The following is a 56580-nucleotide window of genomic DNA, read 5'->3' as shown; positions in this document are numbered from 1 at the left end:
CGGGGAAATAACGCAGGGCAACGCCGACATCGTGCGCCAGATAGCCTGGCAGTGCTTCGGGGCCGATTGCTGCAAGATCGGCGCCGGGATGATCCGGATGGTTGAGTCCGGCCGGGGCATTGAGGACCAGCCGGCCGAAGCGTTCGCCAGCCACCGCGGCCATTTCCGCCGCCATCCATCCGCCCATCGAATGGCCGACGAGATGCGGACGTTCAAGACCCAGCGCCGCGATCAGGCGCAGATTGTGTACGACCAGATCCTGCATCCCGGCAAAATGCCGCGCCTCGCCGCTTTCGCCGAAACCCGGATGAAAGGGCAGATAGACACGGAAGCGGTCGGCAAGCCCCCTTGCCCATTCGTAGCCTTCCAGGGTGGCGGCGCCATGCAATGCCAGCACCGCCGGCCCCGCGCCGATTGCCTTCACGACGACGGATACGCCGTCGATGTCATGCGTCAATGTTTCGAAATCCATCAGTTCCTCCCGGAATTCGCCGATCGATCCGCCTCGGCGGTGATCAGCACCTTGCATTCTGTCGTCCTGCGACGGAGCCCCTCGAATGTCTCGGCAACATCCGCAAAGCCGATCCGCGCCGTTATGAGTTCCTGCGGCCGGAAGCGGCCGGGTCCGAGCGCGTCGAGCGCGGTTTCGAATTCGGCCATGTTGAAGAACACGGCGAACGCCAGAGTGATCTCCTTCGACAGCGCGACGAACGGGTCCCACTCGTCTCCGCCGACGCAGAGGCCAACCCCGATCACGGTTCCGTGGGGGCGAACGAGGCGGCAGGCGAAATCCAGCAGGCCGCGCTTGCCGACACATTCGAAGACGATATCCGGCGCGGCACCGGCCTGGTTCTGGAACTCCGCTGCGAGGCCCGGCCCGGACAGCGCAAAACCGGTCGCCCCCAGTGCCGCCGCCCGCGCTTCCTGATGGCGGCCGAGATCGGCGACGATCACATCGCCGGCGCCATAACGGCGGGCCCAGAAAGCAACCAGCAGACCGATTGGACCGGCGCCGAGGATGAGGACGCGAGCGCCCGGCTTCAGGCCGGATCGCACGACCACGTGCAGGGCCACGGCAAGTGGCTCGGCCAGCGCCCCTTCGGCGGTCGGCAGATCTTGCGGCAGAACGCGGCATTGCCGGGCTGCGACGGTCGTAAATTCCGCATATCCGCCGCCGATGAGCCGCATTTCGGCGCACCAGGCGGGCTCGCCACACAGGCAGCTTTCACAATGGCCGCAGCCACGCATCGGTGCGACCGCCACCCGGTCTCCCGGCTTCAGGTCATCAACACCGCTGCCACAACGAACGACTTCACCGGCGAATTCATGTCCGAGCACGTCACGGGGCTTGAGGCCGAACGTCACCGGGTCCTCGGTCATATGCAGATCGGAGCCGCAGATGCCGCAAGCTGCGATCTTGAGCAGAACCTCGTCATCGGCCGGCTCGGGCACCCCGATGTCATCGATACGCAAGGGTTGCCGGACACCGTCGAAAAGAGCGGCCTTCATGGCTTGTCCTCCAGAAGGAGGCGTCGGGTCGGAAACCAGGGGGCGTCCACCACCTTGCAGATCAGCCCCCAGATGCCGCCGCGCGCAAACAGCGCCATGAACAGCGTGAGAAGACCCAGCACCACCACGTAGGTGGTGCCATATTCACCGAACCACCTGTCCGCGAAGAAATAGATGAGTGCACCAATCAGCACGCCTTCGAGCGATCCCAGCCCACCGACCATGACAATGAAGATTGCGATATTGGCCCAGTTCGGGTCATAGGCGGACGGCGGGGTGATGCGCAGCTGAGCGAGGAAATAGGTGGCGCCGGCAAGCCCGGTGCCCATGGCCGCGGCCACCCAGAGCAGAAAGCGCACGCGCCCAACATTGACGCCCTGACTTGCCGCAGCGACCGGATTGTCCCGGATAGCAATCAACGCCAGGCCATAGCGCGAGCGCAGAAGCGCATAGCTGCCGCCGACGGTGAGCAGCAGCATCAGCGCCGAGATCAGCGAGACGCCAAGCGCGCGTTCGTCGGCCGAATACCCGGTCATCACGCGAAGGCTCATGCCGGCGCCGCCATTGACATAGCCGAAAACCGAGGTTGCCAACCGCATGACTTCGGCGATCACCCAGGTGCCGATGGCGAAATAGGGTCCGTCAAGCCGGTGCAGCAGGCCATAGGTGGGAACGGCCAGGATCGCGGGTGCGATCATCGCCAGCACGACCGCGACGAACGGATTGAGACCCCAGAGCTGGGCCATCACGAACATCATATAGGCGGCCACACCGACGAAAGCCTGCTGGCCGACCGATACCAGACCGCCATAGCCGGCAAGCAGGTTCCACATCTGCGCCACCGCAATGTAGCAGCAGAGTTCGACAACGTCGCGGATCAGGCCCTGGCTCGCCCAGAGCGGCATGGAGGCGATCGCAGCCAGCACGCCAAGGCCTATGATCAGCGCCACGACGCCGGACACTGTCTGGCGCTGCACGCGGACGGGGGCCGGCTGTACGGCACCGGTATCGGCATGAGCAAACATCTCTGCCATGGGCTCAACCCTTTCCGAGTATGCCCTGCGGCCGCAGGGCGAGAATGATGAGAAAGACGAGATGGCCGGCGAGGATGCCGAAGCCCGGATCGATACGGAAACCGATCGACTGGCTGATACCGAGCACCATGGCGCCAATGAACGCGCCCCAGATCGAGCCCATGCCACCGATGATCACGGCCTCAAACGCATAGATCAGCTGGTAGGCACCGTCGGCGGGTGCAACGGTTGACCGCAGCGACTGAAAGACCGCCGCAAAACCCAGGATCGCCACCGCAAGCGCGGTCGCGCCGGCATAGATTCTCTTCGGGTTCACGCCGGTCATCGCGGCGGCCTCGACATCGGCGGAGGCGGCGCGCAGCGCCCGGCCGAACCGTGTGTGGCGCAGCACAGCATGGAGCCCGGCGGTCAGGACGGTCGCCGTGCAGAGCACGATGACGGGCAAGACGCCCACGAAAATCGGCCCCAGCTGCACCGATGCCTGCGCCAGGCCGGCGCTTGGAAGCGAGCGGGTATCCGCCGACCAGATTTGCTGCATCGCGTTCTGAAGCGCCACCGAGAGGCCGAACGTGGCAATCAGCGAAGGCAGAGGATCCTCGCCAACCACCCGGTTGAGGATCAGGCTCTGCAAGAGCACGCCGAAGACGGCCCCCAGCGCCACGAGCACGACCAGAACCGACCACGGGCCGAGCGAAAAGGTCGAGGCAAGACTGATCCCGATCAACGCGAGCAGGATCATCAGGTCGCCATGGGTGATGTTGACGATGCGCATGACGCCGAACATGAGCGCCATGCCCAGCGCGTACTGGGCGTAGAGGCCACCCAGCAGAATACCTTGAATGAGCCCGTCAATCCAATGCATGAGATGCTCCGAAATAGGCTTCGCCGATAGCCTCGCGGGAAATGTCTTCTGAGCGGCCGGTAAGGGTGACGCGGCCTTCAAGCATGCAGTAGAGCCGGTTGGAGGCCGAGCGGGCCAAGCCGACGTCCTGCTCGACCACCACGACGGCAGTGCCGCGTTCGACGATCGAGGGAATGGACTGATAGATTTCCCGCACCACCTTGGGCGCCAGACCGAGACTGATCTCGTCACACAGAAGCAGGCGCGGCTGGTTGAGCAACGCCCGGCCGATGGCGACCATCTGCTGCTGGCCACCCGACAGCGACTGCACCGGAACGGCCTGTTTTTCCTGCAAAATAGGGAACAGCGCGTAGACCCGGTCGATCGTCCATGGCTCGCCGTGCGGCGGGGCGGCATGGTCCGTTGCGACGCGCAGATTGTCGGCGACCGACATGCCCGAGAACAGGCGCCTCCCTTCGGGAACGATCGCGACACCAGAGGCCACCATGCGATATGGCTGGCTGCCGCCGACCGGGCGGCCATCGAGCTGCACCATATCCGGGGCCACGCGCAGCAGGCCCATGATCGATTTCAGGAGCGTCGACTTGCCGGCGCCGTTGGCGCCGATCAGAGCAACCACCTCGCCTGCGCCAATCTCGAAATCGACACCGTAAAGGGCCTGGAAGTCACCATAGCGGGCCACAAGCCCATGCGTGGACAGAAGCGCCATGCTCATGTTTCGATCCCCATATAAACGCGTCGGACTTCCGGATCGTTGATGACCTCGTCCGGCGCGCCTTCGGCGATCTTCTCACCGAAGTTCAAAACCATGATCCGATCGGCAACAGCGAGCAGGGCATGCAGGACATGCTCGATCCAGACGATGGTGACGCCACTGTCGCGGATGCGCCGGATGAGCGCGACGAGCGCCTTGCCTTCATCGTCGGTCAGGCCGCCGGCAATCTCGTCGAGCAAAAGAAGTTTCGGCCCGGACGCGAGCGCACGTGCCAGTTCGAGCCGTTTGCGATCGAGCAGCGTCAGGGATCCCGCCGGGCGGTTGGCCTTGTCGGCGAGTTCGCAGTGACGCAAAATCTCGGCGCATCGCGCGTAGCTTGCGGCTTCCGACTTGCCACCGCCGAAGGAGGCCGCGACAAGCAGGTTCTCGAACGTCGTCATGCCGACATAAGGCCGTGGAATCTGATAGGTCCGCCCGATGCCCATCTGGCAGCGCCGGTGGGGCGGCTGGCCGACCAGTCTATCGCCGGCAAAGACCAGCTCGCCGCCGTCGACGCGGATATCACCGCTCACCAGGTTGAAGAGCGTGGTTTTGCCGGCGCCGTTCGGCCCCAGAATGCCCAGCACCTCGCCACCGCGAACGTCGAAGGTGATATCGTGGAGGACCCGCAACGCCCCGAAGGACTTGGTCAGCCCCTGCGCCGCAAGCAATATGTCGTTTGCCATGCTTCTCCATCCCAAACTCATGCATGCCCGTCAGGCGGCTCCTCGCCACCTGTCTCGTCCTGCCGCCCATGAAGGCGGCAGTACCGGTTCCGGAGTTTCGGTCCTGCTCAGGCAGACCAGGGGATCGGCACCATCTTCTGTTCAGGCTCGAACAGCTTGTTGACGGTGTTGTCGACGATCTTCAGATCGTAGGGCCACTTGTCGCCCTTCCGCCATTGGCCGCCGAAGATCGGTGTCGTCGAGACGTTCGCATGCGGGCCGCTGGAAAAGTCGACCTTCCCGATCAGCGTGTCGAGCTTGGTCGCGACGATCGCCTCAAGATTGGCCGCCCGGTCGAGCGGATTTTCAGAGCGCTTGAGCACATCCAGGGCGACCTCCCAGAGCGCATGGCTGTAACCGAGCGGCTGGGTCCACTGTTTCTTCGTTTCGTTTTCCCACGCATTGGCGATATCGCGGCTTGCCTGCCCCGTTAGCGTCGACTTGAAGGGAAAGGCCGGTGTCCACCAGACCTCCGACGACATGCCGTCGCCGAGCGGTCCGAGCGCCTGAATGCCGGACGGGAAGAGCAGCGCCGCTGCCACCGTCATGGCCTTGGGCTTGTAGCCCTGCTGTGCACACTGGTTGACGAAGGTCTTGAAATCGTCCGGAGAGGTGATACCGCCGATAATGTCGCAACCTGCCGCCTTGAAGGCGTTGATCTGGGCGGAATAATCGTTGGTGCGCGGCTGGAAATATCCGGGAACCACGATCTCGAAGCCGGCCTTCTGGGTCGGCGCGGGCAAGCCATAGCCATCGTTGCCCCAGGTTTCGCCATCGGCGTTCTGCGGAAACAGCATGCCGACCTTGCGGTTGGTATCGAGCGTATTCCACAGACCGACGAAAGTATTGAGCGCCTCGTCGAGACCCCAGAAGAAATGGTAGGTCCACTTGAAGGGCTTATCCTGCCCGCCGCGCGGAAAGATGATCGCCTGCCAGGGCGCGCCCGTCGAGATGCACGGGCACTCGTAGAGTTCGGCTTGGTCTGCCGCGGGGCTCACCGTGTCCGTTGTCGATGCCGGCAGGAGAAGATGTACCTCCTTGTTCAGGATGAGGTCGCCCGCCACTTCCGCCGCCCGGTTGGGATCTGACTGGCTGTCCCGCATCAGGATTTCGACGTCGTAGCGCCCGGATTTCGTCTCCAGCCCGTTCTTGAGCAGATCCTGGATCTTGCCCAGCGCCCAACCGTCCGTTTCGCCGAAGAGCGCGAGTGGACCCGTCACCGGCGTGACGAAGCCGATCTTGATCGTGCCGGCCGACTGTGCGCGCGCAACCATCGGCGCTCCCAGCGCCGAGGCCACAAGGCCAGCACCCATTCCCTTGAGTACCGTTCGTCGCGACGGCCTCGCTATCTTGTTTGTCAGTTCCATCATGGTCTCCTCCCTTTGATGTCTCTGTTGATGTTCGCAACAGCCGGCCGCGTCCTCCACGCAGGCCGGCCGTTGCGTTGCCTCATTTGATGCGGTGCATCGCGCCTCCGTCGATGACGATCTGGCTTCCGGTCACATAGGACGAGCATGGCGACGCCAGGTAGAGCGCCAGCCCTTTGATATCTTCCGTATCGCCGATCCGGCCGATCAGGGACTGCGCCTCGAAGGCCTTGCGGTCCGCAGGGATTTTCAGGCGGCCGCCGGCAATGTTGGTCATGAAGGGGCCTGGCGAAATGCAATTGATGAGAATACCGAAGCTGCCCAGTTCCATCGCCATCTGGCGCACGAAATGGTCCACGCCGGCCTTGGCCGGCATGTAGGGTGTGCCGACGATGGCTTCATTGATCTGGGCCGCAATCGACGACGTGACGATGATCCTGCCGCCGCCGGTCGTCTTCATGTGCCGCGCGGCATGCTTGACAGTTGTGTAGACGGAGGTGAGGTTCACCTCGATCACCCTGTCCCAGTGGTGATCGTCCAGCACGTCGATTGCGCCTTCGCGAATACGGCCACCCTCGGTCGACAGAAAGCCGGGCCCCGCATCGATGCCGGCATTGGCAAAAACCACATCGATCCGGCCGTGCCGGCTCGCCACGGCATCGAACGCCAAGGCCATGGCGGTGCGGTCGCTGACGTCAATCACCTGTCCCCAGACGTCGGCGCCGCCGCTCTCCATGTCTGCGATCACCCCATCGAGACGATCGGCATTCATGTCGAAAATGCAAACGCGCGCGCCGTTGTCAGCCATCACCTCGGCATAGGCGCGGCCAATCCCGCTTGCCCCGCCGGTCACGATGACCGATCTGCCACGAACGTCGAACATGTCCTGTAAAGTCGTCATGCTTGCTCCCACACCACTGCATCTGGCGGTTCGGCGGGCGCACTTTCACCCCGCGCCGAACCGATCTCTCCAGGCACTGTCCGCTCCTCCCCGGTCGCGGCTTCATGTCTACGGGATGATTAGGACGTCGAAACGCATGGGCCTGTCAAATGTCGGATCGAAATCGAAATCTTCTTTCGAAGAAAAAATGCAAACATTTGAATTTAAACGAATTTTTCCAGTATATTTTTGCGACGCAAAATAAATTCCCGCAAATCCACTTTATGAAATCATCATATTCGCTTGACCATTTGATGAAAATCTTGGAGCTTCAATCTGCCGCTTAATGACGTGAGAAAACACGAAATGATCGCTCCGATTGAACCCTCCAAAGTGCTGGACCGCGGCGGCAATCCAACCGTTCGCGAACTGCTGTCCAGTATCGTGTTCAATCCCAGCGACGGCATGATCAGTCTCAATGGCGCGCGCATCGTCATGCAGCGAACCGCCGTCAGCACCGAGCTCCGGCGCGAGCTCATTCGCATGCTCGGGCCGCAGGAAGCGCGCGTGTTTCTCATCCGCCTCGGCTTCCTGTCAGGCCAGTCCGATGCGCGTTTCGTGCGGGCCAGCTGGCCCAATCTCAACGCCCGCGACGCCTTCACGGCCGGCACCCGGCTTCATACGTTCAGCGGCGTAGTCCGGGTCGAAACGGTGTTCAACACCTATGATTTCAGCAAGAAGAAGCTCACCGCCGAGTTCCTCTGGCACGACAGCGTCGAGGCGGCGGAATTCCGCGACAGACGGCCCTCTGCGGATCCTGTTTGCTGGACGCAGCTGGGCTACGCATCCGGCTATGCCAGCGAATTCTTCGACACGCTGATCGTCTACAAGGAAGTGGAATGTGTTGGTCAGGGGCATAGCCATTGCCGTGTGGTGGGCAAGCATGCCGGCGCATGGGGCGCTTCCGATCCCGAGGTTGCGCTGTTCCGCGACCGGATCCTGGCCACGCAGGACACACCGCCACCCGAACCCGCGCGCAGGTCCGGCGCCCATTTGCCTGAAGTCTCTCTCAGCGGGCTGGACCGGGTGCTGCTCGCCCCCGTGCGGCCGCAGCTGGACCTTCTGGCCCCCATGGCACTGCCGGTTCTTATATCCGGGGCCTCAGGCACCGGCAGAAGCCGGGCGGCGCATTATCTTCATCGCGCGTCCGCCGTGCAGGCTGCGGAGATGCGACGGATCTTCGGCGCGCAGGTCAACCTTGAATTCTGCACCGAAATCGCGCTGCCCCGTAAAGCCGCCAAACGCAATGCGGGGCGGGAGACGATCCTGATCGATGGCGTCGAGACCATTGCGGCCGATATCCAGCTGCAGCTGGCGCGGGCGATCGAGGATGGGATTATCAGCGGCGGGCCACGCATCATTGCGCTGTCGCAGGAGGACATGCCGGGCAATTCTCGCGGCCTGTCGCCCGAACTGCGGACTGCCCTGTCGGCGTTGTCAATCCGCCTGCCGGCTTTCGCGGAGCGAACGGGCCGGCGTGCCGACATCGCCATGGAATTGTTGCCGATGCTGGCGTTCCGGATGGGCATGGACGCAGCGACTTTGGACAGCGCGGCAACAAGACTTGTCGAGGACTTTGGCTGGCCTGGCAACCTCCACCAGATGCGCAGCGTGTTGAGCGCAACGCTCGCAAGCCATTCGAATCCGGGTCCAATTACAGCAGAGGAAATTGCAACGCAGCTTTCGCGCTTTGCCAGCCAGTCGTCCATGGCGGGCGAAGACGGTACATCCGTGTCGTCCCTGCTCGAAACGCTGATGGGGGCAGAGGAATTTTCCCTCCCCGATTTCGAGCAGTCGGTCTATAGAGCAGCCCTTGAGCGGGCGGGCGGAAACCTCTCTGCTGCCGCGCGTCTTCTCGGCCTGACGCGTCCGCAGCTTGCCTATCGCGTCAACGGGCAAAACGATTCCAAGCCCGAAAAGACCGTTTGAGCCGTTCACCGTCTCGATGCGTCAATCGTAAGGACAAGAACCAGCCGAAACTCGCAGCTCCGGCTGGCAACGGTATTCATCTGCCCTATCGTTCAGCTCAATGCTTCCATTGTCCCGCCGGCGGGAATGAAGGTTGCGGTCTTGTTGTCGACGATGACCAGTTCGAATTTCCCGTCCGGCTGACGGCGCCATTGACCGCCGACCAGCGGCGTCTTGGCGACGTTCCTGGCCGCGAACGGCGGCAGGCCGGCACCGTTCCACTCAATGCGACCGACAACAGTATCGGCCCTGGACGCCCCGATCGCAGCGGCGACCGCTTCGGCATCGGTCACGTCGTCAACCCTGCCCATCACATTCGCCGCCATTTCGAACAGCGAGTGGATGAAGCCGATCGGCTGGGTCCACGGCCTGCCCGTCCTCTCGGTAAACTCGGCCGCCAGATCCGCCGACGACTGGCCTGTTATCGATGATTTGAACGGATGGTTGGCTGACCACCACACTTCCGACGAGAGGTTGTGACCGTTCTGGCCGAGCGCTTCCACCGATTGCGGAAACAGGATCGCCTTGGCAACCGTCACTGCCTTGGGCGTCAGGCCCTGCTGCTTGGCCTGGTTCCAGAAGGTGGTGAAATCCGGCGGGATCACCACGCCGGTGAGGATCTCTGTGCCGGCGCCTTTGAAAGCATTGATCTGAGCGGTGAAATCGTCGCTGAGATTCTGGTAGCGGCCGGGATCGTTGAGTTCAAACCCGGCAGCCGCCAATCCCGGCTTCAGGCCATTCTGCGGGTCGCCCCAGGCATTGCCATCGGCATCGTTCGGAAACAGGCCGCCGACCTTCCTGTTGGTTTCAAGCTGCGCCCACATATTGGTGTAGACGGCGATGACGTCCTCGAGGCCCCAGAAATAGTGGTAGGCGAAGTTGAACGGTTTCCAGGATGCCGGGTCGCCGGGATTGCCCTGCTGGCCGATGAACCAGGGCTGCCAGGGCGCCTTCGTCGAGATGCAAGGGATCTCCTCCGCCTCGCAGGTGGTCGCGACCGGATTGGTGTTTTCCGGCGTGGACGCCACCAGCATCAGATCGATCCGGTCGGAAACGATCAGCTCCTTGGCAACTTCGGCGGCGCGGTTGGAGTTTGACTGGCTGTCCTTGACGATGATCTCGAAATTCTTGCCGATATCGGTCGCAAGGAAGCGATCGATGTTGAATGTGTCGCTTTCGGCAAAGGCTGCGAGCGGGCCCGTCTGCGGGCTGACGTAACCCAGTTTGATTTTGGCGTTCTGTGATATCGCCGGTGTCGGAAAGGCACCGAACGTCGTGCCCACCGCGGCGGCGGCCGTACCTTTCAGAAGTGTTCTTCGCTTCATCATGTTTCTCTCCCCCCATGACACAGTCGAATGCGTGACTATCCGGCAGCCGGCCGGAACGGTTTTCGGCCGGATGCCAGCGCCGACAACATTGCGTCGAGCTGCGCTACCTCCGTATCGGATGCTTCGTGCGCCCTGTCGGGAAAGATGTCGCAGCGCAATTCGGCGCGCGCCTTGCCGAGCGCTTCCGCAGCCCCGGCGAAGGCCTCGACCGGTATCCACGGGTCCTTGTCGGAGCCCGTGAGATAGACCGGCATGCGGTCAAGATCGGCGAAAGGCCGGTCGCAGGCCGGCGTGCCGACGCGGCAGCCGGTGAGGTTCACCATCGCCCCATCCCAGGGCCCGTATTTCATTGCGTATTCCAGCGTCAGGCATGCACCCTGGCTGAAACCGCCGACAAGCATGGGAAGAGGCCGCCCGGCATCCCGGACGAAATCGGTAACGATCTGGCGAAGATGGATCAGCGAAGCGTCGAGCTGGCGGCGCGCACCGTCGGTCAGTGGATCGACGGCACGGGCATCGTACCAGCTATTGCCCGCTGCGCGTGGCAGCACGAAAGCGATACCGGCGCTCTTGAGCCTGCCGACCACCTGTTCGTGCATGTCCTCGGGCGCCTGGGTGCGCCCATGGACGAATACGCAAAGGACTTTGGCCTCCCCGGGGGACACACCGAGGCGCAGTGGAGCATCATGCGTCGCCATGGCGCTGCTCAGAAGTTGGCCGGTTCGAGGCCGGCGATCAACTCCGCCTTGCGATCCTCGAACCACGGAGGGAACACGAGCGTGGTACCGATCTCGCCCGGAGGCTCGTCGAGCGCCCAGCCGCCCTCGACCGACCAGGCGATTTCGAACAGCGCGCCGCCCGGCGAACGGACATAGCAGGACTTGAAATAGTTGCGGTCCTTCTGGTCCGAAACATCGGTGAAGCCAAGACCTTCGAGATGCGCCTTGAGCTTCAACTGATTTTCCTCGTTGCCGCTGTTGAGCGCCAGATGATGGATCGTGCCACCGGCGAGCGTCCAGGTTCCCTGGCGATCGTTCGGTTCGTGCAGGATCTCGACCATGCTGCTCGGACCTGCCGTGTTCGGCACAGAGAACATCAGGCCCTCGTCATTGTCGGCCTCCTTCTTCATCGACATGCCGACAGTCAGGAAATCGTCCATCGACGTGCGATCGAAAACGGCGATTGCCGCCCCGTAAATGCCTTTGATGCCATATTGCGCATTGACGCCCTGCGCCTCGTTGACGATCGACGGACGCGTGTCGGCCGGGCTTTCCACCAGCTCGTGCGGGATGCCGCATGGATGCTTGAAGCCCACCCGGGTCAAGCCGAAACGGCCGAATTTCCGTGCCTCGATGCCCTTGGCATTCAGCCTGTCGACCCAATAGTCCGATGCCCCGACGGGGATGGCCTGCTGGATGATTTTCGACTGATTGGTACCGCGCCGCCCGAAGATCGCCGGCTTGCGGAAGGGAAAGGTGGTGATGATGGTCGAGGCATCGCCATCGCGCGAGCCGTAATACAGGTGATAGACCGGAACGCTGCCGTCAAACAGCACGGTCCGCTTCACCGAAAACAGACCGAGTATCTTGGTATAAAAATCGTAGTCTTCCTGCACCCCATCGGTGCTGAGCGTCAAATGGTGATATCCGCTGACAAAAGCCATCGCCCTGTTCTCCTCCTCAAGGACTTCGTCCAATCTCCGGCACGTCTCCCGCGTGTCGCTGCGACAACCGCACGGCTGCGTGCCGGTTTATCGTATCGCTTCCAGAGATGGGCAAACTATACACACCTCACACGCCCTCTTGTTGCGATTACTCATAACCACTATAGCAATTTGCTATGAAGCTAGATGAACGACATCTCGTCCAGTTGGCCGCCGTCATCGAGACAGGCGGGGTAACCGAGGGAGCCGCTCTGCTCGGCATGACCCAGTCGGCCGTGTCGCGCACGATCTCCATGCTCGAAAAGCGGATCGGCGAACAGCTCTTTATCCCCGGGCGCCGGCCAATGCAGCCGACGTCTCTCGGCGAGCAACTGGGCCAGCAGGGCAAGGCCATCCTGTCGTCCTCGAGAAAGGCGGACGAGATCATCCGCAGCTTCAAGTCCGGCTCGTCGGGGCGCGTCCGGCTGGGTGGTGTTCCCTTCTTCATAGATGCCGTGATCTCGCCGATGGTCGCCTCCTTCCAGCGGAGCGAGCCGGGGATCATGATCGATCAGTCCTATGGCAATTATCCCGATCTGATGGCGGGTTTGGAATCCGGACAGATCGATCTTGCCGTGACTCCGACCGGCGCTTCGGATCTCAAGGCGGATTATGCATTCGAACCCATTCTTTCGGCCCGCAACGTACTGGCCTGCAGCGTTGGCCATCCCCTCGTGCACAAGCGGACCATCGCCATCGAGGACATCGTCCACTACCCCTGGGTGGCGCCCCTACCGGGCTCGCCGCTGGTTCTCGATCTCCACAACATCCTGCTGACGCTTGGCATACCGGAAGTCTCGATCCGCTATGCAGGCGGATCGCTTCTCAGTGTCATCAACTACCTTATCGGGACCGATGCGCTGGCTATTCTGCCGCTTTCCGTCGCTTTTTCCTTCCGCCGCGAAAGCAAGATCACCGTCATCCCGCTCGATATCCCGCAGCCCGAGCGCGCGCTCGGCATCATGACCAAGCGCAAACCCTACGCCAATCCCGCCAGCCGCAAGTTCATCGGTCACCTGCGGCGCGAATTTTCCGACCTGCGCCGCATGATCGAAAAGCACGACAGCTCCATTCCCTGGGCGCATGGCCCTTTCCTTGCCGAACGCGACCGCAAGCCGATGGCCTGAAATGCGGGATGGCGGCGGTCCAGATGCCGAAGCTCAGGTCTCCCCCTTCCGCGCCAGAACAAAATCATGGTCCACATCCCAGAAATCGCCGGCAAACCCGTATTCCTGCGCGCGTGCCGGATCATGCATTCTGTTGAACTTGGCCAGCAGGCTTTCCTTCACACCAAACACCGCATCCGAGTTGATATAGGGGTCGTCGGGATCGAAGATGTGGGTGGTCAGCGTCTCATAACCATCGGCCTTGATGATGTAATGCAGATGCGCGGGGCGGTAAGGATGGCGGCCGAGCTGGCCCAGCAACTGTCCCACCGGACCATCGTCCGGGATCGGATAGTATTTCGGCTTGACGGCGCGGAAGCAGTAGCGGCCGTCCGGTCCGGTGCGGAAAATGCCGCGCAGGTTGAAATCCGGCTGGATCCCCTTCTGCTGGACATCGTAGAAACCTTCGTCATTGGCCTGCCAGACATCGATAACGGCATCGGCGATCGGTTTGCCTGACGTATCGAGGATACGACCCTCGATGAACATGTCCTCGCCCTTGGCATCGAGGCAGATATTGGCGCCCATCGGCAGTTCCGGTGCGTCGGCGACGTGGAAGGGGCCGAGAACCGTGCTCTCCGATGCGCCGGACGGCTTGCGGTTGTTGATCGCATCCACCAGCATCGAGACACCCAGCACGTCCGACAACAGGATATATTCCTGACGCCATTCGTTGCAGGTCTGGCCCGTCCGGGTCAGGAACAGGATCGCCTGCATCCATTCGTCCTGGGTCGGTTCGATCTCCTTGACCGCTTCGTGCAGCTTGCGAGTGATGACCTCCATCACCTGCTTCAGCCGTTCATCCCTGGCGTTTATGTTACGGCCGGTGACGACGGCGACGGAATCGTCCTCGGTGAAAAAGCCTTTTTCGTGCGTTGCCATGATCGTCTCACTTGTTCAGGATGGAATTGAGGACACGGCGAAGTTCAGCTTGCGGATCGGCAACCATCCCTTCGGCACGCCAGGCGACATGATGATCGGGCCTCACCAGCAAGACGCCGGAATCGCGGATTTCACGCATGTTGGCCCAGTCTCCGACAAGGTCCTGCCATTCCTGGCGCGGTCCGATCTTGTGCACGGCGATCGTCATGCCGAATGCCTTGCCCAGCGACTTCGCGGCCTCGACCCAGCCATCGCCGCCGACCCCCGTCAGCACGGTAAAGACGCCGTGGCCTGTGAGATCCAGCGTCGACACCTTTTCGCCGTTCTGGCCGAACAGCCAGGCATGCGGCAGCCGGGCGCCGGGCCAGGTGGTGGGCTGGAAATGCAGTTCGGCATCTTTCTCGAATGCCGGTTCGGGCTGACCATCGGTAACAATCGCGCTTGACCTGTAGCGCTGATTCATCTCGACGCCGTGGGCATCGAATTCATAGACCTTGGAGGCAATCGCCTTGCGGATGGCAGCGCGCTGCTGTTCGGCCGCGTCGGTGTCGTCGCAGCGGGCATCCATGTTCTGTTGCATCTTCACCGGATCGACGGAGTCCAGCAGGCCGAGCGCCTTGAAGATCGGCCCGAACTCCTCGATCGACTTGTTGGCGCGGGTCACGATCTGCTTGGCAATCGGCGCGCGTTCGGTGTCGTAGCTGTCGAGCAATCCAAGTCCGGCTTGCCCCTTGATGACTGCCGCCAGTTTCCAGGCAAGATTGAATGCGTCCTGGATCGAGGTGTTGGAGCCCAGCCCGTTCGAAGGCGGATGGCGGTGGATCGCATCGCCCGCGCAGAACACGCGGCCGCTTGCGGTTTTCGTCGCATACATGTTGTTGACCGTCCAGGTCGAGACGGACTTGATCTTCGGTTTCAGTTCCTGATCGCCGACGAGGTCGCGCACCACCTTGATGGCGAAATCGTCGCTCACTTCGGGCGCCGGCTGGTTGATGTCATAGCCCCAGACGATCAGCCACTCGTTCCAGGGGCGCACCATGCGCACCAGTCCCATGCCGATACCGCCGACATCGGCCCCCGGCTGCAGCACCCAGTAGAGTACCGACGGGCGGTGGGCGACATGGCGCGACAGATCCGCCTCGAACAGGATATTCATCGAACCGCCGACACCCATCTTGCCCTCATAGGTCAGGCCCGCATGTTCGGCGACCTTGGAATTGCCGCCATCGGCACCAACCAGGAACTTCGAGCGGATGGTGATGTCCTTGTTGGTCAGCCGGTCGCGGCAGGTGGTGGTGACACCATCGGCATCCTGAACGTGGCTGAGATATTCCGTCGACATCCGTGCCTGCGTGCCGCGCGAACAGGCGGTCTTGAACAGCAGCGGTTCCATGAAGGTCTGCGGCAGGTCGTTCATGTGGCTTGGCGACGAAAGCTGGTGCTCGGCACGCGACAGCGGATGCTTGCCCCAGCTTTTCATCCGGCCGATCTCCTCGCCGGTGAGGGACGTGCAGAAGACATTCTCGCCCATCAGGTCCTGTTCTGCGGCGAACATATAAGCCTCGTCTTCCACATTGCGGCCGAGGTCGCGCAGCACTTCCATTGTGCGCTGGTTGGTGATGTGGGCACGCGGCGTGCTGGCCAGCCAGCGGTAGCGGTTGATGACCATGTTCTCGACCCCATAGGTCGACAGCAGCGCCGCAGTGGCGGATCCCGCCGGTCCTGTGCCGATGATGAGTACGTCGGTGGTGATGTCAGCCATGCGGCCCTCCCTTGATGTCTTGTGAATTCGAAATGTCTGGAGCCCCGCCCTTGAGGATGCGGCGGACGGGAAAGAGCTGGATTCCGGTGCGCGCGGAGAACAGACCCCAAAGCCCACGGGGCGCAAACAGCATCGTTGCGATCGCGATCATGCCCAGTATCAGCAGGTACCAGGAGCCATAGTCGGCCAAAAGGTGCTGCAGCAGGAAGAAGACGATGACACCGACGATCGGCCCCTCGATCGTACCGATGCCGCCGATCACCACGATGAAGATCACATAGGCCGTCCAGTCGAGAAGCGAGAAAGCGGCATCCGGCGAGATTCGTTGCTTCTGAACATAGATGAGCGCGCCCGCCATGCCGGTAATGAAGGCGGTCGCCAGATAGACCAGCGCCTTCATGCGCCGAGCATCGACACCAACGGCACGCGCGGCCTGCTCATTGTCGCGGACGGCCGCGAGACCGAGCCCCTGCCTGGAGCGGAGAAGACGGTAGATGAAGCCGATCGCGGCAACGGCCAGGATCAGCGCCAGCCAATAGGTGAGCGCGTCCCCGGCCTGTGCCGACTTCATGCCGAATGTATTTTTGAGCAGATCGATACCGGCCATGTCGCGGATCGCCTCGCGCGGCAGGGACGTTCCGGTGCCGCCACCCAGCGCCTTCCATTGAGCGAAGAGAAGGCGGCCGACTTCGGCAATCACCCATGTGCCGATGGCGAAGTACGGCCCGTAGAGCCGGAAGGTGAAGAACGCCGTCGGCACGGCGACCAGCGCGGCAAACAATCCCGCCGCCAGAATGGCGACCAGGGGATCGAGCCCCGCCAGTGTCACGACAGCGAACATCGCATAGGCGCCGCAGCCGACGAACAGTTGCTGGCCGACCGAAATAAGCCCGGCATAGCCTGCCAGCAGGTTCCAGCATTGCGCCAGAACCAGCATCGTCAGGATAAAGAACAGGTCCTGGATTGCCCCACGCGAGACCAGGAATGGGGCTGCCGCGGCCACCACGACGACCAGCGCGGCTACGCCCGCGAATGCAGAGGATGTCCTTGTACGGGTCTCGACGTTGAATACCTGTCGGGAGAGAACGGTCATCGGCACCTCAATCGACCGCGCGCGGAAACAGGCCGCGCGGCTTGAACAACAGGACGAGCAGGAAAGCAAGATGACCGCTGAGGATCTGCCATTCCGGATTGATGGCGGCGCCGAGCGTCTGTGCGACGCCCAGGATGATGCCGCCGGCGAGCGTACCCCACAGCGAACCGAGCCCGCCGATGATAACCGCCTCGAAAGCATAGATCAGCCGCGCCGGTCCCGATGTCGGGTCGAAATTGGCGCGTGTCCCGAGATAGAGCGCGGCGATCGTCACCACCACCATGGCAAGACCGGTCGCGAGCGCGAAAATGCGCTTCGGCTGTATGCCCATCAGCCCGGCCGTGACCGGATCGTCCGAGGTGGCCCGGAAGGCGCGGCCGACGGACGTGCGGTAGATCAACTGGTTGAGCATGACGATGATCAGGATCGCGGAGGCAAAGGTCAGGACCGGCATGACGCCGGCGTTTACCGGGCCTAGCGGGATAGACGCGGTTTCCAGCCATCCTGCCGATACGCGCCGGCTGTCGGCGGTGAAACCTTCGAGCAAACCGTTCTGGATGACGATGGACAGACCGAACGTCACCAGCAGCGGCGGCATCATGTCCTTGCCAAGGGCCCGGTTGAGCAAATGGAATTGCAGCAGCCAGCCCACGGCGAACATCAACGGCGCGGCAACCACCGCGGCGACAAAGGGATGGAGGCCGAGGGCGGACACAAGAACGAGAATCACGAAGGCGGCGAGAACGATCAGGTCGCCATGGGCCAGGTTGACCAGCCGCATGATGCCGAAGACCAGACTGAGGCCCGCCGCAAACAGCGCGTAGAGACCACCGAGCAGCACGCCCTGGAGGAGGGTATCAAGCAGGTTCATGACCGTCCGCTCCAAAATATGCCGTGTGAATGGCGTCGCGATGCAGGTCCTGCGGCTTGCCGGTGAGCGTGATGCGCCCCTCCATCATGCAATAGACCCGATCGGCGACCTTGAGCGCCTGGGCGATGTCCTGCTCGACAACGACAATCGCGGCACCGGTCTCGCGGATGCGAGGGAAGGCTGCGTAGATGTCGCGCACCACGACCGGCGCCAGCCCGAGGCTGATCTCGTCGCAAAGCAGCACATCCGGGTTGGACATCAGCGCGCGGCCGATCGCCACCATCTGCTGTTGGCCACCGGAGAGCGCGGTTGAAGGCTTGTGGCGGCGCTCCTTGAGAATCGGGAACAGACCGTAGACGGTCTCGAGGGTCCAGGGACCGGCGACCTTGCGGCCATAATTGCCGACCAGCAGGTTCTCCTCGACGCTGAGGGACGGAAACAGCCGGCGACCTTCCGGTACCATGGCGATGCCCCGGCCCATGACAGCCGGCGCGGCCAGCGCGCCGATCGGCTCGTCGCGATAGAGAATGGCGCCCGGATCGTTACGAAGAACACCCGCAATCGAGCGCATCAGCGTCGTCTTGCCGGCACCATTGGCGCCGATGATGGCGACGGTTTCGCCTTGTTCAAACACGATGTCGACGCCGAACAGCGCCTGGAAGTCGCCATAGAAAGCCTTGAGTGCGCGTGTTTCGATCAGTGCCATCAGATCTCTATCCCCAGATAGATCTCCCGCACGTCCCTCGATGCCATGATCTCCTCGGGCTTGCCGATTCCGATCACCTTGCCGAAATGCAGCACCAGCAGCCGCTCGACCACGGAATTGAGCGCATGCAGCACATGCTCGATCCAAATTACCGCGACCCCCTTGGCGTGAACGCCGCGAATGGTCGCCACCAGCGCCCGGCATTCACCCTCGGTCAGGCCGCCTGCGATTTCATCGAGCAGCAGCAGCTTCGGTTCGGTGGCCATGGCGCGGGCAAGCTCAAGCCGCTTTCTTTGCAGAAGCGAAAGGCTGCCGGCGGTGGCGTTCGCCCTGTCGATCAATCCGGTATCGATCAGGATCTCGGCACAGCGGTCGGTCACTTCGCCTTCGGTCTTTCGAGCCCCGAAGGCTCCGGCGACGACCAGGTTCTCGAACACGGTCAATTGCTCGAAAGGCTGCGGGATCTGGAAGGTCCGCCCCATGCCGGCAAAGCAGCGCTGCATCGGCGGCGTCCGCGTCACGTCACGTTCCTCAAACCGGATGGTACCGGAATCGGCGGCGATATTGCCGGTGATCAGGTTGAACAATGTCGATTTTCCGGCGCCGTTCGGGCCGATGATACCAAGCGCCTCGCCCGGCTGGACCGCGAACGAAATCTGTTCGGCGACCGTCAGCGCGCCAAACTTTTTCGACACTCCATCCAGCTCAAGAATCGGCATGGTTCATCCTCCCGGGGGTAAAAAGGCCGCCTCCTCGCGGCCCCTCGTTGGCTTCATCAGGCCATAATCAGACGATCGCTTCCATCTTGCCGCCGAGTGGCACGTTGGTTGCCAGTCCATTCTCGACCACGACGAGATCGTAGCCGCCGCCGTCCCTGAGCCGCCACTGGCCGCCGACCAGCGGGGTCTTGGCGACATTTTTGGCAGCAAATGGCGGCAGGTTGCTGCTGCCCCACGCAATCGGGCCGACCAGTGTGTCGAGCCGGGTCTCGCCGATTGTCTTTGCCACGGCTTCGCCATCGGTGGGATCGCCGGCGCGCTTCATGACATCGACGGCGAGTTCGAACAGTGCATGCGCAAAGCCGATCGGCTGCGTCCAGGGGCGGCCGGTGGCCTTGGTAAAGGCGTCCGCTACCTGTGCGGCCGTCTCGCCTGTCAGCGAGGACTTGAACGGATGGGTGGGCGTCCACCAGACTTCGGTCGAGAGATTGTGGCCAGCCTCGCCCAGCGTTTCCACCGTTTGCGGGAACAGCAGAGCCTTGCCGATCGAAGCCACCTTTGGCTTGAAGCCCTGCTGCCTGGCCTGATTCCAGAAGGTCGCAAGATCCGGCGGAATGACCACGCCGGTGACGATCTCCGCATTCGCCTGCTTGAAGGCGTTGATCTGTGCCGAAAAATCATCGGACAGGTTCTGGAAGCGGCCAGGATCGGTCAGGGTATACCCGAGCTTTTCGAGCACCGGCGGAAAGCCGACGACCTTGTCGCCCCAGGCATTGCCGTCACCATCGTTCGGGAAGAGCCCACCGGCCTGCTTGTTGGTTTCCACCTGTGCCCACATGCCCGTGAACACCGCGATGACATCCTCCAGCCCCCAGAAGAAATGGTAGGCGAAGTTGAAGGGCTTCCATGACGCCGGATCGCCGGGATTGGCCTGCTGGCCAATGTACCAGGGCTGCCAGGGTGCCACCGTCGAGATGCAGGGCATTTCCTCCGCCTCGCACGTGGTGGAGACGGGATTGGTGGTTTCCGGCGTCGAGGAAACCAGCATCAGGTTGACCTCGTCGGTGAGGATCAGTTCCTTGGCCACCTCGGCCGCGCGGTTGGGGTTGGACTGGCTGTCCTTGACCACGACTTCGTAGTTCAGGCCCATCTTCCTGGTGGTCGCAAGAAAACTGTCGATGACGAATTTATCGGCCTCGCCAAAAGCGGCAAGCGGACCGGTCTGCGGACTGACATAGCCGAGCTTGATCGGTGCAGCCTGGGCGATTGCCGGCATGGCCAGTCCCGACGTTGCGGCCAGTACGCCCGTGGCAGCCGTCTGTTTCAGGAATTCGCGTCTTGTTGTCATTGTGCTCCTCCTCCCGAGAGTTCGCTATGATGTCGGTCGATTGCCTTCCCATGCATGCTGCAAGAGTTCGCGGATCGACCGCTTGTCGATGGGCCGTGGATTCCAATAGGGGTTCTCGACGGCGATCTGGCTTGCCCGGTCGAGATCGGCCTCGGTCAACCCCAGGTGCTGCAGGGCCATCGGCGCACCGATCGACTTGGCAAAATCCCACAGCCCGCCGCCCACGGAACCGCCGAAAATCTCCGCCACCGGGGCCAGGAGTTCGGGCACCGCAACAGCGTTGAAGGATGCCGTATGCGGCAGCATGATCGCATGGGTTTCGGCATGCGGTGTATCGAACGTGCCGCCCAGCGTGTGACAGATCTTGTGATGCAGTGCCATACCGACCGTGCCGAGCACTGTGCCGCAGAGCCACGCGCCGTAGAGACCGTCGGCGCGCACGGCAAGGTCGCCGGGCGTGGCCACGATTGCCGGCAGCGCAGACTGGAAGGCACGCAGTCCCTCGACGGCCATCAGGCTGGAGATCGGGTTTCGGTCCTGCGCGTAAAGCGCCTCCATCGCATGGGCCATGGCATTCAACCCCGATGTGACCGAGAGCCCGACCGGCAGGCCGGTGGTCAGGGCCGCATCATAGATCACCACTTCAGGCAGGATCCTTGCATCCTTGACGGTGGTCTTGCGCCCGCCTTCGGTCTGGCCGAGGATCGATGTCACCTCGGAACCGGCATAAGTGGTGGGAATGACGACCTGCGGCAGGTCGGTGCGGTAGGCGATCGCCTTGCCCAAGCCGGTTGTCGATCCGCCGCCGAGCGAAACGACGCAATCGGCACCGCTCCTGCGAACCACCTCCATGGCCGCTTCGGTCACCTCGACCGGCGTATGCATCACAGCCCCCGCAAACACGCCGGCGGAAAGCGGGCCAAGCCTTGCGGCCACCCCTTCGGCATCGGCTTTCTGATGCGGCGTGGAAAGCACCAGGGCGCGGCTGCAGCCGAGCTTTTCGATCCATTCGCCGGCAGTCTGGCTGCGTCCTTCACCGAAAACGATATGCGCAGCACTGCCCTGATAGCTAAATGTGCGGCTCATGAACGGCCTCCGTTTCTCGACCGCGCCATGACGAATGTCATGTCCGCCTTCCAGCCGCTGTCGGTCTGCTCAAAGTCGTACACAAGGTCCTGCTTGACCCCGAAGATGGCATCTTCGTCGAGATGCGGATCGTTGGCGTCATAGATGTGAGTGGTGATCGGCTCGAAACCCGGCGCCTTGATGATGAAATGCAGATGCGCGGGCCGCCGTAACGGATAGCCTGCCTGCTTGAGCAGCATGCCGACAGGCCCATCGTCAGGCACGCCATAACCGGAAGGCCGCACCGTCGAATAGCGAAATCCGCCGTCCTGATCGGCCTTGAATATACCACGCAGGTTGAATTCCGGCTGCATGTCGGGCTGCTGGTTCTCGTAGAACCCCAGCGCATTCGCCTGCCATGTTTCGATCACCGCGCCTGGAATCGGGTGACCATCGAGATCGTGTACGTGCCCTGACACCAGAAGTGGCTCCCCCGCCCCGTCGAGAGAGATCGAAGCGCCGAGCGGATATTGCGGAGCATCCTTGCGATAGAAAGGACCGCGCACGGTGTTGGGTGTGGCACCTTTCGGGCGGCGGGAATTGATTTCCTCAACGAGCGCCGAGGCGCCGAGCAGGTCCGACAGCAGCACCCATTCCTGGCGGCGCTCGTCGCAGGCATGCCCCACCTCGGTCAGAAATGCGATCACGCGCTTCCAATCCTCGGGCGTCGGGCGAAATTCCTTGATCAGCGCATGGAGGTGCTGCACGGCCGCCGTCAGGATTTGCGGCAGCGGTTTCAGCTCGGTACTGGCAAGACGTTGCGCGAAGATGTCAGCGGAATTGCTCTCGCTGAAACCTGGCGCCGAGTTTCCCGCCTGCATGTTCTCCTCCAAGATAATGTCCCGAAGCGACACTAGCAAAGCAGATCCGGTGCATTGATGATTTTATTACCATCCTGTATAACGATTTGTTATGAAGATTGACGAGCGCCATCTTGTGCAACTTGCCGCCGTGGTCCAAGCGGGTGGGGTCACCGAGGGCGCCGCCTTCCTGGGATTGGCCCAGCCGGCGGTATCGCGCACCATATCCATGCTTGAGAAGCGGGTCGGGGAGCCGCTGTTCGTCAAGGGCAAGCGGCCTTTGCAACCGACGCCGCTCGGCCGCGCACTTGCCGAACATGGCAGCACCATGCTCGCCGCCGGCCGCAAGGCCTCCGATACGATCGAGAGCTTCCGTGTTGGCAATAGCGGCATCGTCCGGGTCGGCGGTACGCCCTTCTTCATGGATGCTTTGATCGCACCGATGATCGCGGAGTTTCAGACCCGTCATCCGGATGTGAGGGTCGACCTAACCTACGGCTATTTTCCGGACCTTCGCACCGCTCTGCATGCCGACCAGATCGATCTCGCGATCTGCCCGATCGATATTCTTGACGAAGGATCGGGCCTCACCTTCCAGCAGATCCTGCCCGGCCGCAACGTGATCGCCTGCAGTGTCACCCATCCGCTGCTGCTGAAAAGACGGCCGCAACCCTCGCATTTGCTCGACTATCCCTGGATCGCGCCGCCACCCGGCAGTCCGCTGATGTCCGACCTGCGCGGCATGTTGCTGTCCTTCGGAGCAACCGAGATCAAGATCCGCTATTCCGGCGGGTCCCTGATGAGCGTCGTCAATTATCTCAAGACATCGCAGGCATTGACGATCATGCCACACAGTGTCGTCTTCGCACTTCGCAACGACAAATCGATCACGGCGTTGCCGGTCACGATCCCACACCCCGAACGCGCACTCGGGCTCCTCAAGCGCGCCGATGCACTTCGGGTGCCGGCCATCGACCAGTTCGCGCGCTACATCGGTGCGTCTTTTGATGATCTGAAATCCCTGATAAAACGGCACGAGCAATCCGTCGTCTGGGGAATGTAGGGGCAGCACAGGTTCCTTCGCCTGCCAAGACAGGGCCAACATCGGCTGACAAAGCCCAGGCATCCATGGACCAACGGCCGGGTCGAGCGCATGAGCCGAGCCATAAGGGACGCGACCGTCAAGCGCTTCCACTGTGACGACCATGATCAGCTTCGACCCCGTCTGCAAAGCTTCATTGCCGGCTATACCTTCGGCCTCCGCCTCAAGCCCCTGAAAGGGCTCACGCCCTACGCGTTCATCGGCAAACGATAGACGATGGAACCCGAAAGATTCATCATCGAGCCGACCGATCCATCGAATGCCGGGACGAAATGCCTAGCGCGGGGTCGAACTCCACGCCGCAATAAAATCGATCATGATTTTGGTATAGTCCTTCAACTGCTGGATCGACACCTGCTCGTTGATGCTGTGCGCATGCCGGAGCTTGCCGGGCCCAAAGACAGCCGCCGGAATCCCTTCATGCCCGAACCAACCGCCATCCGATACAGTCGAAGAAACTCCGAGGATGGCGGGCTCTCCCGTAACCATTTCATATTTTGAGGCCAGCAGCTTGATACCGGCATGCGACGGATCGAGTTCAAGTGCTGGAAAGATCTCGCCGCGCTCCTCGATCATCGACTTACCACCCCAGCGGAACGTCGGATGATTGTCTTTCAACCACGGATCGGCATTGGCAACATTGCGAATATGCGCCTCAATTTCCTGCGTGACGGCCTCGTGGTTCTCGTTCGGATAATAATGGACTGTGATCCACAGACGGCACTCGTCGGCGATAAATGCCGCATGACGTCCCCCTTCGATGACAGCGGGGTTGATCGTCGTGGAGCCGAGCGGGCATCCCGGATAGGATTTCGTGACCGCCCAATGACGTTCGAGATCCTGCAATCCTTGAATGACCTTCATCATCTTTTCGATAGCACTGGCACCGACCAATCCGCCGCCGGCATGGATCATCTGCCGGCGTGTTCCGTCGTGGAAACTCTGGGGGCTCTTGACGGTGATCCATCCGGTGATGACACCGCCCTGCCCCTGGATATGAAGGTCGGACGTGTCGACGACGAGAGCGAGATCCGCCATGTAGCCACGCTTGCAGCAATCGAGCGTTCCGGCCTCGCCGACCTCCTCGCCGATGACCGATTCAAACGTGATATCGCCCGGCAGCGGGATATTGTGTTCACGCAGCAGCATCAGCGCAAACAACGCACCCGCAAGACCGCCTTTCATGTCCGCCGCACCACGGCCGATGACGAGACCATCGCGCACGATCGGCGTGAACGGGCCGGTTTCCCAGGCTTCGTCCGGACTGACTTCGGCCACATCGACATGACCGTTTATGATAACGCTCTTATAGGCGCAATCACCTGCCCCCTTCAACACGCCGACCACATTGGGGTCGCCGGGATACATGTCCCAGGTGTCGATCGAAAACCCAAGATTCTGTAGATAGCCGGCAATGAAGGCTTGTGCATCCTTGGTGTTGCGCGCCGGAGGTGCCGGCGTCTCGAAGGAAATCAGCTTGCAAAGCAGATCGATAAGCTCGCCTTCGCGGCTGTCGACCTGATCGAGCAGGGTCTGGATATCGACACTCATGTCATCAACTTTCGAACTCTTGGAGTAACTGTATCGCGCGACGTGCGAAAAGACCGCCGGTCCGTGGCCCGCGGGACCGGCGGCCATCGCATCACTTCAACTCGACGGCATAGTCGCCGATCGGCAGTTCCTTCTTGATCAGCTTGTTCTCAAAGAGAAACTTGCTGTAACCTTCGTAGCGCGCCACATCCAGCGCCATCGGGTCCTTGGCGAACATCGGAAGCGTGTCAATCCAAGCGGTCTTGTTGAGATTGTTGTTCAGATCCGGATGGGTCTTTGCAAAGGCTTCCCAAGTCTCCTGGGGGTGGGCGAGAAGGTAGTCCGTGCCCTTCTTCATCGCCTCCATGAACTTCTTGATCTTCGGATCGTTGACGCTGTCCTTGTTGGCCAGGACGATCAACTCGTCATAGGCCGGTACGCCGAAGTCCTCGACATTGAACAGCTTCGGCTCGACGCCAAGATCGCGCATTTCGGTGGCTTCGAAGTTGCGGTAACCACCGATCACGCCATCGACCTGACCCGCCATCAGCGCGCTGACCAGCTGGAAGTTGACATTGATCATCGAGATGTCGCCAAGCGCGAGACCACCCTGCTTCAGCATGGTTCCCAGTGTCGCCTCTTCCACGCCGCTGACCGAATAGCCGATTTTCTTACCCTTGAAATCAGCCATGGACTTGATGCCAGAAGACTCCAGGACGGCAACCGTGTTCAACGGTGAATTGACGATCGTGCCGACGCGAACGAGCGGCAAACCCTGTTCGGCATACATATAGAGTTGCGGCTGGTAGCTGATGGCAAGGTCGCCCTGCTTTGCGGCAACCAGGCGCGGGGGCATGCTCGGATCGGCCGGCGGCACGATCTCGACCTCAAGGCCCGCATCCTTGAAGGCACCGATCTGTTCGGCAACCATGATCGGGGCATGGTCGGGATTGATGAACCAGTCCAGCAGGACCGTCACCTTTTCTGCCGCCTGGGCAGAAGTCATCGTCATCAGCGCAAAGGCTGCGCCGAGGGCTAGTTTTTTCAACATGCGTGTTCCTTTCTGGAGCTTCTTTTCTTGTAACGTCTTGGGAGAACTAGTTGGTCTGATTGGCATCGGGCACCCAGTAGAGGATGCGTTTCAGCAGGACGTCGACGCATTGCCAAAGGGCGACGGCCATCAGCGAAAGCACGAAAAGTGCGGCGAAGCAGACCGCCGTCTGCATGCGGGCATTGGCGTTGAGCATCACATAGCCAAGCCCGCCAGCCGAACCGACCCACTCGCCGATAACCGCGCCGATCGGCGCCACTGCCGCAGCAACCCGGAGACCCGATCCGAAGGCCGGCAGCGCCGCCACCAGGCGGACGTGTCGAAGCTGGGCGTAGGGTGAAGCACCCATGGTCTGGGCCAGCTCCATCCAGCCGGTTTCCGTGCGGCGAAGACCGTCATAGAAGGACGCCGCGACCGGGAAAAAGATGACCAGCGTTGCCGCGACAACCTTGGAGGACAGGCCGAAGCCGAACCAGAGAACGAGCAACGGCGCCAGTGCAAAGATCGGGATTGCCTGACTGATGACCAGAACCGGCATCAGCCAGCGTTGCAGGACCGGAGAGAACACCATCGCCAGCGCCAGCAGCGCACCGAACAGCAGGCCGAAGAACAGGCCGAGGAAGATTTCCAGCGCCGTGATCAGCGTATGCTCCATCAGATAGGCCCTGCCGTTCCAGAGCGCCTCGGCGACCAGAGGCGGGGTCGGCAGCATATAAGACGGCAGCTTGAACAGAACGGCACATCCCCACCAGATCAGGATCAGGCCGACGAAGATTACGACGCCACGGCCGCCGGCAACGAGTTTCAGGTTCATCGTGCATTCTCCACAAACAGCCGCAGCAATTCGCCCTGGCTCTTCTGCAATTCGGGATCATCGGGGGAACGTGGTGGTTTTCCGGCAACCGTGATGGGGGTGCCAAGCTTTGCCGGATGTCCCGAAAGCACCATCAGATGATGACCAAGCCGACATGCCTCCATGGGATCATGGGTGATGAGCAGGACGGTGCGCCCTTCCAGAAGCTCTGCCGCCAGATCCTGGACCATCGAACGGGTGATAGCGTCGAGCGCGGAGAACGGCTCATCCATCAGAACGATTGGCCGGCGCTCGTAGAGCGTGCGAGCGATCGCCGCGCGCTGGCGCATGCCACCGGACAAAGCCGAGGGCAAGGTCTTGTGCCGTGTCGACAGACCGACGCGCTCCAGCAGGTGTTCGGCCCAGGCTTTGTCGATCTTTTCACGCCGAAGGCGCGCACCGAGCGTGACGTTCTCGAAGACGTTCAGCCAGGGGAACAGCAGATCCTGCTGCCCCATATAGGCGATGCGATTTTGGATCGGCAGACCATCGGTGCCAATAACCGTTCCCGACGTCGCCTTGGCAAGTCCCCCGATGATCTTCAGCAAACTGCTCTTGCCGACGCCGCTCGAGCCGAGCAAGGCCACGAATTCCCCGCCCCTGATCTCGAAGCTCAGGCTCTCAAAGATGGTATGGGCGTCGAAGCGCAGCGTCAGATTGTCGACGCGGATACCCGGTGGCAGGACCTTTTCGAGTACCGGCCCGTTCGCTAGCATTCTGGTCTGATATGCGCTCAAGGTATTCCCCATCTGCCGTAGTCTCCCATTATCCGAGGCCAGACCGGCTCATTCTGCCGCGACAGAAAGAGCAGCACGCTCGGCATTGAGCCCCATCTGCCAGAAATCGGCTTCAAGGCGGGTTGCCGTCCTGAAGATCTGCAGGAGTCGATCGAACCGCGCTTCCGCACCGCGACGTTTGCCGACGTCGTCCAATGCATTGATCGCGTCCTGCACGCTCTGCAGATAATGCTCGCCCTCATAGTTGCGCAGCCAGTCGCCATAGGGATTGCCCTCAAGCACGGTCGTCTCTTCCGACATCAGGATCTGGCCTATCTCGCCATAGCCGGCCACACAGGGAATGAGGGCGACCATCAGATCGAGAATGTCACCGGAAAGGCCGATATCGAGCACGAACCGGGTGTAGGTCATGGTCTCGGGCGCTTCCGGCTCGGTCTGCATCATCTCCTCGGTCAGCCCCCAGGACGTGCAGTAGCCGACATGAACGGGCAACTCGTCAACAATGGCATTCAGCGACTTGGTGGCGGATCGAACCTCACCGATCGTCGAACTCTTGTAGGCCAGCAGCGCATAAGCGCGGGCGAAATGGATAAGGAACAGATAATCCTGTGTCAGGAAACGCTTGAAGCATGGCTGTGGCAACGCGCCGGTGGCCAGTTGTTTGACGAAGGGGTGGTTGACATAACCGGACCATTCCTCGTTGGCGGCGGCGCGCAGTTTGCCGAACAAGCCGTAGTCGAAATCGATTTTCTGCATTTCAGTCTTCCTATAATTCTATGCCAGCGTGCAGAGATCCTGAGTGCATCGCCGTAGGTCGTTTGAAGGGGATCCGAATCAGGCCTGGCTTCTCTTGACGACCATCTTGTCCTTGATCCGCCGGAAAGCGGCATTGGCTTCGCGCACGATCTTGCGTTCGTCCACACGTGTCAGTTCACGCCCCCGCATGACGACATTGCCATCGATGATCGAGGTATCGACGACGCTGCCGTTCGACGCAAAGACAAGGTGGCTGGTCATGTGAACCGGTGTGTCACGCAAGAGCGGCGTGAAGATCGCGCTCTGGGTTTCCACCAGAATGATGTCCGCCTTTTTGCCAACGGCGAGCTGACCTGTTTCATGGCCGAGCGCCTTGGCGCCGTTATTGGTGGCCATGCGCAGAACGTCCTTTGCCGGCATCAGGCTGGCGTCGATGCGGCTCGCACGCTGAAGAAGCGAGGCATATTTCATGACCTCGAACATGTCCGCGCTGTTGTTGCACTCGACAGCGTCGTGCCCAAGTCCGACATTGATACCTGCCGCGATCATCTCGGGCACGCGCGCAATGCCATTGCCCAGCTTGGCGTTCGAATTCGGATTGTGCGAGATATGCGTTCCCGTCTCCGCCATCATTGCGATCTCGTCGTCGCTCAGCCAGACGCAATGCGCGGCAATGGTGTCTGCGCCCAGAAGACCCATGTCATAGGCAAGCTCCGTTGGACGCCGGCCGAACTTCTCCAGGCAGAAGTCGACTTCGGTCTTGGACTCGTTGAGGTGGACGTGAATGCCGGTCTTCAGATCGTTAGCCATGGCCCGCGCATCGCGTAGCAATTCACGCGACGCCAGAGGAAGCCACTCGATGCCGATGCGGACTTCCACACGGCCATTGGCTTTGCCGTGATTGCGCTGATAGGCATCGTAATTGTCCTGCAGGCTGTCGAGATCGTGCTCCGGCGAGGCGACGTCATTGGACAATACGGCACGAATACCAATATCGTCGGCCGCCTGCGCAAGCGAATCGAGCTGGCGATACATGTCGTTGACGGTCGTCGCGCCGGACTTCACCGATTCCGTATAACTGGCCAGCGCCGCCCAATAGGCAGCTTCAGGATCGAGAGCGCGGATTAGCGGATACCAGCATTCATCAAGATACTCCCACAACGGCATGTGGTCGTTGAAACCCTTGCCGATGGCCGTGTGGTAATGAAGGTCGATCAGGCCCGGCATGACGATCTTGTCGGTCGCATCGATAACCTCATCAGTCGCGCCGCATTCAAACGTCTGGTCCGCTGGCACGATTGCCGAGATACGATCGTTGTCGACGATGACGGTGGCCGCTTCGTGATATGTACCCGCTTCGTCAAGCGTCAGAACCATGCCGTTTTTTATGATCAGCCGACCCATCTCGTTTCCCTCAGTTCTTGAATGGAGCGCTCCGCGGACGGCGATCCGGCGGCTCGCATTGTCTGTCACGCTATCAGCGCTTTCGTGTTCGATCTAATCGAGAGTGATGCTGGGCACGTTGCCGAAAAGGCAACACGGCAACCTTTGCCTAAACCCCGCGCAAAGCCCTGCCGAAAAATCGGGCGCCGAAGACCAGCCACGCCTCGATACCCTGAAATCACACCCTAAAAAGCCAATCCGCAGCCCGCCTTCCCGCCTAAAGAAGGTGCACGTCATTACAGTTGCCCTGCGAGCCGTAGCGGCACGTGTTGCGTTCGCATGCACACGAAGACAATCAGCTAAAATTTGTCCTGCAAGTGAAACCGGAGCATCGCATAAGTTCATCGGAACACTGGCAGCGGCCGGCTGAGATCTTTTCCAATCCAGCGCTGCCATCAAATGCTGTGATAGGCGCGATCGAAATATATCAGCGCTCGTTTGTCTTTGCTTTCGCTGATGCGCAGGACGTCACACAGCAGAATATCATGCGTGCCGCCATCGCAGATCGAGGAAATTCTACAGTCGAAAGAGACCAGGGCACCGTTCAGTACTGGAGCGCCGGTTTCGAGCGACGACCAGGATGCTGCCGAAAACCGCTTCTCTGCCGGTGTTTTGCCTCCGAACAATCCACATAATTTTTCATCGTCACCGCTGACGACATTCACACAAACCACCTTGTTCGCCATGACGGCCGGATGCGCCGAGGCGTCCCGGTTGAGGCAGACGAGCAAGGTGGGTGGAGAATCGGTCACGCTGCATACGGCAGTCGCGGTAAACCCTGCCCGACCAGCGGGGCCGTCGGTTGTCACGATCGTCACAGCCGACCCCAACCGCGCCATCCCATTGCGGAACGCGCCCTTCAGATCGCCATGCGGGCTCGGCGGCGCATCGGCATTCGCCCTGACTGCATTCGAATGTACCTGCATTGATCGCCTCCGTTTGGGACTTCAGGCTCGCCCGGCGGCGCTCGCCTGCACTTTATCGAACTCGTCGCGGACGCCGTGATTGAGCAGAAAGGACAGAACGGCACGATTGAAGGCCTGTGGCTCGCAAGCCGAAACGGCATGGGCTCCGTAGGACAGGACCTGCAGAGTGGCACCCGGAATGCGCCTGGCCAGCTCTTCGGATGCATTCACCGGAGTGAGAATGTCGTCCTTGGCCACGAGAACCAACGTCGGGGACGAGATATCGGCCAGATATGGCGATCCATCATGCTTGATCACCGCCTCGGCGCGGGCGGCAAGAATGGATATCGTCGTCGAATTGGCGACGGCGGCGAGAAAACCATCTGCCAGTGCCGGCCAATGGTCGCAGACGAAACGCGGTGGATAGAGAAAGATCGGCGATGCCTTGTGGTAGCCCTCCACGCCATAGGCGCGCAGCAGATCGAGACGCAGCTCCATGCAAAGGCGCATCTGCGCACCAAGAGTGGACCAGGATCCGTAAAGCACCATCCGGTCGACTCTGCCCGGATGACGAGCCGCCAGCACCTGACCGATCGCGCCACCTGTCGAGTGGCCGAGGAAGGACGCGCGTTCAATGCCCAATTCGTCCATCAGGCCGACCAGATCGTCGGTCAGCAGCTCGATGGTATAGTCCTGCTCGGAGCGAACGCTCTGCCCGGTACCGCGGTGATCGTAACGAATGACGGTGAAGTGTTCGCTGAGTTCGGCCATGTTCGGGTCCCAATAGGACGCCACGCCGGCAAGGCCTGTGACCAGAAGCAACGGCGGACCGCTTCCCTCGATGTCATAGTAGAATTGTGAGCCATCGACCGTCGCGAAAGGCATTTTTCCGACTCCTTGATTCCCCAGCTGTCGGCGCCTTTGTGCAATGCGCGGCCAGATGGACTGGATGCTTTCTCGGCGTCTGCACGACCTTGCATTGCAACGGCTGCCAGCGAATTCACGGAATGCCAAGCGAGCCCGCCGATGGTCCGGCAATGGTTCGGAATGCTGAAAGCGCGGCGGCGACTGCAAGATGAACAGACGACGACGTGATGCATAACAACTCCGCCGGCCCGGAAAGTAGATCAATATGCGGTCAGCCGCGTTGCCGTTTTTCGAACGCCACATGCAACGATTGGCATAGAGATTGCTTTGTCTGTTCCAACCGGACGATGGAGACCGACCATGAATTTGAACACGTACAAATATTTCAACGAGGTTGCCGAGACGCGATCGATACGACGGGCCGCAGACCGGCTGCACGTCGCGCCATCGGCCATCAGCCGTCAGATCGCCATTCTTGAACAATCCTTGGGCACTCTGCTTCTGGAGCGGACCAATACCGGCATCCAGCTCACCCCGGCGGGTCTGGTGCTGGAACGCTTTACCCGCCACATGTTCCGCGACATGGAGCGGGTACAGGAAAGTATCCGCAGCCTGAAGGGGCTTAGGCTGGGCGAGGTCAAGATCTGGGTCATCGAAGGCCTGATCATGGACTTTCTGCCGCGCACGATCGCCGATTTCAATGAGCAGTTTCCGGCGATCAAGTTCTCGGTCTATTCGGAATCGTCGGACCGCATTGCGGAGGCCCTGACCCGGGATGAGGCTGACATCGGCATTGTTTACAACGTCAAGGGCAGGCCCGGTATTGAAATCGTGGCACAATATTCCGAGCCGGTGATGTGCATGGTCAGCCCCACCCATGATTTTGCCAGCCGGGAAAGCCTCAGCCTTGCCGAAATATGCAGCCAGCAGATCGCCCTGCCGATCACCAGTTTCGGGCTCCGCCAGTTGTTCGACCATGCGACAACCAAAAGCAAGCTCACCCCCGACATTCTCGTTTCCACCAACAATCTCGAGCTGACCAAGGCGATGGCGATCACAGGCAGGACACTTGCGATCGCGCCGGCCCTGGCTGCGCGCAAGGAGTTGAGCGACGGGCGTCTGCGAGCCATTCCGATTCAGGAAGGCGACTTTTCCGAAGCGACGGCAGCCGTCTGTGTTCATCGCGACCGGCAGCTGTCCTATGCGGCAAACGAGTTCCTCAAGCGGCTCGTCAAGGCCTTCCAGGCAGCGACCAAATCATCCACACAACTGTCCTGAGAGGCACAACCAGAGGTCTCGCGTTGCCAAAACAGCAACATGACATGGGCCACATTCGATTACTTGTTCAAAAATTTTGCTGCTAGCGTCACCTCAATAGAGACACGCCAAGCTTGCCAGACTGAAGGGTACAGTGATGAGTGAAAATAGAAAATCCGTCGAACTGGGTGTCTTCCTGCCCGTCGGCAATGGCGGCTGGATCACATCGACAACAAGCCCGCAGCTTCCCGCGACCTATGAGTACAACAAGGAAGTGACGCTGCTGGCAGAAGAACTCGGCTTCGACTTTGCGCTCAGCATGGCCAAGTGGCGCGGTTACGGCGGGCCCAGCCAGCATTGGGACATCACGCTTGAGTCGCTGACAACGATGGCAGGCCTGGCCGAGGCGACAAGCCGTATCGGTGTCTGGGGCACCGTGCACACGATGATCTTTCACCCGGCCGTCGTTGCCAAGATGGTCGCGGTGCTCGACCAGATTTCCAACGGCCGCTTCGGCCTCAACCTGGTTGCCGGCTCCAATCCGGTCGATCAGGGGCAGATGGGGCTGTGGCGCGATCTGGACCATTCGGGCCGCTACGAACTGGCGGAGGAATGGATTACCGTCGCCAAGCGTCTGTGGAGCGAGGAGCGTGTCAACCACGAGGGCAAGCACTACAAGCTCGATGATTGCATGTCGAACCCGAAGCCCCGCAAGGCGCCACCGATCATCTGTGCCGGTGCCTCCGACAGCGGCTTCCGCTTCACCATCAAGAACTGCACAGGCAGTTTCCTGCTCGGCAGCAACCGCGACGATTTCGTGAAGACGGGGCTGCGCGCCAAGGAGCTCGCAGCCGAGGTCGGACGGACCGATTTCAAGACTTACGGCCTCTTCACGATCGTCCCGGGAGCGACCGACAGGCAAGCCCAGGAACGTGTCGATTACTACAATTCCGGCGTGGACGTCGAAGCACTGGACAATCAGACGCGCGAATATTCCTCCGACCCAAGCCTGAAGCAGAACACCATGGCGAAACGCTTCATCTCGCAAGGCCAGGAGCGTAATTCGATGTCTCCGGCGGCCCTGATCGGCTCGCCGGAGACCATCGCCGACAAGCTGGCCTATATCGTCAAGAATGCAGATCTCGACGGCGTGACTGTCATCGTTCCGGATTTCATCGACGACCTGAAAACGATCGGCATCAAGGTCGTGCAAGGTCTGCACGAAGCGGGCGTCACCACAACAGCCTATGCGCATCAGCACGGGCGATTGTCATGAAAACCATCAATCCAGCAGGCCTCAAGCAGCAGACCTACTACAACCACGTCAAGGTTCGTCCCGGAACGCCGATCTTTCCGACTGGTCAGGTCTCGTGGGATGAGAACGGCGACGTCATCGGCGAAGGCGATATCGATGCTCAGGTGGCACAGACCTACAAGAATATCGGCCTGCTCCTCACGGGGCTCGGCGCGACGCCTGATGATATCGTCAAGACGGTCACTTATGTGACCGACCCGGCATTCGCACCCGCCATCCATCGCGGCAGGCTTGCCTTTTTCGACGGTGTTGAGCTGCCGGCCAGCACGTTCATTCACGTGGCCGGGCTGGCCGATCCCAAACTTCTGCTCGAGATCGACCTCGTGGTCATGGTCCCGGCCTGATGAAATCCGGCATTCGTACCGGACAACAAGCCGTTCAATCCTAAAAACAAGGGGAATGACATGCGGAAAATGATTTTCTCACACCAGCGGCGAATGCTTCTGCGGCTTGCGGCGGCTGGCATGCTTGCCACTGTGGCGTTCACCCCCTCGATAACCTACGCGCAGGAAAAGGGCGAAGTCGCTGCTCTTTTCACCGGCGCCATAACCCAGGGCAACTGGGATCCGCCGGGTTATGCCGCCTTCGACAAGATGGCGAAGAAATATGGTTTCAAACCGTCTTTCATCGAACATGCGACTTATGAAAAAGCGCCGGCCCTCCTTCGCCAGCTCGCCTCCCGCGGCGTCAAGATGATCATATGCCACAGCTCCGGCTATTCGGCAGCAATCCAGGAAGTCGCCAAGGAGTTCCCCGATACGCAGTTCGTTCTCTATAGCTATGCCGCATCGACGGGAGATCTGAAGAACTACACCGCGTGGTCGGTGAACTGGGATGAATACGGTTATGTGCAGGGCGCGATCGCAGCGGCGGCCAGCAAGAGCAAGCATATCGCGATCATTTCCGGCGAAGAAATCCCGTCTGCCAAGCGCACCCACGAATATACGCTGCGCGGTGCAAAGGCGCTCGTTCCGGACATCCAGATGGATGCCGTTTTCACCGGCTCGTTTACGGACGTGGCCAAGGCCAAGGAAGTGGCGACAGGGGTGATCCTGCGGGGTGCGGATATTCTCCTGCCATCCTCAGATCTTGCCGATGCCGGCATCCAGCAGGCAGCCGATGAGGAAGGCGCTCACACCATTGGCGCCTACATGGATCAGAGCGCGAGCTATCCGAACGCCATCATCACCAGCACGGTGCTGAACTTCGACAAATCCTACGACGAGATGGGCGAGCTGATGACGGAAGGCAAGCTCGGCGGCACCATCTATCAGGAGACGCTGGCCAATAATGGCTGGACCCTGAGCAAGCCCTTCAAGCATGTCGATGCGAAAGTTGAAACCGCGGTTTTCGCCCTGATGGACAAGCTTGCCAAGGGAGAAATGAAGCCGGATTGAGCAAGACCATGCGCAGCCGCCCCTTTGTCGAACTGACCGCAGTGTCCAAGAGCTTCGTGCCGGGCCACCCGGTTCTCGAAGACATCACCCTTGCTTTCCGGCGGGGGGAAATTCACGCGGTGCTGGGAGAGAACGGGGCCGGAAAAAGCACCCTTCTCAACATTCTCTTCGGCATGCATCAGCCCGATATGGGCGGCATTCTGCTGGATGGTCGACAGGTCGTCCACCGGTCCCCGGCCGATGCGATTTCCAACCGCATCGGCATGGTCCACCAGCATTTCAAACTGGTGGCAAGTTTCACTGTTGCCGAAAACCTGCGCCTCGCAGCACCGGCCACCATTCGCAAGACGCTACGCAACGATGCCGACATCGCAAGGATAGCCGATGACTTCGGCTTGCCGGTGGATCCTTCCACCATCGTGTCCTCGCTGCCGCTGTCTCTGCAGCAACGGGTCGAAATTCTCAAGGCTCTTATCAACAGGGCGGAACTGATCCTGTTCGACGAGCCGACGACGATCCTCAATCCCGCCGAGATCGACGCCTTCTACGGGGTTCTGACGCAGATCGCCACTGAGGGCCGGGCCGTGGTCGTGGTTACCCATCATCTGGAGGAAGTTCTGGACCATGCCCAGCATGTCTCGGTCATCCGGCGCGGCAAGCTGATCAGCAGCGCACCCGTCGGCAACCGCAAGCGCAGCGATCTGGTTCGCGAGATCGTCGGCAAGGACATCGATCTGACGGCTCCGCTTGAACGCGAGGGTGGCGCCGAGGGCCCGATCGAGCTGCGCCTGGAGAATATCGATGTCGCGCCCACGCAATCCTCGTCCGGTCTGCGCGGCGCCTCACTGACACTGCGGTCCGGCGAAGTCGTCGGTGTGGCCGGCGTGGAAGGCAATGGCCAGCGCGAACTTTTCGAGGTTCTGGCTGGCCTCAGAAAACCCGACAGCGGCACCGTCGAAGCCCGGCATGCCCATAAGGATGGGCGCGCGTTTGCAGGACTGGTGCCGGAAGACCGCCATCACGAGGGCCTCGTCCTTGACCTGCCCGTGTCCATCAACCTGCTTCTCAACAAGATCGGCCAGACGCCCTATGCAAAGCGTGGACGATTGATCCATTCAAGGATCAATGCCGCCGCCGAGCATATGCGCACGCAGTCCGATGTGCGAACGCGCTCCATTCATGTCACGCCCCGTACCCTGTCGGGCGGCAACCAGCAAAAGATCGTTCTCGCCCGCGCGATGAACGAGGATGCACCGGTGGTGATCGTCTATCAGCCGACGCGCGGCCTCGATGTCGCAGCCAGCGAAGACGTTCTGAAGAAACTGCGGCTTGCAGCCAACGCCGGCAAGGCGGTGCTGATCATCTCCAGCAATCTCGACGAGATCATTCGCATCAGCGACCGCATCGTCGTTCTCTTTGCCGGGCGCACCGTTGGTGAAGTGACCAGTACAACCTCACGCGAAGACATCGGCGACCTGATGACCGGCGGCAGGCAAACCCGGACGGAACACCGCTCATGAACTCGATCTTCTCGCCCCGGGCATCCTCGGTGATTGCGCGAACCCGCCAATCGATCAGCGCCGTGACGGCAAACAATGCCTTTCTGGTGCTATCGGCATTCGCCTCCAGCATCGCGATCGGCCTGTTCATCCTGTCGTTCCTCGGGGTCGCTCCCCAGCTTGCCTTTGCCGTGATGTTCGATGGTGCATTCGGGTCGCAGAGGGCGATCGCCGATACGCTGGTGTTCATGACGCCAAGGCTTTTGACCGCGCTTGCGGCTCTCGTCGCGCTGCGTTGCGGCTTCTTCAATCTCGGGGCGGAGGGCCAGCTGCAATTGGGGGCGATCGGTGCGGTTCTACCGGCAACAATACTGCCGGCATCGCTTGGCTACATGCTGCTGCCGATATCCATTGTTTGCGGCTCATTGTTCGGCGCAGTCTGGGGCCTTATCCCGGCGGTTCTGAAGCTCTGGCGCGGTGCAGACGAGATCATCGTCACGCTGATGATGAATTTCATTGCCATCTATCTGGTGAAATATCTCGTGCAGGGTCCACTGCAACCGCCGGATTCGGACTTCAACATGTCCGCCAAGATCACAGACGGCGCGGCCCTGCCCATTCTGCTTTCCGGCACGCGGCTGCATGCCGGCGTCGTGCTGGCGGGTGTTGTTGCTCTTGCCGTTTGGTTCATGCTTTACCACACCACGTTCGGCGTCCGCCTGCGCGCGGCTGGGCTGAGCCCGCGCGCAGCCCGCCTGCAAGGCATGCCGCTATCGCAGCTCATCCTCAGCTCCATGATGATTTCCGGGGGCATTGCCGGGATCGGCGGCGCGGTGGAAGTGCTGGGCGTACAATATCGCCTGATCGATGGTTTCAGCTCCAATCTCGGCTTTGATGGCCTTGCCATCGCGTTGCTCGGCAGCCTCGAACCACTCGGCTCCGTCATCGTTGCGATCTATTTCGGGGCGATCAACAGCGGCACGCTTGCGCTCCAGAGTGCGCTCAGCATCCCGGCCGCATTGGCCCAGATCATGGCGAGCCTGCCGATCATCTTTCTCGCCTGCATCCATGGCTACAGATTCCTGAAAGGACGCCCGCTATGGTCTTCGACGCGGTAACCTTCGGCCTTTTTCTCGCGTCCGCCATAAGGCTTGCGGCTCCGATCCTCCTTGCCTCACTGGGCGAACTTGTTTCCGAGCGCACAGGCGTACTCAATATCGGCCTGGAAGGCCTCATGCTGTTTGCCGCCTTCGGCGCTGTGCTCGGACTGCAACTGACCGGCGTGCCCTATGCCGGCGTACTGATGGGGGGCCTCTGGGGTATCGGGGCAGCAGCGGTGCTTGCCATCACGGTTGCCGTGCTGCGCGCCGACCAGATCGTCGTCGGTATCGGCTTCAATATTCTGGCGCTTGGCCTGACATCGCTCCTGCGCGAACTTTCGCTTGATCCCGCCTATCTGGTGCCGTCATTGCGTGCCGTATCGATGCTGCGGCTGCCCTATCTGTCCGATATTCCGGTCGTCGGGCGGGCGCTGTTCTCGCAAAGCCCTATCCTCTACGCCGGCGTCGTCATCGCCGTCATGCTGTGGGCGGTGATCCGCTACACACGGCTCGGCCTTGTTATCCGCTCTGTCGGCGAAGGGGCCGGGGCTGCCGATGCAGCGGGGATTTCGGTCACCGCCGTGCGTTTCTCAGCCATCCTGTTTACCGGCCTTCTGGCCGGGATCGCAGGCGCCTATCTGACACTTGTCGCGTCAGGCGGGATCTTCGTCGATAACATCACCGGCGGCCGTGGCTATCTGGCCGTCGCCGTTGTCATCTTCGGCCGATGGAACCCGATCCTTGTCATGCTGGCATCCGTGCTGTTCGGCTGCGCCGATGCCCTGCAATATCAGGGCCAGGCGATCGGCCTTTCCATCTCCCCGCCTTTGCTTCTGATGTCGCCCTTTCTTCTGGCACTGATCGCCTGGGTTCTGCTGGGCAAAAGCAATGCCGGGCCGAGCGAGATCGGCATTCCTTTCCTGCGCGGCCAGAAATGAGATGATCGACCGATGCTGAACATCACAACATTCTCTGCGCAGACACTGCCGGAAAACCAGCGCGTGAGCGCCTGGTCTTCCTTTCTCTCCCCACTTGGATGCACGGTGGTCGCCGACACATCGGCCGGCAGTTTCGCTGCACGGCTGAGTGCAGCCGTCACGCCCTGGCGCTTTACACTCGTCAGCCTCGATATCTCGGCACAACGGCTGATCTTCGACAATCGTGCTCTGTCGAACGGGCTCTGGTTGCTGCAGGTTGCAGACGGCAACGGCACCCTGAAAACGGAACGGGGCATGCTTGCCTTCCAGAAAGGCGATTTGCTCTACGGCAAGACCGCCCGCGAAATGGTGCTGACGTCGCTGTCCCATGTTCGCCTGAACTGGGTCTCTTTCCCGCGAAGCGGCTCCGGCGCACGGCTCGCATCCGTGCCGACCTCGCTTGTCGCCAGCCCGCTCGTCACCGAACATGGATCGACGGAATTCCTCGCCGATCTCTTGCGGAGTGCGTCCGACAAGATCCTGAAAATCACCAGCGACGAAATCCGTCCGCTGGAAACAGCAATGACCGAGTTTCTGTTTGCAGCCGTTTTCACGGCCAGCGCCGCGCGCAACGTCATTCACGGCTCGACGGCGAAGAACGCCATCGTTCTGCGGGCCACGCAGTTGCTCGAGGCTCAACTGTCGGACCCCGAGCTATCGCCATCGGGCGCGGCCCTGCAGCTCGGCATATCCGTTCGATACCTGCAGAAGCTGTTCGAGGAAACTGGTGAAAACGTCAATCACTACATCCGCCGCCGCAGGCTGGAACGATCCTACGAGGAATTGATGGATCCACTCTATTTCCCACAATCCATCTCCGAAATCAGCTTCCGCTGGGGCTTCAACGATTCCGCCTATTTCAGCCGCTCTTTCAAGGATCTGTTTGGCCTGTCGCCGTCGCAGCACCGTGAAAGCTGGCGCTGGCACGAAACGGGATGCGATAAGACGCAAGGCGCGAAACGGTCGCCACGCATCGTCAACCTGAATGCACGCAGTGCCTGACATCTCGAAGAGTGCCACGGCTCGCATGGAACATGATGCACCGGCCGCGCAGGCCACTGCCGATATGGCCTCACAGGAGACACGGCATGGCATTCTCATCATGCTGGCTGGCGTGATGTGCATTGCGCTTATCGATCCGGCGGCGAAATATGCCGCACGGGACCTGCCCGTTCTGCAGGTGGTATGGGGGCGTTATGCCTTTGCGGTGGTGACCGCGATCGTGCTGTTTCGCCCCTCCGCCAATCCGGCGAACTGGGGCCTTGTCCGTCTTCCCCTCCAGTTGCTTCGCGCAGCGTTGCTGCTCAGCGCCACAGCCTTCAACTTCCTTGCGCTTCGCAGCCTCGGGCTGGTAGAAAACCAGGCCATCGTCATGCTCGGCCCGGTGGTCATCACCGCTTTTTCGATCCTGCTCTTCCGCGAGAGAACGAACCTGCCGATCATGGCGGGATTGCTGGCCGGGCTGATCGGCGCCCTCGTCGTCATCCGCCCAGGCGGCGATGTGTTCAAGACGGGATCGATGTTCGCCATCGGACACGTCCTCAGCTATGCCTTCTATGTGCTTTTGTCGAAACGGCTCCTTGAAACGGATACGGCTCTCAGCCTCAACATGATGGCCGTCTTCCTACCGTCAGCCGTGCTTTCCGTCGCCGTCGTCCCCGTATGGGTCTGGCCGAAAGACCTTGCCAGCTGGTTTTCCCTCGCCTCCGTAGGGTTCGTCGGCGGTCTGGGGCATTTTCTTCTGGTGCTCGCGCACCGTCATGCGCCGGCAAGCACGCTCGCGCCCCTCACCTATACCCAGCTGTGCTGGGCGCTGGCGGCGGGGCTCCTCATCTTTCAGGAGATCCCCGCTCTCTCGACGACCATAGGTGCCCTGATGATCGTCGCGTCCGGCGCGATCATCCTCTTTTGCAACAGGCGGTGATCCCAAAGAGAAAACGTGCGGCCACGGGCGACCACACGTTCGCTCAGGGGCATGCCGGCGAAAACGTCAGGAAATGACGGCCGTCGTAGCGATCTCGACGAGGAATTCCGGCTTCACCATATCCAGTTTGACGCAGAAACGGGCGGGCAGGATATCCGGAAAATACTGCACGTAGATCGCGTTCATCCTGTTGTAATCGGCAAGATCCCGCAGGAATATCTGGTTGAAGGTCACGTCGGCCATGGTGCCGCCGCCGGCTTCAATCACGTCCTTGATGCTGTCGAGAACCCGGCGGGTCTGCACCTCAATGTCGCCCACACCAACAATACTGCCGTCATAGGGGTCGGTTGACAGCATTCCGGCAACGAAGATCTGATTGCCGGCCTTGATACCCCAGTTCAGATGCCGGGTCCCGTTTGGTGTCTTGCCTTCGACCCAGCCTTTCGGGTGAATGGGAATGTTCATAGCCTTACCTCGTGTTTGGATTTCGCCGCCTGGATCCTCGACCCTGCTGCAGACGACACTAGGCGCACGAAGCCGTGCCCGCATGGACATATGCGCACGACTTCTTGACTGGCTCCGATCCGATGTTTGTCGGCGCTCCCTCAGCTGCTAGACCGCCTGCATGTGATAGGTCGAAGAATACGAGGCAACGATGAAATACAATTACCTGGGAAAAAGCGGCGTGCGGATTTCCGAACTCTGCCTTGGAGGCATGATGTTCGGCGGCGCGACCGATGAGGCAACCTCCGGCCGCATTATTGACTCGGCGCGGGATGCCGGCATCAATTTCATCGATACCGCAGACATGTACAATGGCGGCGAATCCGAGCGCGTCATCGGACGCGCTGTCACCAGGGATCGCGACCACTGGGTTCTCGCCACCAAGGTCGGAAACCCGATGGGCACCGGGCCGAACGAAAAGGGCATGTCCCGCAAGTGGATCCTGCAGGCGGTGGATGCCAGCCTCAAGCGCCTGGGCACCGACCACATCGACCTGCTTTATATTCACAAGGCAGACTTTGCAGCGCCGCTGTCCGAGATGGTTTTGGCCTTTGCCGACCTCATCCATGCCGGAAAGATAACCTACTTCGGCGTGTCGAACTTCAAGGCATGGCGCATGGCGGAGACGGTTGCCCTATCCGCGCAGGCCGGCATCCAGGGACCGGTCGCCACGCAGCCGCTCTATAATCTCGTCAACCGCGAAGCCGAGGTGGAGCATCTGCCGGCAGCAAACCATTTCGGACTCGGCGCCGTCACCTACAGCCCGCTTGCGCGCGGCATCCTCACCGGAAAATACAAGCCGAACGCGGCTCCGGATGCCGAAACGCGCGCCGGGCGCGGCGACGTGCGGATGATGGAAGCCGAATGGCGGCCGGAATCACTTCTGGTTGCCGAAAAACTGGCAAAATACGCGGCGGACAAGGGCGCAAAATCGGCGCATATCGCCCAGCAATGGGTCATGCGCAACTCGCTGGTCTCCTCCACCATCGTCGGGCCGCGTACCTTCGAGCAGTGGCAGGACTATCTCGACGCTCTCGAATATCCCTATGACAAAAAGGACGAGGACTTCATCGACCTTCTCGTCTCGCCGGGCAAAACCTCCACGCTGGCTCCGTCCGACCCGCACCATCCCGTCGAAGGCCGCCGACTATCCTGATGTCAGGAAGAGACAGCGCGATGACAACCATCTTCACGCAGGTGCCGGAAAAGTGCCACTCGCAATACACCCTGGGGCGGTCGCTTCCCCTGGGTGATCGCTTCCACTATCGAACACTTGGCGGCGATGGCAAATAGAAGTGGTTGGCGCAGACGTCGAATGGCTGGAAAAAATTCTACCAACGTTTGCTCGCCCATGATCGCGGCAAGCACCATTTTCGCTTTGAAAGCCGGGGTATGGTTCCGGTACGATCGTCCCGTCATGCTCTCTCCTGTTTCCGGCATTTAAGCCAAAGTCAGGCAGAAATTCTATTTGTCCCAGCTGTTCAAATTGACCGAGCCACCTCTGTAAGCAGCTGACAAACATGTGGCATGAGCCGTCTCCGCATACGGACCCGGGAGCTGGATAGTGACCGCGTCCTCGCCCGGACGCCACAGATCGACCAAGACCAGTCCGAATATCAGCGCCAAGATTATGATCACCTCGAAATAGATGATCTATTTCAGCGCGACACGCCCAGCGCTCTTGATGTCGGTGATGCCGCGCAGCATCCCTGCGAGTACCGGGAACCACAACTGGCCAAGGAGACCAAGACGCGCGCGGGCTTCTGGATCTCGCCCGGATATGTCATCGTTTTCCTCACTCCCAAATCCCTCATGTTTCCTTCCCTCGCAAAAAACGCCATGTTTTCATGACGACGTGCGACCTGCCCAATCAGCCAAACAACATGCCGTCGAACAGCTTGCGGGCCGTGCGCAGCATGGCCGCCCCTGCGATTGCCCCCTTTTCGTCCATGTCAATCACGCAGCCGGTGCTGCCGGTCGGATGCTCGACCTCGATCGTTTTGGATTGTCCCTCCGGGATCACGGCGAGCGCCTGCGTGGGCGAGCCGTCGACAAGGCAGGCCGTGGCCACGCTGACCGCGCCAAGCACGCCGATGGACGCATGGCACCGATGTGGAATGAAGGAGCGGACACTGATCGCTCCGCCGTTCCTCGGGGCGGCGACCAGCATCATCTTGGGCACGGATTGTTCGGCGACGTCGCCCAGGCTCATCAACGGTCCGGCCTTGAGACGGATCGCCTCGATCCGCGCCCTCAGCTCTGCATTGGCATCGAGCGCCGCCCGATCCTCATAGCCGGTGATCCCGACATCGCTGGCCCGCAAGATCACGCAGGGCATACCGTTGTCGATCAGTATCGTCTCCACGCCTTCGATCAAATCCATCGGGTTGCCGGTGGGAAGCAGAGCACCACAGCTCGACCCGGCGATATCAGCAAAGGCGAGCGGGATCGGAGCTGCCGTTCCCGGAACACCGTCGATCCGCGTGTCGCCCTCATAGGTAACCTCACCGCCCGGCGTCGGTACCGTCGCGGTGGCCATCTTGCCGGTATTGACCATAAAGATCGCGACCGGAGTCTCGCCGTTCTTCGCCGCGACCAGCCCGCGCTCGATCGCGAACGGGCCGACGCCGGCCAACATGTTGCCGCAGTTCTGCGCGTCGCTGACGATTGCCTGATCGACGAAGACCTGCAGGAACAGATAATCGACATCGGCCCCCTCCCGTGCGGACCGGGAGACCACCGCGACCTTGGAAGCCAGCGGATCGCCGCCGCCCATGCCATCGATCTGACGAAGATCGGGCGAACCGAAGGCACGCAACAGGAAGGCATCCCGCTCGGCGGCGTCAGCCGGTAAATCGCCGGCGAGGAAGAAACCGCCCTTGGACGTCCCTCCACGCATCCACATGGCGCGCACGGCATTAGACATAGCGCAGCCCCTTGGCAGCCAGCCGCTCGCGCATGGCATAGATATCGAGGCCGAGTTCGCCCTTCGCCAGCCGCTCGCGCTTCTCAGTTTCCTTGGCTTCGCGCGCCTGCGCCTGTTCGAGGATGCCAGCGGCATCCGCGCGGCGAACGACGCAGACGCCGTCGTCGTCGGCAACGATGACATCGCCGGCCTGGACCAGCTCGCCGGCGCAGACAATCGGAACATTGACAGAGCCGAGCGTCTCCTTGACGGTTCCCTGCGCGGAGATCGCCTTCGACCAGACCGGGAAGCCCATGGCGGTGAGATCGCGCACATCGCGCACGCCGGCATCGATGATCAGGCCGCAGCACCCTCGTGCCATTGCCGAGGTGGCGAGCAGATCGCCGAAATAGCCGTCCTCGCAGCGTGAGGTCGGGGCAACCACCAGGATGTCGCCATCTTTCAATTGTTCAATGGCAACATGCATCATCCAATTGTCCCCCGGCGGTACGGAAACGGTGACTGCGGACCCGGCGATGCGGGCACCGGCATAGATCGGCCGCAGCCGGCTGCCCAGCAGTCCAATGCGCCCTTGCGCCTCGTGGACGGTGGCGACCCCGGCACCTGCCAGGCCGCCGATGACGGCCGCATCGGCGCGTTCGATTTGGATGACGACTTCGGGCATGCTCGATCCTCATTCTGCTCTTGGCTGCGCGTTAAGGGAGGGAATACTGGTCGGCAAAGCAAACTGGATTTGTGCACGGCCCATAAGCTATGCTGAAGTGTAGAGATGAATATGGACCGAGAACTCAACCTTCGGCATCTCGAAGCCGTTGCCGTCGCCGGGCGACTGGGAAGCATCAGCAGAGCTTCGCAGACAATGAATCTGTCGCAGCCCGCGCTGACCCAGGCCGTCGCCAAAATCGAGGCGCAGCTTGGCCACCTGCTGTTCGATCGCCAGCCGAGCGGTGTTACCGCCACCGAGGCGGGAGGGTTGATCATGGCCCGGATCGAGCGCGCACTCGCCTATGTGGCACGCGGCGGGCAAAGCGTGCGACGTGGCGCACGCTTGCCGCCCCTACCCCATATCGAACGACGCATCACCTTTGGACAGTTGCGCGCGCTGATCGCGGTCGACCAGGCGGGGAGCTTCGCGCTGGCGTCGAAGCGAACCGGACTGTCGGAACCCGCGTTGCATCGGGCGAGCCGCGATCTCGAGCAGTTGCTGGGCGTACCGCTTCTCGTCCGCCAGGGGCGTACCGTTCAGCCGACGGCATCGGCAGCCGTGTTGCTGCGGTTCGCCCGGCTGGCGCAATCGGAACTGGAGGCCGGGTACGACGAATTGGAGGCACTGCGGTCGGAAGGCGCCGGACGTGTCACCGTCGGCACCATGCCGCTGGCGCGTGCCATCCTGTTGCCGCAGGCGTTGGCCCGCTTCGCACGGGCATATCCGATGGCGTCGGTAAACGTCATCGAGGGACCATATGTGGAATTGCTCGCCAGTCTGCGTGAAGGCGAGATGGATCTGCTGATCGGGGCGATGCGGGACCCGCCGCCGGTCAAGGATATCGCCCAGGAGCCGCTGTTCATCGATGACCCGGTAATTGTCGGTCGTGCGGGCCATCCCTTGCTGGCGGAGCCGGAGTTCGCCTTCCCGCGATTATTGGATTTTCCGTGGGTCATTGCCGCGTCTGGCGCTCCGGTGCGCCATCGCTGGGAAGAGATGTTCACGGATCATGGGCTTGAGCCGCCACGGTTGCGGATCGAATGCGGTTCGGTTCTCGTGGTCCGCGGGCTGATGCTGGAGGACGATTGGCTGACGCTGATGTCGCGCGACCAGTTCCTGTTCGAGAGACGTGCTGGCCTGCTCGACGAGATCGCCGGCACAGGGCCGTCATTGCGCCGCCAGATCGGCTTCACTGTGCGCAATGACTGGCGTCCGACGCAACTTCAGACGGCGTTCTTGGATACTTTCCGCGCCGTGTGCATGGAGTGGACCTCAGGAAAAGCAATGGAGCGTCAACCGTTCCGATATGCCTGATCGGCTTGTTGTCCACTAGAACGGCGGCATGAGCAAACATCAGACGATCGCATTCATCGGTTTCGGTGAGGCCGCACAGGCCTTCTGCGAAGGTTGGGGCGGCACGCCAGCTTTTGGTGTGCGCGCTTACGACATCAAGACGGATGAAGAACCATCTGCCGCTGGCAAACGTGATGACTACCGCCGCTTCGGCGTGGTGGGCTGCGGCGCGACCGGCGACGCAATCGGAGGCGCGGACATAGTCATCAGCGTTGTGACCGCCGATCAGGCGCTTAACGCGGCAAGTGACGCGGCCGCGTGGATTTCGCCCGGCACGTTCTTCTTCGATTGCAACAGTGTCGCACCGTCCACCAAACAAGCTGCGGCGAAGGTGATCTCGGCAGCCGGAGGCCGATATATCGATGTCGCGGTCATGGCACCCGTGCGCCCTGCGCTGCTCGCCGTCCCCTTGTTGCTGTCCGGTCCGTTTGCAGAGGAGGGCGAGAGGCTGCTTAAAGCTCTTGGCTTCCATGGGCAGGTCATTGATGGCGGGGTGGGCGCAGCAAGCGCAATCAAGATGATCCGCTCAATCATGATCAAGGGGCTGGAGGCCTTGACGGCCGAATGCCTGCTTTCGGCACGCGCCGCAGGCGTGGAGGAAGAGGTTCTCGCCTCGCTGGACGCCAGCTTTCCCGGTTGGGGCTGGCGTGGCCGGGCCGACTATAATCTCGACCGCATGCTCGTTCATGGGCTTCGCCGCGCAGCCGAAATGCGCGAGTCGGCGCAAACCGCGGCGTATTTCGGCCAGGCGGGTACGATGGCAAGCGCCACCGCGGGCTGGCAGCAACATCTGGGCGCCCTGCATCTTTCCCCTCTGCCCGATGGCTTCGCCGCCAAGGCCGACGCCATCCTCGCTGCCACAGGAATCTCGAAGTCATGATCATCGATTGCCACGGCCACTATACCACCGCCCCAGTTCCCCATGGCGAATGGCGGGCGCAGCAGGAGGCTGCCATCAAATCGGGCGGCGACATCAATCCTGCCTATCCGGACATTTCCGATGACGAGATCCGCGAGACGATCGAGGCGAACCAGCTGCGCCTGCTGCGTGAGCGCGGCGCCGACATGACCATCTTCTCGCCCCGCGCTTCGGCGATGGCACCGCATATCGGCGGTGAAGCGGTGGCGAAGGTCTGGGCGCGCCGCTCCAACGATCTGATCAAGCGCGTGGTCGATCTCTACCCCGAAACCTTTGCCGGTGTCTGCCAGCTGCCGCAGACGCCGGGCATCTCTATTGCCAACTCGATCGACGAGCTGGAGCGCTGCGTGACCGAACTCGGGTTCATCGGCTGCAATCTCAATCCCGACCCCTCCGGCGGTAAATTCGATTCGCCGCCGCTGACCGACCGCGCCTGGTATCCCTTCTTCGAGAAGATGGTGGAACTCGACGTCCCGGCGATGATCCACGTCTCCGGCAGCTGCAATCACGCGATGCATGCGACCGGCGCCTATTACATCGCCGCCGACACCATCGCCTTCATGCAGTTCATCGAAGGCGACCTGTTCCGCGATTTTCCGACACTGCGTTTCATCATCCCGCATGGCGGCGGAGCGGTGCCTTATCACTGGGGGCGCTACCGCGGCCTCTCCGACATGCTGAAGCGCCCGCCGCTGGTCGAGCATGTGATGAAAAATGTCTATTTCGATACCTGCGTCTATCATCAGCCGGGCATCGACCTTTTGTTCGAGGTGATCGACGTGGAGAATATCCTGTTTGGATCGGAGATGGTCGGTGCCGTGCGCGGGATCGATCCGCAGACGGGCCATTATTTCGACGATACCAAGCGCTATGTTGACGCATTGAATATCCCGGACGAAGACAAGCGAAAAGTGTTCGAGCTCAATGCACGACGCGTCTATCCCCGCCTTGATGCGCAGCTCAAGGCAAGGGGGCTATGATGGCCAATTTCCGGATGGATCCCGACTGGCTCCGCTACGATCCCGCCCCCAGCAAGCCGACCTATGTACCGCCTCCGGGCGCCGTGGATGCCCATTGCCACGTCTTCGGCCCTGGCGATGTCTTTCCCTATGCGCCCGAGCGGAAATACACGCCGTGTGATGCCGGCAAGGCGCAATTGTTTGCGCTGCGCGACTTTCTCGGCTTCGAACGCAATGTCATCGTCCAGGCGACCTGCCATGGCGCCGACAACCGGGCACTGGTCGATGCGCTGCGAGCGGGCGGCGACCGCGCCCGCGGTATCGCCACCGTGCGCGATACCGTAACGGACGAGGAACTCGCAGACCTGCATGACGCCGGCGTGCGTGGCGTCCGCTTCAACTTCGTGCGCCGCCTCGTCGATCCCAAGCCTGACGCCTATTACCGCACGATCATCGACCGCATCGCGCCGCTCGGCTGGCAGGTGGTGATCTATTTCGAAGCGGCCGATCTTGAAGAGCGATGGGACTTTTTCACCTCGCTGCCGACGACCGTCGTCATCGATCATATGGGCCGCCCCGACGTCTCCAAACCGGTAGACGGGCCGGAGTTCGGCAGATTTATCCGGCTTATGGCCGAGCACGACAATATCGTCAGCAAGGTGAGCTGCCCGGAACGGCTGTCGCTATCGGGTCCGCCAAACTACGGCGATGTCGTCCCCTTCGCACGCATGCTGGTCGAGCGCTTCCCTGACCGGGTTCTATGGGGCACAGACTGGCCGCATCCCAACATGAAGAACCACATGCCCGACGACGGTGCGCTGGTGAACATTATCCCATGCATCGCCCCAACCGAAGAGCTCCGGCAAAAGCTGCTGGTGGACAATCCGATGCGGCTCTACTGGCGATAGTCAGGCGGACGACGCATCTCAAGCGCGCGGCGAGCATCGTTTCAATCGCGGAGAGCATTCATGCCTGTATTGCGCGCTTGCTTGCATGACCGACGGCTATCAGGAGGAGGAGACTATGATCATGAGCATACGGCACCAACGGAATACGCCATCGCGGCGGATAGTGAGATTGATGAAATCGCTGGTTCCGGCATGCATTCTGACGCTCACGATGGCCGGGGTGGCACCGGCGCAGGAGGACGACTATCCGACACGCGAGATCAGCCTCGTCATTCCCTTCGGTCCCGGCGGTATCGCCGACATTACCGCCCGCATCGTCGGCGATGCGCTTGGCAAGAAGCTGGGGAAACAGATCGTCATCATGAACCAGCCGGGCGCCGGCGGATCGGTTGCCGCTCGGGTTGCGCTGAATGGTGAACCGGACGGATATACGCTTGCTCTGCTTTCAAACGGCACCGCAATCAGCGTCCCGCTGTTCAAGAGCCTGCAGTTCGACCCCGTCGCCGATTTCGTGCCGGTATCCAGCCTTGCCTACTTCGACTTCGTGTTCGTCACCAAGATGGACGGTAAATTCAAATCCCTCAAGGACGTTCTCGAAGCGGCCCGTGCCAATCCGGGCGCACTCAACATCGGGACGATCAACGTCGGGAGCAGTCAGAACCTTGCGGCCGAACTCTTCAAGTCGACGGCCGGGATCGATTTTACCATCGTCCCCTACAAGGGCACGCCGGATCTTCAAGTTGCCCTTCTCGGTGGAGAACTTGACATGATTGTCGACAGCCAGACCGCGCTGAAGGCGGCCCTCCAGCAGAACCAGGCGGTTGCGATCGCATCATCCGGCCCGAGCCGCTCGATCCTCCTGCCGGATGTGGCAACGGCCGAGGAGGAGGGTGTGAAGGGATTCGATGTTACGTCCTGGAACGGCATTTTCGCTCCCGCCGGCACGCCGCAGGCCGTGGTGGACAAACTCAACACGACGCTCGTCGAGGTGCTTGCCGATCCTGACGTGAAGAAGCGGTTTGCCGAACTGGGCGTCGAAGCCCGTTCCAGCACACCACAGGAGATCGGCGATCGTCTGAAAGCGGATATCGAGAAGTGGTCGAAGGTCATCGAAAATGCGGGCATTGTGCGGCAATAGGCCGGAACACGGCTGCGCCGATGTCTGACAGAACCGCCAGCGCTGAAAGCAGCATCCGGCCATACGCGCCGACGTTCCGGTACGCGTTCTTCGGCATGTACGTCTGTCTGACCGTCGGTCATTCGTTCGAGGGAAGTCATATGCAGGCAAGCGCGGAATGAACGGGCGACGACGTCGGCCGCAGATCAAAAGACTCGAATTCAATGACGGAGGAGAAGTTGATGAGAAGAACGTCCCTACTGAACCGGGCCGGAGGCCTGGCCCTGCTGTTCATGCCGCTAATGGCCAGCGCGCCAGCTTTGGCCGGCGAGTTCGTCGCGTCCCAGAGCATGACAGCCGTTGAGACAACGAAAGGCAGCCTTGTCGGCGGGCTGGATGACGGCATCTATCGCTATCTTGGCGTGCCCTACGCAAAGGCCGACCGCTTCATGCCCGCCGAGGAGATCGATCCTTGGAAGGGTGTTCGGTCGGCTGTGACTTACGGTGAAAATTGCTTCATTCCGCAGATGAAGGCCGTCGCGGGGGATGAACTCTTCAATCCTCATCGCTATCTGCCGATGAGCGAGGCCTGCCAGTTCCTGAACATTTGGACCCCGGCCATCAAGGACGGGAAGAAGCGGCCCATCATGGTCTGGATTCACGGCGGAGGCTTTACCAATGGATCCGGCATCGAGCTCACGTCCTATGACGGTCACAACCTCAGCAAGGAAGGTGACGTCGTCGTTGTCACACTCAACCACCGCCTCAATGTCCTCGGCTTCCTCGATCTCTCGGCATATGGCGAGAAGTACAAGCAGTCGGGCAATGCCAGCGTGACCGATCTCGTGGCCGCGCTGAAGTGGGTACACGACAATGCCGCGTCATTCGGCGGCGATGCCGGCAACGTCACGATCTTCGGCCAGTCCGGCGGGGGCTATAAGGTACGGGCGCTGATGGGAACGCCGGCAGCGAAGGGCCTGTTCCAGAAGGCGATCGTTCAAAGCGGCTCACGAGCCGACTCCGTCACCGACCGGGAATCGTCGCGCAAGGTCGCGGACCTGACACTCAAAAACCTCGGACTGAACACAGACGAGGCCGATAAGCTGTCAGAGGTCAACTACTACGACCTTCTTGCCGCAGCCGACAAGGCGATCAAGGACGCAACGGTGCAAGGGGCGAAGGACGCACGCTACGCTCCGGTTCAGGATGGCGCATACATCCCCGAGAACCCGGTTGGGACACGCTGGGTCGACCAGGCCAGCGATATCCCCCTGATGGTCGGCAACACGCTCAACGAGTTCGAAACGGTGATCAACCACAAGACATCGGAGCTTCTCGCAGACAACAGAAGCACGTGGGACGCAGCCAAGACCAAGGCCAAGCTGGAAGAACGCTTCGGCGACAAGGCCGACGCCGTCGGCAAGGCATTCGCCACAGCCTATCCGGAGAAGAACGCGGCCGACGCCTACTTCATCGATCTTCGTTTCCGCCCTGGCGCCATCCGCGACCTGGACTTGAAGGCAAAGCAGAATGGAGCGCCGGTCTACTCCTACATGTTCACCTACGAGTCGCCGGTGCTGGATGGGATTGCCATGGCATGGCATTGCGCGGAATTGCCCTATGTCTTCGCCAATGCCGCCCTGGTCAAGACCTCGACCGGCGCAGGTAGCGACGCCCTCGCGCTTTCAAAGAAAATGAGCCAGGCCTGGGTCAACTTCGCTCGAAATGGAAAGCCCAGCGCGGAAGGGCTGCCGGATTGGCCTGCCTATACGACTGACGAGCCGTCGACGATGGTGTTCGACAAGGTCTCTCGCGTCGCCGTCGATCTCGACCGCAAGCTGCTGCAGGCGGCCGGAGCTCTTTAAATCTGGTCTGATTGCCGGGCATCCAACGCGCCCGGCAATCATCCCGCACGCCGGTCCAGAGTACAGCATGCGGCGTCTAGCTGTGAGCTTTCAGGAGGAAAAATGAAGACCATTGCCTTATTGATAACCCTCGCCGCGTTTCCAGCCGTCGCGCTGGCGCAACAGGATGAGACGTCGGCCGCTGCCGAACAGGCTGCATACGAATCCCATTATGTGCGCCTGAGCAAGGACACGGAGGGTCTCCTGCTCCAGCCGAAGGCGCCCAACCCCAATGCGCACGTCGCCTTCGTCTTCTCCCATCCCAATCGTGACAACTTCAAGGAGCTTCCGGGACCGGCCGTTGCCAGCCACGGCTATACGGTGATGCTGGTGAACTACCGCGGCGATCGCGACAACCCCGACGCGCCGCCAGAAGATTTCCTACCCAGCATCTCGGAGGGGATCGCCTACCTGAGGACGATGCAAGGGATCGACAAGGTCGTTCTCCTCGCACACAGCGGCGGAACCCACATGGGAACGCTCTACGAGAATGTCGCCGAGCATGGACCATCGGCATGCCAGGGCTCGGAGAAGATCGCTCCTTGCGACGGAAAGAGCATCGGCAATCTCGAAAAGCCGGATGCGCTGATATTGCTTGATCCGACGCTCGGTGCCGCGCATCAGATGAGTGCCGTCGATCCGGCGGCCGGAGGCAAAGAGCGGGACGCCGGCCTCGACATGTTCGCCGGAGAAAACGGCTACGATATCGAGGGAAAGAAGGCGATCTATACCCCGGAGTTTGCAAAGAAGTTCTACGCGGGTCAGGCCAAGCGCAATAATGAAATCGTCGATGCCGCCCTGGCTAGGCTTAAGATGATCGAGGCGGGCAAGGGCGAGTTTTCGAACGACGAACCTTTCGTTGTGAAGGGCGTCGGCATCCGGGCTCTTGGCGCTCGGCTCTATCAACCGGATCTTTCCTTTGCCGCGCACACAAAGCAGCCATACATGCTTTTGCGGGCCGACGGAACACGGCCAGTCGAAATCATCAAGTCGGTACGTCCTCCCGCTGGTGGCAAGCAGGTCCTATCGATGCTCAACGAGCTTGGGGCAATGAACTATTCGACGACCGTTCGTGGCTTCCTTGCCAACTCCGCAATCCGGGCGACCGCCGATTATGCCTTCACGACCGACGACATTATCGGGATAGACTGGGCCTCGTCCTACACATCGACGCCCGCGAATGCCGAGGGCGTGACCGTTCCATCCCTCGTCCTGACGATGAGTTGCCACTATCTCGTCGTGCCCGGCGAAGTGATCTTTGACCACCTCGCCTCAAAGGACAAAACCTATGCATCCGTGGAGGGTGCAACGCATCTCTTTCAGCCTTGCCGGCCTGAATACGGCGATACGAAGAAACGCGTGTTCGACTTCGTCGACGAATGGGTATCGAAGCCCGACCGCTTGTAGCGCAAGCGGGACCGCAACTTGAATGACTTCACGAGAATCCCAACAATCTTAGGAGGAGATCACCCATGAGGAAACCGATATTGAAATTGACGATGCTTGCCGCCGTGGCAAGCCTCGTGACGATTGGGATGTCTTTCGGACCGGCGTGGGCGGCATCCGCAATCGGTATTGTCGAGACAGAAGGTGGAAAAATCAGCGGCGTGGAGACGGACGTCAGCGGCGTGGAAGTCTTCAAGGGTATCCCTTTCGCAGGCCCCACCGATGGCGACAACCGCTTCAAGCCACCACAGCCTGTCGTCAAATGGGAAGGCGTGAAAAAGGCGGATACCTGGGGCGACCAGGCGCTTCAGGATGTTCACACGAACCCGACCGGCGCCTTCTGGGGCGACGAGTTTTATTTCGACCCCGATTTCCTGCCCAAAGCCAGTGAAAACGGCCTGAACCTGAATGTCTGGACACCCGCAAAAAGCCCGAAGGCCAGACTACCGGTATATGTCTGGATTCATGGTGGCGCAAACCATCACGGCTACGCTTCCGAAATGGAATTCTATGCATCGAAGCTGGCAGCCAAAGGCATCGTCGTCGTATCGGTCCAGTACCGACTTGGTGCCCTCGGCTGGCTCGCATTGCCGGAACTCTCGGCCGAGAGCTCGCACAATGTCTCCGGCAACTACGCCATGCTCGACCTGATCAAAGCACTTCAGTGGGTGCATGGAAATATTGCCGGCTTCGGCGGCGACCCCGGCAGTGTTACCATCGGAGGGCAATCGGCCGGCGCGCGCAATTCTTCCATGCTGTTGCGTTCTCCCTTGGCGAAAGGACTCTTCCACCGGGCCGTGATCGAAAGCGGCCAGACCGGTTTCTTCTCCTCTCCAATGCAGCCGCTTGCCGAACGTGAGCAATCCAACAAAAAGGCAATCGAACAGGTCTTCGGCAAGCCGATGAGCCTGGCGGATCTGCGTGCGATCCCGACCGACGATTTCATTTCCAAGAAGGCAGCCGATGGAAAGACGCAGCTTTACGAGGCACTCCATCAGGCAGCAAACGTCCCGGCCCAGCATGCAATCGATGGATATGTCTTCACTGACGAGTCGGTCAATCTTCTCCGTCCGGGGGCACTGAATGGTATCGACATCATGTTTGGCGGCACGTCAGACGAGTACACGTCACTGACGGGCGGCCCGGAGAAGACACTTTCGGACACCGATTTCGCACAGGCCATGTCGAAGATCGGCTATGACGATGCATGGAAGACGGTCTATCGCCCTTCGGATCCTCAGGATGCCTATCGCAAGTCGCTGCGCGCCAAGGCAGACTACAATCTTCAGGGCTATCTCCTCTCAGCCGAGATCGCCAAGCGCCGCAACAAGAACTCCAACATCTATACCTTCTACTTCAACCACGCTCTTCCGGGCCGCAATTCTGAGTTCTACGGCTCATTTCACTCTTCCGATCTGTGGTACTTCATGAATTCTCTACGTGAAAAGCCAGGTCAGCGGTTTTGGACGGGTGCCGACTATCGCATGGCGGAAACGATGTCGTCGTATCTGGCAAATTTCGTCAAGACAGGTAATCCCAATGGCGCAAGGCTTCCCGAGTGGCCGCAGGCGACGCACGGTGCGTTCATGCGGTTCCATGACGGCTACGCGCTAGCTGTGAAGCACACGCCCTATCCGGAGCGAGACAAGCTCAATCGCGATACGGTCATCGCTAACCAGAAGATTTCCGAAAGCGATCTCGGGAAATAGCACGAGGTGTTTGATCCCGGAGTTTGATGGTGTGATCTGTTCTGTCGAATGGAAAGAAGCACTATGGGATACATCGGCGATGCTCATGCTCCCCTTTATCGAAGATGTGCGGCCGCGGCCTCGCGGCTCGTCGATGTCCGTCACCTGAGCATTGCGGCATCGGCGTCATAGAACCGCTCGTCCTGTCCCATCCTGGACTTGACCTCCAGCCTGTCGACCGCCATGCAGAAACCGAGGATATGCTGCACCACAGATCTCACCTTATGCCAGCGTGTAGGCGGTCTTCACGACGGTGAAGAATTCGGCCGCATACTTGCCCTGCTCGCGCGAGCCGAAGCTGGAGGCCTTGCGGCCGCCGAACGGCACGTGGAAATCGACACCGGCGGTCGGCAGGTTGACCATCACCATGCCGGCTTCCGAATTGCGCTTGAAATGCGTCGCATGCTTCAGGCTCGTCGTGGCGATACCGGCCGACAGGCCGAACGGCGTGTCGTTGGCAACGCTGAGCGCTTCCTCATAATCCTTGACCCGGATGACGGAGGCGACAGGCCCGAAGATTTCCTCGCGCGAGATGCGCATCTGGTTGGTCGCTTCGGTAAACAGCGTCGGCTGCAGGTAGAAGCCCGGATTGTCGCGCTTGATCGTTTCGCCGCCGAAGGCGAGCTTGGCGCCCTCCTGCTTGCCGATGGCGATATAGTCGGTGTCGGTGGCAAGCTGGCGCTCATCGACCACCGGTCCAATGTGCGTACCAGCCT

General features: G+C 61.0%; 54 protein-coding genes and 2 pseudogenes (1 of these 56 only partly in view). 23 read left to right on the top strand and 33 right to left on the bottom strand.

Features of this window, described 5'->3' with window-relative positions; genetic code table 11:
- The 8 genes from ADU59_RS15145 to ADU59_RS15110 all read right to left on the bottom strand — a co-directional run.
- A protein-coding gene (locus ADU59_RS15145; protein ID WP_068954979.1) for an alpha/beta fold hydrolase crosses the window boundary here: on the bottom strand, nt 1-472 show its 5' portion. The gene continues 308 nt to the left of window position 1, outside the view; the window shows 472 of its 780 coding nt (coding positions 1-472); its start codon is at nt 470-472; its stop codon lies off the left edge, out of view.
- Nucleotides 472-1509, bottom strand: coding sequence for a zinc-dependent alcohol dehydrogenase (locus ADU59_RS15140; protein ID WP_068954978.1), 1038 nt, complete (start codon nt 1507-1509; stop codon nt 472-474). Before ADU59_RS15140 ends, ADU59_RS15145 begins: the two co-directional genes overlap by 1 nt.
- Nucleotides 1506-2543 (bottom strand): branched-chain amino acid ABC transporter permease, encoded by a 1038-nt coding sequence (locus ADU59_RS15135; RefSeq protein ID WP_244506440.1) that lies wholly within the window; start codon nt 2541-2543, stop codon nt 1506-1508. The genes ADU59_RS15140 and ADU59_RS15135 overlap by 4 nt, the downstream gene beginning before the upstream one ends.
- 4 nt (nt 2544-2547) lie before the next feature.
- Nucleotides 2548-3405, bottom strand: a complete 858-nt coding sequence (locus tag ADU59_RS15130) for a branched-chain amino acid ABC transporter permease (protein ID WP_068954977.1) — start codon at nt 3403-3405, stop codon at nt 2548-2550.
- Nucleotides 3392-4114: an ABC transporter ATP-binding protein gene (locus ADU59_RS15125; RefSeq protein WP_068954976.1), complete on the bottom strand. Its 723-nt coding sequence runs from the start codon at nt 4112-4114 to the stop codon at nt 3392-3394. The genes ADU59_RS15130 and ADU59_RS15125 overlap by 14 nt, the downstream gene beginning before the upstream one ends.
- 2 nt (nt 4115-4116) lie before the next feature.
- On the bottom strand, nt 4117-4845 hold the full coding sequence (locus ADU59_RS15120) for an ABC transporter ATP-binding protein (RefSeq protein WP_068954975.1): 729 nt from the start codon (nt 4843-4845) through the stop codon (nt 4117-4119).
- Nucleotides 4846-4952: 107 nt separating this feature from the next.
- On the bottom strand, nt 4953-6254 hold the full coding sequence (locus ADU59_RS15115; RefSeq protein WP_244506439.1) for an ABC transporter substrate-binding protein: 1302 nt from the start codon (nt 6252-6254) through the stop codon (nt 4953-4955).
- Between the two features lie 79 nt (nt 6255-6333).
- On the bottom strand, nt 6334-7152 hold the full coding sequence (locus tag ADU59_RS15110; RefSeq protein ID WP_068954974.1) for an SDR family NAD(P)-dependent oxidoreductase: 819 nt from the start codon (nt 7150-7152) through the stop codon (nt 6334-6336).
- A 345-nt stretch (nt 7153-7497) separates the two neighbouring features.
- On the opposite strand from ADU59_RS15110, the gene ADU59_RS15105 reads away from it, so the two are divergent.
- Nucleotides 7498-9120, top strand: coding sequence for a XylR N-terminal domain-containing protein (locus ADU59_RS15105; RefSeq protein WP_068954973.1), 1623 nt, complete (start codon nt 7498-7500; stop codon nt 9118-9120).
- A 92-nt stretch (nt 9121-9212) separates the two neighbouring features.
- Here the strand turns inward: ADU59_RS15105 and ADU59_RS15100 are convergent, their stop codons facing one another.
- From ADU59_RS15100 to ADU59_RS15090, 3 genes are read right to left on the bottom strand one after another with little or no spacing between them, the layout of a single operon-like run.
- Entirely contained in the window at nt 9213-10487 is a 1275-nt protein-coding gene (locus ADU59_RS15100; protein WP_068954972.1) for an ABC transporter substrate-binding protein, read from the bottom strand.
- 35 nt (nt 10488-10522) lie between these two features.
- The gene (locus ADU59_RS15095) at nt 10523-11185 is read right to left on the bottom strand and encodes an alpha/beta hydrolase (RefSeq protein WP_068954971.1); all 663 of its coding nucleotides are present in this window, start codon (nt 11183-11185) and stop codon (nt 10523-10525) included.
- Nucleotides 11186-11193: 8 nt separating this feature from the next.
- The gene (locus tag ADU59_RS15090) at nt 11194-12150 is read right to left on the bottom strand and encodes a VOC family protein (protein WP_068954970.1); all 957 of its coding nucleotides are present in this window, start codon (nt 12148-12150) and stop codon (nt 11194-11196) included.
- Nucleotides 12151-12326: 176 nt separating this feature from the next.
- Here ADU59_RS15090 and ADU59_RS15085 point away from each other — a divergent pair, with 176 nt between their 5' ends.
- The gene (locus tag ADU59_RS15085; RefSeq protein WP_068954969.1) at nt 12327-13316 is read left to right on the top strand and encodes a LysR family transcriptional regulator; all 990 of its coding nucleotides are present in this window, start codon (nt 12327-12329) and stop codon (nt 13314-13316) included.
- Between the two features lie 33 nt (nt 13317-13349).
- Here the strand turns inward: ADU59_RS15085 and ADU59_RS15080 are convergent, their stop codons facing one another.
- The 9 genes from ADU59_RS15080 to ADU59_RS15040 all read right to left on the bottom strand — a co-directional run bounded on the left by ADU59_RS15080 (nt 13350) and on the right by ADU59_RS15040 (nt 22682).
- Entirely contained in the window at nt 13350-14237 is an 888-nt protein-coding gene (locus ADU59_RS15080; RefSeq protein ID WP_068954968.1) for an intradiol ring-cleavage dioxygenase, read from the bottom strand.
- Nucleotides 14238-14244: 7 nt separating this feature from the next.
- Nucleotides 14245-15999 carry an FAD-dependent oxidoreductase gene (locus ADU59_RS15075; RefSeq protein ID WP_068954967.1) on the bottom strand — a complete coding sequence of 585 codons (1755 nt, stop codon included), beginning with the start codon at nt 15997-15999 and terminating at the stop codon, nt 14245-14247.
- A complete protein-coding gene (locus tag ADU59_RS15070; RefSeq protein WP_068954966.1) occupies nt 15992-17092 on the bottom strand; it encodes a branched-chain amino acid ABC transporter permease in 1101 nt (366 codons plus the stop codon). Before ADU59_RS15070 ends, ADU59_RS15075 begins: the two co-directional genes overlap by 8 nt.
- Before the next feature lie 7 nt (nt 17093-17099).
- A complete protein-coding gene (locus tag ADU59_RS15065) occupies nt 17100-17963 on the bottom strand; it encodes a branched-chain amino acid ABC transporter permease (RefSeq protein ID WP_068954965.1) in 864 nt (287 codons plus the stop codon).
- Nucleotides 17950-18669: an ABC transporter ATP-binding protein gene (locus ADU59_RS15060; protein ID WP_068954964.1), complete on the bottom strand. Its 720-nt coding sequence runs from the start codon at nt 18667-18669 to the stop codon at nt 17950-17952. Before ADU59_RS15060 ends, ADU59_RS15065 begins: the two co-directional genes overlap by 14 nt.
- The gene (locus ADU59_RS15055; RefSeq protein WP_068954963.1) at nt 18669-19388 is read right to left on the bottom strand and encodes an ABC transporter ATP-binding protein; all 720 of its coding nucleotides are present in this window, start codon (nt 19386-19388) and stop codon (nt 18669-18671) included. Before ADU59_RS15055 ends, ADU59_RS15060 begins: the two co-directional genes overlap by 1 nt.
- Nucleotides 19389-19455: 67 nt before the next feature.
- The gene (locus ADU59_RS15050; RefSeq protein ID WP_068954962.1) at nt 19456-20736 is read right to left on the bottom strand and encodes an ABC transporter substrate-binding protein; all 1281 of its coding nucleotides are present in this window, start codon (nt 20734-20736) and stop codon (nt 19456-19458) included.
- A 24-nt stretch (nt 20737-20760) separates the two neighbouring features.
- Nucleotides 20761-21822, bottom strand: coding sequence for a maleylacetate reductase (locus ADU59_RS15045; RefSeq protein WP_068954961.1), 1062 nt, complete (start codon nt 21820-21822; stop codon nt 20761-20763).
- Nucleotides 21819-22682 carry a dioxygenase family protein gene (locus tag ADU59_RS15040; protein WP_068954960.1) on the bottom strand — a complete coding sequence of 288 codons (864 nt, stop codon included), beginning with the start codon at nt 22680-22682 and terminating at the stop codon, nt 21819-21821. The genes ADU59_RS15045 and ADU59_RS15040 overlap by 4 nt, the downstream gene beginning before the upstream one ends.
- A 91-nt stretch (nt 22683-22773) precedes the next feature.
- On the opposite strand from ADU59_RS15040, the gene ADU59_RS15035 reads away from it, so the two are divergent.
- Both ADU59_RS15035 and ADU59_RS29655 read left to right on the top strand, forming a co-directional pair.
- Nucleotides 22774-23724: a LysR family transcriptional regulator gene (locus ADU59_RS15035; RefSeq protein WP_068954959.1), complete on the top strand. Its 951-nt coding sequence runs from the start codon at nt 22774-22776 to the stop codon at nt 23722-23724.
- A 36-nt stretch (nt 23725-23760) separates the two neighbouring features.
- Nucleotides 23761-24043 (top strand): annotated as a pseudogene (locus tag ADU59_RS29655) (integrase core domain-containing protein); the annotation flags it as partial.
- Here the strand turns inward: ADU59_RS29655 and ADU59_RS15030 are convergent.
- The 8 genes from ADU59_RS15030 to ADU59_RS14995 form a co-directional block, all read right to left on the bottom strand.
- On the bottom strand, nt 24040-25314 hold the full coding sequence (locus ADU59_RS15030) for an acetylornithine deacetylase (protein ID WP_068954958.1): 1275 nt from the start codon (nt 25312-25314) through the stop codon (nt 24040-24042). The pseudogene ADU59_RS29655 and the gene ADU59_RS15030 overlap by 4 nt on opposite strands.
- 91 nt (nt 25315-25405) lie before the next feature.
- The gene (locus ADU59_RS15025) at nt 25406-26344 is read right to left on the bottom strand and encodes an ABC transporter substrate-binding protein (RefSeq protein WP_068954957.1); all 939 of its coding nucleotides are present in this window, start codon (nt 26342-26344) and stop codon (nt 25406-25408) included.
- A 46-nt stretch (nt 26345-26390) separates the two neighbouring features.
- Nucleotides 26391-27158, bottom strand: a complete 768-nt coding sequence (locus tag ADU59_RS15020; protein ID WP_068954956.1) for an ABC transporter permease — start codon at nt 27156-27158, stop codon at nt 26391-26393.
- Nucleotides 27155-27913 carry an ABC transporter ATP-binding protein gene (locus ADU59_RS15015; protein ID WP_068955160.1) on the bottom strand — a complete coding sequence of 253 codons (759 nt, stop codon included), beginning with the start codon at nt 27911-27913 and terminating at the stop codon, nt 27155-27157. Before ADU59_RS15015 ends, ADU59_RS15020 begins: the two co-directional genes overlap by 4 nt.
- A 69-nt stretch (nt 27914-27982) precedes the next feature.
- Nucleotides 27983-28690 carry a TenA family protein gene (locus ADU59_RS15010; RefSeq protein ID WP_068954955.1) on the bottom strand — a complete coding sequence of 236 codons (708 nt, stop codon included), beginning with the start codon at nt 28688-28690 and terminating at the stop codon, nt 27983-27985.
- Between the two features lie 78 nt (nt 28691-28768).
- The gene (locus tag ADU59_RS15005) at nt 28769-30094 is read right to left on the bottom strand and encodes an amidohydrolase family protein (protein ID WP_083198282.1); all 1326 of its coding nucleotides are present in this window, start codon (nt 30092-30094) and stop codon (nt 28769-28771) included.
- A 434-nt stretch (nt 30095-30528) separates the two neighbouring features.
- Nucleotides 30529-31059 carry a flavin reductase gene (locus tag ADU59_RS15000; protein WP_068954954.1) on the bottom strand — a complete coding sequence of 177 codons (531 nt, stop codon included), beginning with the start codon at nt 31057-31059 and terminating at the stop codon, nt 30529-30531.
- Nucleotides 31060-31080: 21 nt separating this feature from the next.
- Nucleotides 31081-31923, bottom strand: a complete 843-nt coding sequence (locus ADU59_RS14995) for an alpha/beta fold hydrolase (protein WP_068954953.1) — start codon at nt 31921-31923, stop codon at nt 31081-31083.
- 342 nt (nt 31924-32265) lie between these two features.
- Here ADU59_RS14995 and ADU59_RS14990 point away from each other — a divergent pair, with 342 nt between their 5' ends.
- The 9 genes from ADU59_RS14990 (at nt 32266) to ADU59_RS14950 (ending at nt 41374) form a co-directional block, all read left to right on the top strand.
- Nucleotides 32266-33183, top strand: a complete 918-nt coding sequence (locus tag ADU59_RS14990) for a LysR family transcriptional regulator (protein ID WP_068954952.1) — start codon at nt 32266-32268, stop codon at nt 33181-33183.
- A gap of 136 nt (nt 33184-33319) precedes the next feature.
- On the top strand, nt 33320-34438 hold the full coding sequence (locus ADU59_RS14985; RefSeq protein ID WP_068954951.1) for an LLM class flavin-dependent oxidoreductase: 1119 nt from the start codon (nt 33320-33322) through the stop codon (nt 34436-34438).
- Entirely contained in the window at nt 34435-34821 is a 387-nt protein-coding gene (locus ADU59_RS14980) for a RidA family protein (RefSeq protein WP_068954950.1), read from the top strand. The genes ADU59_RS14985 and ADU59_RS14980 overlap by 4 nt, the downstream gene beginning before the upstream one ends.
- 60 nt (nt 34822-34881) lie before the next feature.
- Nucleotides 34882-35874 carry a BMP family protein gene (locus tag ADU59_RS14975; RefSeq protein WP_202970074.1) on the top strand — a complete coding sequence of 331 codons (993 nt, stop codon included), beginning with the start codon at nt 34882-34884 and terminating at the stop codon, nt 35872-35874.
- Nucleotides 35871-37394 (top strand): ABC transporter ATP-binding protein, encoded by a 1524-nt coding sequence (locus tag ADU59_RS14970; RefSeq protein ID WP_202970073.1) that lies wholly within the window; start codon nt 35871-35873, stop codon nt 37392-37394. Before ADU59_RS14975 ends, ADU59_RS14970 begins: the two co-directional genes overlap by 4 nt.
- The gene (locus ADU59_RS14965; protein WP_068954948.1) at nt 37391-38491 is read left to right on the top strand and encodes an ABC transporter permease; all 1101 of its coding nucleotides are present in this window, start codon (nt 37391-37393) and stop codon (nt 38489-38491) included. Before ADU59_RS14970 ends, ADU59_RS14965 begins: the two co-directional genes overlap by 4 nt.
- Nucleotides 38473-39411 carry an ABC transporter permease gene (locus tag ADU59_RS14960; RefSeq protein ID WP_068954947.1) on the top strand — a complete coding sequence of 313 codons (939 nt, stop codon included), beginning with the start codon at nt 38473-38475 and terminating at the stop codon, nt 39409-39411. The genes ADU59_RS14965 and ADU59_RS14960 overlap by 19 nt, the downstream gene beginning before the upstream one ends.
- 12 nt (nt 39412-39423) lie before the next feature.
- On the top strand, nt 39424-40452 hold the full coding sequence (locus ADU59_RS14955; RefSeq protein ID WP_068954946.1) for a helix-turn-helix domain-containing protein: 1029 nt from the start codon (nt 39424-39426) through the stop codon (nt 40450-40452).
- Nucleotides 40453-40477: 25 nt separating this feature from the next.
- The gene (locus tag ADU59_RS14950) at nt 40478-41374 is read left to right on the top strand and encodes a DMT family transporter (RefSeq protein ID WP_068954945.1); all 897 of its coding nucleotides are present in this window, start codon (nt 40478-40480) and stop codon (nt 41372-41374) included.
- Between the two features lie 66 nt (nt 41375-41440).
- On the opposite strand, the gene ADU59_RS14945 is transcribed toward ADU59_RS14950, so the two are convergent.
- Nucleotides 41441-41839, bottom strand: coding sequence for a Rid family hydrolase (locus ADU59_RS14945; RefSeq protein ID WP_068954944.1), 399 nt, complete (start codon nt 41837-41839; stop codon nt 41441-41443).
- Nucleotides 41840-42029: 190 nt separating this feature from the next.
- On the opposite strand from ADU59_RS14945, the gene ADU59_RS14940 reads away from it, so the two are divergent.
- Nucleotides 42030-43034: an aldo/keto reductase gene (locus tag ADU59_RS14940; protein WP_068954943.1), complete on the top strand. Its 1005-nt coding sequence runs from the start codon at nt 42030-42032 to the stop codon at nt 43032-43034.
- 142 nt (nt 43035-43176) lie between these two features.
- On the opposite strand, the pseudogene ADU59_RS31460 reads toward ADU59_RS14940, so the two are convergent.
- Nucleotides 43177-43318 (bottom strand): annotated as a pseudogene (locus ADU59_RS31460) (IS3 family transposase); the annotation flags it as partial.
- A gap of 87 nt (nt 43319-43405) precedes the next feature.
- Between ADU59_RS31460 and ADU59_RS30645 the strand changes: the two are divergent.
- Complete coding sequence (locus ADU59_RS30645; protein WP_068954942.1) at nt 43406-43729, top strand: hypothetical protein; 324 nt, start codon at nt 43406-43408, stop codon at nt 43727-43729.
- Nucleotides 43730-43748: 19 nt separating this feature from the next.
- Here ADU59_RS30645 and ADU59_RS14925 read toward each other — a convergent pair whose 3' ends face one another.
- Nucleotides 43749-44804 carry a 4-oxalomesaconate tautomerase gene (locus ADU59_RS14925; RefSeq protein WP_068954941.1) on the bottom strand — a complete coding sequence of 352 codons (1056 nt, stop codon included), beginning with the start codon at nt 44802-44804 and terminating at the stop codon, nt 43749-43751.
- Nucleotides 44797-45468 carry a 4-carboxy-4-hydroxy-2-oxoadipate aldolase/oxaloacetate decarboxylase gene (locus tag ADU59_RS14920; protein WP_068954940.1) on the bottom strand — a complete coding sequence of 224 codons (672 nt, stop codon included), beginning with the start codon at nt 45466-45468 and terminating at the stop codon, nt 44797-44799. The genes ADU59_RS14925 and ADU59_RS14920 overlap by 8 nt, the downstream gene beginning before the upstream one ends.
- 111 nt (nt 45469-45579) lie before the next feature.
- On the opposite strand from ADU59_RS14920, the gene ADU59_RS14915 reads away from it, so the two are divergent.
- From ADU59_RS14915 to ADU59_RS14880, 8 genes are all read left to right on the top strand, one after another.
- Complete coding sequence (locus ADU59_RS14915; RefSeq protein WP_244506438.1) at nt 45580-46824, top strand: LysR family transcriptional regulator; 1245 nt, start codon at nt 45580-45582, stop codon at nt 46822-46824.
- A gap of 28 nt (nt 46825-46852) precedes the next feature.
- Complete coding sequence (locus tag ADU59_RS14910; RefSeq protein ID WP_068954938.1) at nt 46853-47743, top strand: NAD(P)-dependent oxidoreductase; 891 nt, start codon at nt 46853-46855, stop codon at nt 47741-47743.
- Nucleotides 47740-48762 (top strand): amidohydrolase family protein, encoded by a 1023-nt coding sequence (locus tag ADU59_RS14905; RefSeq protein ID WP_068954937.1) that lies wholly within the window; start codon nt 47740-47742, stop codon nt 48760-48762. The genes ADU59_RS14910 and ADU59_RS14905 overlap by 4 nt, the downstream gene beginning before the upstream one ends.
- Nucleotides 48762-49649, top strand: coding sequence for an amidohydrolase family protein (locus ADU59_RS14900; protein ID WP_068955157.1), 888 nt, complete (start codon nt 48762-48764; stop codon nt 49647-49649). Before ADU59_RS14905 ends, ADU59_RS14900 begins: the two co-directional genes overlap by 1 nt.
- Before the next feature lie 115 nt (nt 49650-49764).
- Nucleotides 49765-50787 (top strand): Bug family tripartite tricarboxylate transporter substrate binding protein, encoded by a 1023-nt coding sequence (locus ADU59_RS14895; protein WP_083198299.1) that lies wholly within the window; start codon nt 49765-49767, stop codon nt 50785-50787.
- Nucleotides 50788-51008: 221 nt separating this feature from the next.
- Entirely contained in the window at nt 51009-52631 is a 1623-nt protein-coding gene (locus ADU59_RS14890) for a carboxylesterase/lipase family protein (protein WP_068954936.1), read from the top strand.
- Between the two features lie 102 nt (nt 52632-52733).
- Complete coding sequence (locus tag ADU59_RS14885; protein WP_068954935.1) at nt 52734-54077, top strand: alpha/beta hydrolase; 1344 nt, start codon at nt 52734-52736, stop codon at nt 54075-54077.
- A gap of 65 nt (nt 54078-54142) precedes the next feature.
- Nucleotides 54143-55825: a carboxylesterase/lipase family protein gene (locus ADU59_RS14880; protein WP_068954934.1), complete on the top strand. Its 1683-nt coding sequence runs from the start codon at nt 54143-54145 to the stop codon at nt 55823-55825.
- 261 nt (nt 55826-56086) lie between these two features.
- On the opposite strand, the gene ADU59_RS14875 is transcribed toward ADU59_RS14880, so the two are convergent.
- Nucleotides 56087-56580, bottom strand: a 494-nt coding sequence (locus ADU59_RS14875; RefSeq protein WP_139093176.1) for an aldehyde dehydrogenase family protein, incomplete at its 5' end; no start/stop codon positions are given.

Source organism: Pararhizobium polonicum (genome assembly GCF_001687365.1).
In the GTDB taxonomy this organism is placed as follows: domain Bacteria; phylum Pseudomonadota; class Alphaproteobacteria; order Rhizobiales; family Rhizobiaceae; genus Pararhizobium; species Pararhizobium polonicum.
The sequence above is the reverse complement of the archived record's forward strand: the minus strand, read 5'-3'. Positions and strand labels throughout refer to the sequence as shown.

What these genes read in the sequence shown, in the direction of transcription:
- ADU59_RS15140 (WP_068954978.1), bottom strand. Translation starts at nt 1,509, where the DNA reads ATGAAGGCCGCTCTTTTCGACGGTGTCCGGCAACCCTTGCGTATCGAT.
- ADU59_RS15135 (WP_244506440.1), bottom strand. Translation starts at nt 2,543, where the DNA reads ATGGCAGAGATGTTTGCTCATGCCGATACCGGTGCCGTACAGCCGGCC.
- ADU59_RS15130 (WP_068954977.1), bottom strand. Translation starts at nt 3,405, where the DNA reads ATGCATTGGATTGACGGGCTCATTCAAGGTATTCTGCTGGGTGGCCTC.
- ADU59_RS15125 (WP_068954976.1), bottom strand. Translation starts at nt 4,114, where the DNA reads ATGGCGCTTCTGTCCACGCATGGGCTTGTGGCCCGCTATGGTGACTTC.
- ADU59_RS15120 (WP_068954975.1), bottom strand. Translation starts at nt 4,845, where the DNA reads ATGGCAAACGACATATTGCTTGCGGCGCAGGGGCTGACCAAGTCCTTC.
- ADU59_RS15115 (WP_244506439.1), bottom strand. Translation starts at nt 6,254, where the DNA reads ATGATGGAACTGACAAACAAGATAGCGAGGCCGTCGCGACGAACGGTA.
- ADU59_RS15110 (WP_068954974.1), bottom strand. Translation starts at nt 7,152, where the DNA reads ATGACGACTTTACAGGACATGTTCGACGTTCGTGGCAGATCGGTCATC.
- ADU59_RS15105 (WP_068954973.1), top strand. Translation starts at nt 7,498, where the DNA reads ATGATCGCTCCGATTGAACCCTCCAAAGTGCTGGACCGCGGCGGCAAT.
- ADU59_RS15100 (WP_068954972.1), bottom strand. Translation starts at nt 10,487, where the DNA reads ATGATGAAGCGAAGAACACTTCTGAAAGGTACGGCCGCCGCCGCGGTG.
- ADU59_RS15095 (WP_068954971.1), bottom strand. Translation starts at nt 11,185, where the DNA reads ATGGCGACGCATGATGCTCCACTGCGCCTCGGTGTGTCCCCCGGGGAG.
- ADU59_RS15090 (WP_068954970.1), bottom strand. Translation starts at nt 12,150, where the DNA reads ATGGCTTTTGTCAGCGGATATCACCATTTGACGCTCAGCACCGATGGG.
- ADU59_RS15085 (WP_068954969.1), top strand. Translation starts at nt 12,327, where the DNA reads ATGAAGCTAGATGAACGACATCTCGTCCAGTTGGCCGCCGTCATCGAG.
- ADU59_RS15080 (WP_068954968.1), bottom strand. Translation starts at nt 14,237, where the DNA reads ATGGCAACGCACGAAAAAGGCTTTTTCACCGAGGACGATTCCGTCGCC.
- ADU59_RS15075 (WP_068954967.1), bottom strand. Translation starts at nt 15,999, where the DNA reads ATGGCTGACATCACCACCGACGTACTCATCATCGGCACAGGACCGGCG.
- ADU59_RS15070 (WP_068954966.1), bottom strand. Translation starts at nt 17,092, where the DNA reads ATGACCGTTCTCTCCCGACAGGTATTCAACGTCGAGACCCGTACAAGG.
- ADU59_RS15065 (WP_068954965.1), bottom strand. Translation starts at nt 17,963, where the DNA reads ATGAACCTGCTTGATACCCTCCTCCAGGGCGTGCTGCTCGGTGGTCTC.
- ADU59_RS15060 (WP_068954964.1), bottom strand. Translation starts at nt 18,669, where the DNA reads ATGGCACTGATCGAAACACGCGCACTCAAGGCTTTCTATGGCGACTTC.
- ADU59_RS15055 (WP_068954963.1), bottom strand. Translation starts at nt 19,388, where the DNA reads ATGCCGATTCTTGAGCTGGATGGAGTGTCGAAAAAGTTTGGCGCGCTG.
- ADU59_RS15050 (WP_068954962.1), bottom strand. Translation starts at nt 20,736, where the DNA reads ATGACAACAAGACGCGAATTCCTGAAACAGACGGCTGCCACGGGCGTA.
- ADU59_RS15045 (WP_068954961.1), bottom strand. Translation starts at nt 21,822, where the DNA reads ATGAGCCGCACATTTAGCTATCAGGGCAGTGCTGCGCATATCGTTTTC.
- ADU59_RS15040 (WP_068954960.1), bottom strand. Translation starts at nt 22,682, where the DNA reads ATGCAGGCGGGAAACTCGGCGCCAGGTTTCAGCGAGAGCAATTCCGCT.
- ADU59_RS15035 (WP_068954959.1), top strand. Translation starts at nt 22,774, where the DNA reads ATGAAGATTGACGAGCGCCATCTTGTGCAACTTGCCGCCGTGGTCCAA.
- ADU59_RS15030 (WP_068954958.1), bottom strand. Translation starts at nt 25,314, where the DNA reads ATGAGTGTCGATATCCAGACCCTGCTCGATCAGGTCGACAGCCGCGAA.
- ADU59_RS15025 (WP_068954957.1), bottom strand. Translation starts at nt 26,344, where the DNA reads ATGTTGAAAAAACTAGCCCTCGGCGCAGCCTTTGCGCTGATGACGATG.
- ADU59_RS15020 (WP_068954956.1), bottom strand. Translation starts at nt 27,158, where the DNA reads ATGAACCTGAAACTCGTTGCCGGCGGCCGTGGCGTCGTAATCTTCGTC.
- ADU59_RS15015 (WP_068955160.1), bottom strand. Translation starts at nt 27,913, where the DNA reads ATGCTAGCGAACGGGCCGGTACTCGAAAAGGTCCTGCCACCGGGTATC.
- ADU59_RS15010 (WP_068954955.1), bottom strand. Translation starts at nt 28,690, where the DNA reads ATGCAGAAAATCGATTTCGACTACGGCTTGTTCGGCAAACTGCGCGCC.
- ADU59_RS15005 (WP_083198282.1), bottom strand. Translation starts at nt 30,094, where the DNA reads ATGGGTCGGCTGATCATAAAAAACGGCATGGTTCTGACGCTTGACGAA.
- ADU59_RS15000 (WP_068954954.1), bottom strand. Translation starts at nt 31,059, where the DNA reads ATGCAGGTACATTCGAATGCAGTCAGGGCGAATGCCGATGCGCCGCCG.
- ADU59_RS14995 (WP_068954953.1), bottom strand. Translation starts at nt 31,923, where the DNA reads ATGCCTTTCGCGACGGTCGATGGCTCACAATTCTACTATGACATCGAG.
- ADU59_RS14990 (WP_068954952.1), top strand. Translation starts at nt 32,266, where the DNA reads ATGAATTTGAACACGTACAAATATTTCAACGAGGTTGCCGAGACGCGA.
- ADU59_RS14985 (WP_068954951.1), top strand. Translation starts at nt 33,320, where the DNA reads ATGAGTGAAAATAGAAAATCCGTCGAACTGGGTGTCTTCCTGCCCGTC.
- ADU59_RS14980 (WP_068954950.1), top strand. Translation starts at nt 34,435, where the DNA reads ATGAAAACCATCAATCCAGCAGGCCTCAAGCAGCAGACCTACTACAAC.
- ADU59_RS14975 (WP_202970074.1), top strand. Translation starts at nt 34,882, where the DNA reads ATGCGGAAAATGATTTTCTCACACCAGCGGCGAATGCTTCTGCGGCTT.
- ADU59_RS14965 (WP_068954948.1), top strand. Translation starts at nt 37,391, where the DNA reads ATGAACTCGATCTTCTCGCCCCGGGCATCCTCGGTGATTGCGCGAACC.
- ADU59_RS14960 (WP_068954947.1), top strand. Translation starts at nt 38,473, where the DNA reads ATGGTCTTCGACGCGGTAACCTTCGGCCTTTTTCTCGCGTCCGCCATA.
- ADU59_RS14955 (WP_068954946.1), top strand. Translation starts at nt 39,424, where the DNA reads ATGCTGAACATCACAACATTCTCTGCGCAGACACTGCCGGAAAACCAG.
- ADU59_RS14950 (WP_068954945.1), top strand. Translation starts at nt 40,478, where the DNA reads ATGGAACATGATGCACCGGCCGCGCAGGCCACTGCCGATATGGCCTCA.
- ADU59_RS14945 (WP_068954944.1), bottom strand. Translation starts at nt 41,839, where the DNA reads ATGAACATTCCCATTCACCCGAAAGGCTGGGTCGAAGGCAAGACACCA.
- ADU59_RS14940 (WP_068954943.1), top strand. Translation starts at nt 42,030, where the DNA reads ATGAAATACAATTACCTGGGAAAAAGCGGCGTGCGGATTTCCGAACTC.
- ADU59_RS30645 (WP_068954942.1), top strand. Translation starts at nt 43,406, where the DNA reads ATGAGCCGTCTCCGCATACGGACCCGGGAGCTGGATAGTGACCGCGTC.
- ADU59_RS14925 (WP_068954941.1), bottom strand. Translation starts at nt 44,804, where the DNA reads ATGTCTAATGCCGTGCGCGCCATGTGGATGCGTGGAGGGACGTCCAAG.
- ADU59_RS14920 (WP_068954940.1), bottom strand. Translation starts at nt 45,468, where the DNA reads ATGCCCGAAGTCGTCATCCAAATCGAACGCGCCGATGCGGCCGTCATC.
- ADU59_RS14915 (WP_244506438.1), top strand. Translation starts at nt 45,580, where the DNA reads ATGGACCGAGAACTCAACCTTCGGCATCTCGAAGCCGTTGCCGTCGCC.
- ADU59_RS14910 (WP_068954938.1), top strand. Translation starts at nt 46,853, where the DNA reads ATGAGCAAACATCAGACGATCGCATTCATCGGTTTCGGTGAGGCCGCA.
- ADU59_RS14905 (WP_068954937.1), top strand. Translation starts at nt 47,740, where the DNA reads ATGATCATCGATTGCCACGGCCACTATACCACCGCCCCAGTTCCCCAT.
- ADU59_RS14900 (WP_068955157.1), top strand. Translation starts at nt 48,762, where the DNA reads ATGGCCAATTTCCGGATGGATCCCGACTGGCTCCGCTACGATCCCGCC.
- ADU59_RS14895 (WP_083198299.1), top strand. Translation starts at nt 49,765, where the DNA reads ATGATCATGAGCATACGGCACCAACGGAATACGCCATCGCGGCGGATA.
- ADU59_RS14890 (WP_068954936.1), top strand. Translation starts at nt 51,009, where the DNA reads ATGAGAAGAACGTCCCTACTGAACCGGGCCGGAGGCCTGGCCCTGCTG.
- ADU59_RS14885 (WP_068954935.1), top strand. Translation starts at nt 52,734, where the DNA reads ATGAAGACCATTGCCTTATTGATAACCCTCGCCGCGTTTCCAGCCGTC.
- ADU59_RS14880 (WP_068954934.1), top strand. Translation starts at nt 54,143, where the DNA reads ATGAGGAAACCGATATTGAAATTGACGATGCTTGCCGCCGTGGCAAGC.